Below are 55,578 nucleotides of genomic sequence, written 5' to 3' on the forward strand. Positions count from 1 at the left end.
TTGCGCGGATCTTCTTCGGCGGTGGCCGGAGCCGGTTCTGTCTCGGCAGGAGCGTCCGCCTGCTGCGCCGTTTTCTTGGCCTTCACGCGAGCCAGGGCGGCGGCGACTGCCGCTTTACGCGGATCGTCCTCTGTCGCGGCAGGGGCGGTGATGTCTGCGGCCGGTGCCTCTTTGCGCGCCTTCACGCGGGCCAGCGCCGCGGCCACGGCGGCCTTACGCGCGTCGTCGCCTGAGGTTGCCGGCGAGGCTTGTTCCGCTTCGGCCGCCAACTGGGCGCGCCGTTCACGCGCCTGCGCTTTACGCGCTTCGCGGGCGGCGATCATCTCTTTGTTGTCTGGCTGCTGGCCGTCGACCGGCGTAACCGCCGCTTCGGCATTCTTGCTGCGTACGCGCGCCAGTGCGGCCTGTACCGCCCCCTGATCGTCGTCGGTCAGTTTGACGGCGGCCTTTTTGTGCCGCTCTTCGCGCGCCAGTTTCTCGCGCTCCAGACGCGCCAGCTTGGCCTCGTAACGCGCCTTGGCCTCGGCGGTGCGCGCCGCTTCCAAATCGATAGCCTTGATTTCGGCCTTTTCCTGCCGGTAGTACTGCACCAGCGGAATGTTGCTGGGGCAGACGAACGCGCAGGCGCCGCATTCGATGCAATCGAACAGGTTGTGGTTGCGCGCCTTGTCGTGCTCCTGCCCGCGGCTGAACCAGTACAGCTGTTGCGGCAACAGCCCGGCAGGGCAAGCGTCCACGCACAGGCCGCAGCGGATGCAGGATTGCTCGGGTTCCTGCGGCGTCATTTCATCCACCGTCGGCGCCAGAATGCAGTTGCTGATCTTGACGATCGGCACGTTCAGCGCGGGCAGGGTAAAGCCCATCAGCGGGCCGCCCATCACCACCATCTGCTGCGCCTGCGGACGGAAACCGACGAAGTCAAGCAGGTGCTGCACCGGCGTGCCGATGCGCGCCCACAGGTTGCCAGGGCGCTCGACCGCCTCGCCGGTCAGGGTCACCACGCGCTCAATCAACGGTTCGCCGTCGACGATCGCCCGCTTGATGGCGAAGGCGGTGCCGACGTTTTGCATCAGCACGCCGATAGCGGAGGAGTGCTTGCCGTGCGGCACTTCCTTGCCGGTCAAAATCTTGGTCAGTTGCTTGGCGCCGCCGGACGGGTATTTGGTGGGGATGACGCGCAGGGCAATGCCGGTCTGGCCGCGCAACGCCTGTTTCAGCGCCGCGATCGCCTTTGGCTTGTTGTCTTCAATGCCGATCAGCGTGACCTTGGGCTGCAGAATGTGTTGCAGGATCTGCGTGCCTTCAACGATCTGATCGGCATGTTCCTGCATCAGGCGATCGTCGGCGGTGATGTAAGGCTCGCACTCGGCGGCGTTGAGGATCAGCGTTTCCACGCCGCTCATGCCGCCTTGCAGTTTACTGGCGGTCGGGAAACCGGCGCCGCCCAGACCGGCGATGCCGGCCTGATGAATACGTTGAATCAGCTCCGCGGCGGGCGATTGGCGGTAATCCGCCACCGGCTCGCGCTCGCACCAGCGGTCTTCGCCGTCTGCCTCGATAATCACGCACAGCTCCGACAGCCCGGAAGGGTGAGCGGTGATGTGCGGCGTGATGGCGCTAACGGTGCCCGAGGTCGGGGCGTGCACCGGCACGGTGCGCCCGCGGCCGACGGTCAGCGGCTGGCCTTTCAACACCCGATCGCCGGCGTTGACGCACAGTTCGCCTTCCGGTCCCAGATGCTGCTGCAGCGGAATGATAAAGGTCTTGGGCAGAGGGGCGACACGCAGCGGCGCGCCGCTCGACTGAGTCTTCATTTCCGGTGGATGGATCCCGCCGTCGAAATCCCAGATCCGGTCTTTTTTAAAGGCGGCGAACAGATTAAGCATGTTGCTCCACGTGGATCACTTGCACCGGGATCGTCTTCATGTCCCACTTCCAGTTGGCGGTGGTGGTGGCGACCGGTCTCATTTCAATACAGTCGGTAGGGCAAGGGGCGACGCACAGATCGCAGCCGGTACAGAGGTCGGTAATGACGGTATGCATGGCGCGGGTGGCGCCGACGATGGCGTCAACCGGGCAAGCCTGAATGCACTTGGTGCAGCCGATGCAGTTGGCCTCGTCGATATAGGCCACTTTACGCTCCGGCTCGGCGGCGGCTTCGCTGCCCAGCGGCTGCGGCTCCACGTTGAGCAGCTCCGCCAGTTTCAGCATCACCTGTTCGCCGCCCGGCGCGCATTTATTGATCATCTCGCCGTTGGCCACCGCCTCGGCATAGGGGCGACAGCCGGGGTAGCCGCACTGGCCGCACTGGCTCTGTGGCAAGATCGCGTCGACCTGCTCGGCGACCGGATCCTCTTCCACCTCAAAACGGCGCGCGGCGTAGCCCAGCACCAGTCCGAACAGCAGCCCGAGCGCGCTCAAAGCCGCGATAGCTATCCACAACGCAGTCATTAGAATTTCACCAGCCCGGTAAAGCCCATAAAGGCCAGCGACATCAGCCCGGCGGTGATCAGTGCGATCGAGGAGCCGCGGAACGGCGCCGGCACGTCGGCCACCGCCAGACGTTCGCGAATGGCGGCGAACAGCACCATCACCAGCGAGAAACCGGCGGCGGCGCTGAAACCGTAAACGGCGGACTGCAGGAAGTTATAACCGAGGTTGACGTTAAGCAACGCCACGCCCAGCACCGCGCAGTTGGTGGTGATCAGCGGCAGGAAGATGCCCAGCAGGCGATAGAGCGCCGGGCTGGTCTTGCGCACCACCATCTCGGTGAACTGCACCACCACGGCGATCACCAGAATGAAGGAGAGCGTGCGCAGATACACCAGATCCAGCGGAACCAGAATAAAGGTGTTGATCACCCAGGCGCTGACGGAGGCCAGCGTCATGACGAAGGTGGTGGCCATTCCCATGCCGATGGCGCTTTCCAGCTTCTTGGAAACGCCGAGGAACGGGCACAGGCCAAGAAACTTCACCAGAACGAAGTTGTTCACCAGTACGGTGCCGACAAACAGGAGCAGGTATTCGGTCATTGCGATGCCTAAAAAAATAAAAGCCGCCTATTATCGGGAATCGGCGGCCGGACGACAACATATGAATCGCAGGGGTATTGCCTTTTTTGGTGAAAATTTACACAAATCACCCAATAAAACGTGCTGCAATCGCCTTTAACGTTCGGTAAAGGTCCCTTTGACCCGCTGCGAACGCTTGATGTAAGGCACCAGCAGCGCCGCCATCAGCAGCGGCCAGCCGAGGCTGCGCACCGCCACTTCATCCGGCACCGGCGCGAAGGCGAAGGCTTTCACCGCCAGGATCACCGTGATCAGCAGCCATAACAGGAACAGTTTAGGGAAGCGCTGCGACCGCTGGCAAAACAGAAACACCAGCCACAGGGTGAAGCCCCACATCAAGAGCGTGGTCAGCACCGAAAAGTACCATTGCAGGGTAAACGCCTGGGCGTTGGTCAACAGATAGTCGCGCGACTCGGGCATGAAGATCGCCATGGCGTACAGGAGCAGCATCAGGCTGGCGCTGAGCAGGGTGACGATCAGATAGGCCAGCGGGGCCAGCAACCAACCGCCGATACGAGAGTATTCAGCTTGAGACATAAAACGGCTTCCTGATTGAATCGGGGATCACAGGCGGCATAGCTTAGCGGGTAATATAGGCTTCGTCATCCCTATCAACCGGATAGCTCGGCGTCGCGGGCTCGGGCCGCACGTTTGGCTACTCCGGCGCCGTGCCGACCCCGCTTCGAATTAACATCTCATTTACTTCTTGTTCCAGCCGTCCGCATGGTGTCAAATCGAAAGGGTCTGTCGTGAGCCTGCAAGAGGAAATCCCATGGCTGAGAAAATTCGTGTCGGGCTGGTCGGTTACGGCTACGCCAGCAAAACCTTTCATGCGCCGCTGATCGCCGGTACGCCCGGGCTGGAGCTGGCCGCCGTTTCCAGCAGCGATGCCGGCAAAGTGCGCGCGGACTGGCCGTCGATGACGGTGGTGGGCGATGCGCAGGCGCTGTTCGCCGATCCGGCCCTCGATCTGATCGTGATTCCTACCCCCAACGATACCCATTTCCCGCTGGCGCAACAGGCGCTGGCCGCCGGCAAGCACGTGGTCGTGGACAAACCGTTTACCGTGACATTGTCACAAGCTCAGGCGCTGCAGCAACAGGCGCAGCAGAGCGGTTTGCTGTTGTCGGTGTTCCACAACCGTCGCTGGGACAGCGATTTCCTGACCCTCAAAGCGCTGCTGAACGACGGTTCGCTGGGCGAGGTGGTGTACTTCGAGTCGCACTTCGATCGTTACCGGCCACAGGTGCGTCAGCGCTGGCGCGAACAGGGCGGCGTCGGCAGCGGCATCTGGTTCGATTTGGGGCCGCATCTGCTCGATCAGGCGCTGCAACTCTTCGGCAAACCCGAGCGGCTGTTTGTCGATCTGGGTGAGCTGCGGCCGGGGGCGCAGGCGGTGGACTATTTCCACGCGCTGCTGAGCTATGGCGATCGCCGTGTGGTGCTGCACGCCAGCATGCTGGCGGCGGCGGAGAGCCCGCGCTATGTGGTGCACGGCACCCGCGGCAGCTATGTCAAATACGGCCTGGATCCGCAGGAAGACCGGCTGAAGGCCGGCGAACGCTTGCCGCAGGCCGACTGGGGCTATGACATGCGCGAGGGTGTGGTGACGCTGTCACGCGGCGACCTGCTGGCGGAACAGCCGCTGCTCAATATTCCCGGCAACTACCCGGCTTATTACGCGGCGGTGCGCGACGCGATTGCCGGCATAGGCGAAAATCCGGTGCCGGCCGCCGACGCCATCGCGGTGATGGCATTGATCGAACTGGGGCTGGAATCGGCCCGGCTGCAGCAGGCGCTGCCGGTGGTCTGATCCCGCCCACTTTTCTGTGGCCCGGCGCAACGTCGGGCCTTTTTACGACTCTACGTGCAAGGAAATCCGTTTCATGTCCTGGTTGCAGCGTTTGCGCATTGATAAATTTTTGCTGGTTCTGATTTTGGTGGTGATCGTCGCCTCGCTGTTCCCCTGCGAAGGCATCTGGAAAACCTTCTTTGAACACCTGACCACCGCCGCCATCGCGCTGCTGTTCTTTATGCACGGCGCCAAGCTGTCGCGCGAGGCGATCATCGCCGGCATGAGTCACTGGAAGCTGCATCTGCTGGTGTTCCTCAGCACCTTTGCGCTGTTCCCGCTGCTCGGGCTGGCGATGAACCTGTTGGTGCCGGGCATCATGACGCCGACAGTCTATCTCGGCTTCCTCTATCTGTGTGCGCTACCGGCCACGGTGCAGTCGGCCATCGCCTTTACGTCGGCGGCGGGCGGCAACGTGGCGGCGGCGATCTGCAGCGCCTCGGCGTCGAGCATTCTCGGCGTGTTCCTGTCGCCGCTGCTGGTGGGGGCGTTGATGCATACTCAGGGCGGTAATACCGACGTGCTGCACGCCATCGGTTCAATCATTTTGCAATTGATGGTGCCGTTCGTGATCGGCCACCTGGCGCGGCCATTGATCGGCAAGTGGATCGATCGCCATCGCAAATTGATCAACCTGACCGACCGTTCGTCGATCCTGCTGGTGGTGTATACCGCGTTCAGTGCGGCGGTGGTGGAAGGGATTTGGCATCGCATCGACGGCTGGTCGCTGCTGACCATCCTGGTGATGTCGCTGGTGCTGCTGACGGTGGTGCTGGTGATCAACACCTACGCGGCGCGCTGGCTGGGCTTTAACACCGCCGATGAAATCACCATCGTCTTCTGCGGCTCGAAAAAGAGCCTGGCGAACGGCATCCCGATGGCCAACGTGCTGTTCCCGGCCGCGGCGGTGGGCGCGATGGTGCTGCCGCTGATGATTTTCCACCAGGTGCAACTGATGGTGTGCGCGGTGCTGGCGCAGCGCTATGCGCGTAAAACCGCCAAACAGCGGGCCGAGGCGGAGGCGCTGGCGGCCAAATAGGCCGCAGACCGCTAACGGCGGCCCAGCGCGTCGAGCAGAAAGTCGGCGCGCTCGTCCGGTGAGGCGCGCGGCAGTTCTTGCAGCTGATAGCCATAGCGGCGATAGACGGCCACCATCGCCCGGTAGGTCAGCTCGGCTTCGGCGAAAGATTGCTTTCTTTCGCTGTCCTGCGCGTAGATCGCTTGCCACGGCGGGGCGATGAACACCCTTTCGGCATAGCGGAAGGTGCCGATCGCCGCTGTCAAATGCGCGGGGATCGGCAGCCCGCACAGCGTGAGATACCCGGCGATATCCGGCAGCCCGCGATCGAAGAACCAGCATGTTTCCCCCGTTGCTTCGCGCCATGAGCGCAGTTCCCAATCGAGCATCCGCTCGGCGAAGGCCTGGCGATCGCCCCACGGCAGCGCATGGCCGCCGATACTCACCTGATCCTGAATAATCGCCCGGCCGGCTTCCTGCGAGTGCGGAAAGCCGCGGCGATGAAGAACGTCGATGAGCGTGCTTTTACCCGAACCCGGGCCGCCGGTCAGCACGATGCGGCGTGTTTTGTCAGACATGCGAAATTCCTCTCTTGCGGCAGAGTCATGGGGTAACACAGCGATAAAGACGAGCAGTCGGAAGAAGACGGCGGGGAGAGGGATGAGAAGAAGGCGCCGTTTGGCGCCTGGGGGGATTTAGCCCTGAACTTTGGCGCGCAGCGCCTGTTTTTCCTGCTCGCTGAGGAAAGCCAGCTTCAGGCCGTTTTCCTGCGCGGTGCGGATTTCTTCCGGTGTCAGCCCGGCCTGCGGCGCGGCGACGCGGTATTCATGCTCGATCTCGATGCCCTGAACCGCCGGATCGTCGGTGTTGATCGACGCCAGCACGCCGTGGCGCAGGAAGGTGGCCAGCGGATGCTGCGCCAGCGACGGCACGGTGCTGGTTTGTATGTTGGAGGTCAGGCAGGATTCGATGCCGATGCCGTGTTCCGCCAGGAAGTCCATCAGCGCCGGGTCTTCGACCGCTTTCACCCCGTGGCCGATACGTTCGGCGCCCAGCTCGCGGATCGCCTGCCAGATGCTTTCCGGGCCGGCGGCTTCGCCCGCGTGCACGGTGATGCGCAGGCCGGCGTCGCGGGCGCGGTTGAAGTGGCTGAGGAACAGGCTGCCTGGGAAGCCCAGCTCATCGCCCGCCAAATCCAGCGCGGTAATGCCGTCGCGGTGCGCCAGCAATCCTTCCAGTTCCTGCAGACAGGCGGCCTCGCCGAAGGTGCGGCTCATGATGCCGATCAGGCGAATGTCGATATCACGATCGCGGCAGCCCGAACGGATCCCGTCGATCACCGCTTCCACCACGCCGGCGACCGGCAGTTGATGCTTCATCGCCATGTAGTAAGGGGAGAAACGCAGCTCGGCATAGTGCAGGCCGGCGTTGGCGGCGTCCTCGACGTTTTCGTATGCCACCCGGCGGCAGGCGTCCAGATCGCCCAGCACCGCCACGCCCCAGTCCAGTTTCTGCAGGAAGCTGACCAGATCCGGTTCGGCATGGGTGATCTGCACGTGCGGGCGCAGGCTCTCCAAATCGTTGGCCGGCAGGGCGAGGTTGAACTGGCGGCCGAGGTCGAGAATGGTCTGCGCGCGGATGTTGCCGTCGAGATGGCGGTGAATATCGGTAAGCGGTAGGCGGGGATCGATCATGCTGGGCACTCGCTAATTATCGTAGGTAAAGTGCAGAACAGTATAAAAACAAATGGATGAAACTTGCCATCGCGTTGCATAAAAAAGTGATGCAAGTCACAAATAATGCGCGATATATCGCATTATCGTCATGAATCAGGCTTTCAACACGCTGACCCCCGCCTGCTGCAACGGCGCGATCAGCGCGTCATCGGTAGCCCGCTCAACGATGATGGTGTGCGCCAGCGTAATATCGCCGATCGCATACTGCGAGGCGGCATTAAGCTTGGCGGCGGAAGCCAGCACCACGGTTTCCGCCGCACGGGCCGCCAGCGCGCGCTTGATGTAGGCTTCTTCCAGATCGCCGGTGCTCAGCCCTGCGGTGGGGTGCACGCCGGTCACGCCCATGAAATAAATATCGGCGCGGATATGCGACATCGCTTCTACGGCGGCGGCGCCGACGCTGACGATCGAATGCTTATACAGTCGGCCGCCGATCAGGATCACCTCGACGGTGGGGTGATCGACCAGGCCCACGGCGACGCTGGGGCTGTGGGTGACGATGGTGGCGTTGAGGTTGGCCGGCAGTTGCCTGACCAGCTCTGCGGAGGTGGTGCCGCCGTCGATGATCACCACCTGGCCGGGGGCGATCAGCGCCGCCGCCGCTTTGGCGATCGCGCGTTTGGCGCCGGATTCCAATTGATTGCGTTCGGCGAAGCTGGCGATGGCGGAAGAAACCGGCAGGGCGCCGCCATGCACCCGTTGCAGCAACCCCTCGGCGTCCAGTTCGCGCAGATCGCGCCGGACCGTATCTTCCGACAGCCCGAACATCTCGCTGAGCTGTTTGGCCAAGACCTGACCCTCCTGGGCCAGTTTTTCCAAAATGATCTTCTTGCGCTGGCTGGTCAACATGGCCATTTCCTCTCAAATTTGCTATGCACGAAATATCTTGATCATACACGAAACTGCACGATAGTATCAATTTCCTTCCTCTGGCGGAGTAAACCGATGATAGCCACCAAAGACAGGGTTCGTATTGTCGAAACCCGGGTGTTGTCCGATGACTGGTACCTGCTGAAAAAAACCACCTTTGATTTTCTGCGGCGCGACGGCGTCTGGCAAAGGCAGAGCCGTGAGACTTACGATCGCGGCGACGGCGCCACCATTTTACTGTTCAACCGGAAGGCGCAAACGGTGATCCTGACGCGCCAGTTCCGCTTTCCGGTGTTCGTCAACGGTCATGACGGCATGCTGATTGAGGCCGCAGCCGGGCTGTTGGACGACGCGTCGCCGGAGGCGCGCATCCGCGCCGAAGTTGAAGAGGAAACCGGCTACTTCGTGCAGAACGTGGAGAAAGTGTTTGAGGCGTACATGAGCCCTGGTTCGGTCACCGAAAAGCTGCACTTTTTCGTCGGTGAATATCATGCGAGCGATCGCCTCAACGAGGGCGGCGGGCTGGCGGCGGAGGGGGAAGATCTGGAGGTGATCGAGCTGCCGCTGGCGCAGGCCCTGCAGGCGGTTCGTCAGGGTACGATCGTTGACGCCAAAACCATCATGCTGCTGCAGTTTGTCGCCTTGAATCGGACGTTGGAGGAACAACGATGAAAGCCCAACAAATCTTGATCGCCGGCCCTTATCGCAGCGGCACCGATGGCGATCCGCAGCGTATCGCCGCCAATCTGGCGCGCCTCGAACAGGCAGCGCTGGCGGTCTACCAACGGGGGCACGTGCCGGTGATCGGCGAATGGCTGGCGCTACCTTTGGCGGCCGCGGCCGGTTCCACTCAGGTTGGCGATGCGGTCAGCGAGGCGTTTCTTTACCCGGTGGCTCACCGACTGATTGCGCAGTGTCAGGCGGTGTATCGCATCGAAGGGGCGTCTGCGGGGGCCGATAACGACGTGCGGTTGGCTAACGAATGGGGATTGACGGCCTATCGTCATCTGGAGGAAATTCCGTCTGTTCAGGCGTAACCGAGGGGCGGGCAGAGGCTCGCCCCCTCGCGTTATTTCTCGTCCAGCACAAACTTCAACCCGGCGAGCAGTTTGTCCATGCCGGCTTCCAGCTTGCTGCGCGGGCAGCCGACGTTGAGGCGCAGGAACCCGCGGCCTTCTTCGCCGTAGGTAAAGCCCGGCATGATCGCCACCTTTTCACGCTCGATAAGCACCTGCTGCAGCGCCCGATCGTCCACGGCCAGCGGCCGCAGATCGATCCAGGCCAGATAGGTGGCCTGCGGCGGGCGCCAGCCCAGCGCGGGAAACGCCTCCGCCAGCCGTTCGGCGACGTAGGTCAGGTTATCCTGCAGATAGTCGCGCAGGGCGTCCAGCCAGGGTTCACCGCGCCGATAGGCGGCTACGTGCGCCGCCACCGCCAGCACCGCCGGCGAGGAGAGGCCGTCGCGGGATTTGAGCTGCTGGAAATAGGCTTCGCGGCTGGCGTCGTCGCTGATAAAGCCGTAGGCGCCGGTTAACGCCGGAATGTTAAAACTCTTGGAGCCGGAGGTCAGTAAGGCCCAGGGGCCGGTCGCCACCTGGCTCCAGGGCGTATGGCGGTGTGCGCCCCAGACCATGTCCATGTGGATTTCATCGCTGATCACGCGCACGTCGTGGCGTTCGCACAGTTCGGCCATCTGCTGCAGCTCTTCGCGGCGCCACACTTTGCCAGTGGGATTATGCGGGCTGCACAGTAGCAGGATCTTGGTCTGCGGCCGCGCCAGCAGCGCTTCGAGGTGCGCCATGTCGCAGCGCCAATCATCTGCGGCCTTGTGCAGCGGGCAGGCCAGCAGCTGGCGCTGGTTGGCGAGGATTACCTTATAGAAGGCGTCGTAGGCCGGGGTATGGGTCACCACGTAGTCGCCCGGCACGGACCATTGGCGGATCAGCTGCGCCGCCATGTAGATAACGGAAGGGCCGTACACCGCCGTTGTGGTGTCGATAGCGGTGTTGAAACGTTGTTGATACCAGTGGCGCAGCGCGCCGAGAAAATCCTCATGCTGCCAACGGCTGTAGCCCAGCACGCCGTGCTGCAGGCGCTGTTGCAGCGCCTCGAGAATGCACGGTGCGGTGGCGAAATCCATATCGGAGATGGTGAACGGCAGCAGGTCGGCGCTGCCGAAGCGATCGGCGATGTAATCCCACTGGGTGCACCAGGTGCCGTGGCGGTCGATCGGGGTAGAGAAATCAAACATGGGTGGCTCCCTGCAGCGCCGCGGCAGGGCGCGCCGTGGCTATCAGTGAGTCTAATTCATCCTTCACCGATTGCACCTGCGGGCCGATCACTACCTGCAGATTATGATCGTTGAGATGCACTACGCCGATGGCGCGGTTGGCCTTCAGCGCCGCGTCGTCCACCTGGCTCATGTCGTTGACTGACAGGCGCAGGCGGGTGATGCAGTTGTCCAGCGTAATGATGTTGTCCGGGCCGCCGAGCGCCGCCAAAATCGCCGGCACATTGTAGCCGGATTTGCCCGCCGCGCCGCTCGGCGCGTTTGGGGTGACGGCGCCGTCGCTCTCACGGCCCGGCGTTTTGATGTTAAAGCGCCGGATGGCGAAGCGGAAAATGGCGTAATAGCCGACGAACCAGATGGCGGCCACCACCGGCACCAGATACCACTTGGTGGCGGTGCCGTGCAGAATGCCGAACACCACGAAGTCGATAATGTTGCCGTCAGTGTTGCCGATGGTCACGCCCAGCAGCGCCATGACGGTAAAGCCCAGCCCGGTGAGCAGCGCATGGATCAGATAAAGGAACGGCGCGACGAACAGAAACAGAAACTCGATCGGCTCGGTGGTGCCACCGACGACGCAGGCCACCACGCCGGAAATCAACAGCCCCTTGATTTTATGGCGGTTCTCCGGTTTGGCGCAGTGGTACATCGCCAGCGCCGCGCCCGGCAGGCCGCCGAGGAACGCCGGCATTTTACCCTGCGACAGGAAGCGGGTGGCGCTTTCGGCGAAACCGGTGGTGGTCGGGCAGGAGAGCTGCGCCTGGAAGATGGTCAGGGCGCCGCTGACGCTGTGGCCGCACACCTCCATCGTGCCGCCCGCCTCGGTAAAGCGGATCAGCGCCACCAGTATGTGATGCAGTCCGAACGGCAACAGCAGGCGTTCGCCGGTGCCGAAAATCATCGGCCCGAAAATGCCGGCGCCATTGATCATGCGCCCCAGGCCGTTGATGCCGGCGGCGAACCATGGCCAGATCAGGGGGATGAGCAGGCCGCACAGGCCCAGCGTCACGGTGGTGACAATCGGCACGAAACGGGTGCCGCCGAAGAAGGCCAGCGCATCCGGCAGCCGGATGGTGTGGAAACGTTCATGCAGCAGATACACGATGATGCCGACGATCACTGCGCCGAGGATGCCGGTGTCGATCGACTGAATGCCGAGAATGTTTTGGATGTTGTTGGCCTTCAGCACCAGCGGATCGCTGGTCGGCAGCACGCCGGCGGCGGTCAGGTAGAAGTTGGTGGCCAGATTCAGCACGGCGAAGCCGACGAAGCCGGAGAAGGCGGCGACGCCCTTGTTGTCGCGCGCCATGCCCAGCGGAATGGCGATGGCGAACATCACCGGCAGGAAGCTGAAGGCGAAGGAGCCTATCTTGCTCATCCAGGTGAAGATCAGCTGGAAGATCGGATGGCCGATAAACGGCATCAGGGTGATCACGTCGCGGCTGCTCAGCGAGCTGCCGATCCCCAGCATGATGCCGCAGAAAGAGAGCAAGGCGACGGGCAACATGAATGTTTTGCCCAGGCTCTGGAAGAACTCCCAGAGGGTGATTTTGGGTTTATTGGCTGCTGACATAACCGACTTCTCCTGGCGAAAAGACGAGCAAAAAGGGGACTTCTGATTAGGTAAAAAGAAGATAAAACGTTTTACCTAGCAAAAATGCGCCGCCAATCACAAATCTGTCGCCCGGCTTTTGGCGACAATGCGGTGGGCAGTAAAACGTTTTACTGCATTGACGGATTCGGTATACCCTTGATCACTACGGCGCGGGTTGCCCAGGAACGGGTTCGCAGAGACTATGAGCATCAAAAAGATCACCATTACCGATGTGGCGCAACAGGCGGGCGTTTCGGTCACCACGGTTTCTCTGGTATTGAGCGGCAAGGGGCGGATTTCGCCGACCACCGTCGAGAAGGTCAATCAGGCGATAGAGCAGTTGGGCTACGTGCGCAATCGCCAGGCGGCGACGCTGCGCGGCGGCGAATCCGGGGTAATCGGCCTGATCCTGCGCGACATTTGCGAACCTTTCTATGCCGAAATGACCGCCGGGCTGAGTGAAGCGCTGGAGGCGCACGACAAACTGCTGTTTTTAACCCAGAGCGGGCGCGATGGTCAGGGGCTGCAGCGGGCGTTTGACGCGCTGCTGGCGCAGGGCGTCGACGGCATTGTGCTGGCGGGCGGCATCCGCGCGGCGGCCGGGCTGAAGGAAAAGGCGGCCGAGCAGGGCGTGCCGCTGGTGTGCGTGGCGCGCTCCAGCGGTCTTGAGGGCGTGGACGTGGTGCGGCCGGACAATATGCAGGCCGCCAAGCTGGCCACCGAATTTTTGATCAAACGCGGCCACAGCCAGATTGCTTATCTCGGCGGCCAGAGCGACTCGTTGACGCGCGCCGAAAGGTTGGGCGGATTTTGCGCCACGCTGTTGCAGTACGGCCTGCCGTTTCGCAGCGAATGGATCGTCGAGTGCGATTGCCAGCAGCGTGAGGCGGCGGAAGCGGCGGAACAGCTGCTGCGCCACTACCCGAATATCACCGCTGTCGTTTGCCACAAGGCGTCGGTGGCGCTTGGCGCCTATTTTGGCCTGACGCGCAGCGGCCGCAGCATCGGTTCGGACGGGGTCGACGCCTACTACGGCCGGCAGGTGGCGCTGATCGGTTTCGGCGACGTGCCGGAGGCCGAGCTGACCGAACCGCCGCTGACCTTTGTCTCCAGCTCGGCGCGGGAAGTGGGGCGCAGCGCCGCCGCGCGCCTGCTGCAGCGCATCAATGACGCCGATCTGCCGGCGCAGAACGTCATTTTGCCGCCGACGCTGATCCGGCGCGGCTCCGCCTAATCCCGCCGCTGTTCCTCTTCCGCTTCGCGGCAAATCCAGCCAATAAAAGCCTTCATCGCCGGCGTCAGATCCCGCGATTTCAAATGGGTCAGCCAGTAGGCGCCGAGCGCGGCCTCGGCGGCGAACGGCCGCTGCAGCGCGCCGGCGGCCAGTTCGCGGCGGAACATGCTGACCGGCGCCAGCGCCACGCCGTCGCACTGGAGCGCGCCTTCCACCATCAGCCTCGATGAGTCGAACACCGGGCCGTTGATTCGCCACGGCGTCACCTGCGCAGCCGTGAACCAGCGTTCCCATTCATCCTGGCGGTAAGTGCGCATCAGCAGTTCGTGCTGCAGATCCTGCGGCGTATGCAGCCGCGCGGCGACCGCCGGCGAGCAGAGCACCGTCAGCGGCGCGTCGAACAGCTTGATATTGCGGGTGGCGGGCCATAAACCTTCGCCGAAACGGATGGCGAAATCCATGCCGTCGGCCGACAGATTGACCAGGTTGTTGTGGGTCAGCACCCGCAGATCGATGAACGGATGCGCCGCGCGGAACGCCGCCAGCCGCGGCATCAGCCAGCCGACCGCGAAGGTGCCGACCACCGCCACCGTCAGCACTTCGTGGAAATGCCCGCCTTCGAACTGCTGCAACACCGCCTCGATGCGATCGAAAGCATCGCTCAACACCGGCAGCAGCGCCTGGCCCTCTTCGGTCAGATCCAACCCGCGCGGCAGGCGGCGGAACAGCTGAATGCCCAGCTGTTCTTCCAGCATGCGCACCTGCTGGCTGACGGCGGCCTGAGTGACGCGCAGCTCCAGACCGGCGCGGGTGAAGTTCAGGTGGCGGGCGGAGGATTCGAACGCCCGCAGGGCGTTGAGGGGAAGTCGATTGCGCATTGTTGATAGCCATAAGTTTTTCTTTATGCTGGCTGAAATTATTATCGCTTGTCAACCCGGCGGCAAAAACCGATATTTGGCGCGGCTGCCGCAAGATTGGCGGAGCCCGTAAAGGAATGACATCATCCATCAGGGAGTGCGCCGTGCGCAACGCCAATAAAAACTTTTGGCCGCGGCCGATGCCCTGCAACCGAAGAGCCTCTATCATGACGAAAATGAACCGCCTGGCGGCCGCGCTGATCGCCGCACTGATCTTGCCGACCGCACACGCCGCGCAGCAGCAGGATATCGACGCCGTTATTCAGCCGCTGATGAAAAAATACGGCGTGCCGGGCATGGCGATCGCCGTATCGGTCGATGGCAAACAGCAGATTTACCCGTATGGCGTCGCCTCGAAACAGACCGGCAAACCGATCACCGAGCAGACGCTGTTCGAAGTGGGGTCGCTGAGCAAAACCTTCACCGCGACGCTGGCGGTCTATGCGCAGCAGCAGGGCAAGCTGTCGTTCAGCGATCCGGCCAGCCATTATCTGCCTGAGCTGCGCGGCAGCGCCTTCGACGGCGTCAGCCTGCTGAATCTGGCGACCCACACATCCGGCCTGCCGCTGTTCGTGCCGGACGACGTGACCGACAACGCCCAACTGATGGCTTACTACCGGGCCTGGCAGCCGAAGCACCCGGCGGGCAGCTACCGCGTCTATTCCAACCTCGGTATCGGCATGCTGGGCATGATCGCCGCCAAGAGCCTCGATCGGCCGTTTATCCAGGCCATGGAGCAGGGCATGCTGCCGGCGCTGGGCATGAGCCACACCTACATTCAGGTGCCGGCGGCGCAGATGGCCAACTATGCCCAGGGTTACAACAAGGACGATAAGCCGGTGCGCGTCAATCCCGGCCCGCTGGACGCCGAATCTTACGGCATCAAATCCAACGCCCGCGATCTGATTCGTTACCTGGACGCCAACCTGCAGCAGGCGAAGGTCGCGCAGCCGTGGCGCGAGGCGCTGGCCGCCACGCACGTCGGCTATTACAAAGCGGGCGTGTTCACGCAGGATCTGATGTGGGAGAACTACCCGTACCCGGTGAAACTGTCGCGGCTGATCGAGGGCAACAACGCCGGGATGATCATGAACGGCACGCCGGCCACCGCCATCACGACGCCGCAGCCGGAGCTGCGCGCCGGTTGGTATAACAAAACCGGCTCGACCGGCGGTTTCTCCACCTACGCGGTGTTTATCCCGGCGAAAAATATCGCCGTGGTGATGCTGGCCAACAAATGGTTCCCGAACGACGATCGGGTCGAGGCGGCTTACCGCATCGTGCAAGCGCTGGATAAGCGCTGATCGTGGGGGGCGCCGTCGGGGCGCCCCTGTTACCGGTGCTGTCGCTCTCGCCGTTCGCGCATGAAATCGATAAAAGCGCGCAGCTTGAGCGGCAGATGCCTGCCGGCGGGAAAGTAGATGAAAAATCCCGATGCCTCGCTGGCATACTCCGGCAGCACCTCCACCAGATCGCCCTGCGCCAGTTCCTGCACCACCGTGCCCTGAAAACGTTGCGCGATCCCCAGGCCCGCCAACGCCGCATCCTTGATCAGCCGATCTTCGTTAAAGATCAAACTGCCGCTGACGTCCAGCGCCCGCTCATCGCCGTGCCGACTGAAATACCAGGGCTCCAATTTGCCGCTGCCGGGAAAACGGTAGCGCAGGCAATGGTGCGCGAGCAGATCGTCCGGCGTGGCCGGCGCGCCGCAACGCGTCAGATAATCGGGTGAGGCGACCAGCACCCGGCGCTGGCCGTTGTCGATCGGCACGGCGATCATGTCCTTTTGCAGCATGGCGTGCATGCGAATGCCGGCATCGAAACTGCCCAGCACCAGATCGGAAAAGCGGTCTTCGGTAAACAGCTCCAGCTGCACTTCGGGATAGCGCCGCTGAAACTCCGCCAGGTGCGGCATCACCAGCAGCGAAGCGGCCAGCTGCGGCAGCGTAATGCGCAGCAGGCCCGCCGGCTGCGCGCCCAGGGTGCGCACGTCGTCCGCCGCCACGTCGATCTGGCTCATGGCCGGCGACACCTTCTGATAGAACAACCGGCCCTCGTCGCTGAGGCGCACCGAGCGGCTGGTGCGGTGGAATAAGCGCACCCCCAGCTGATTCTCCAGCGCCTGAATGTTTTGCGACACCGCCGGCGGCGTGACGCCCAGTTGGTTGGCCGCGCGGGTGAAGTTGCCCAGCCGCGCGACGGCTTCGAAATAGGGCAGCAGCTGCAGGAGTGAACTCATCTATCAATAACCTGTGCTTAATGATTCATTAAATTATGCCTTATTTTAATTTATGACGAACGTTTTAGACTGATTTTTACTTTCCCTCAGCGAGATAAAAATCATGTCGGCAGAACAACGGGCGTTAACAGAACGGATCGCGGCGATCGATCAACAGGCGATGGCCGAAGGGCGCATCGTGGGCAGCGTGGTGCTGGTGGCGCGGCGGGGTGAAATTTGCTACGCCAGTGCGGCCGGTTATGCCGATCGCGAAGCGCGGCAACCGATGCGGCGAGAAACGCAGTTTCGGCTGTCGTCGGTTTCCAAACCCTATACCACGCTGGCGGCGTTGCGCCTGATTGAACGAGGCAAGCTGAGCCTCGACGATGCGGTCAGCGACTGGCTGCCGTGGTTTACACCGGCGCTGGCCGACGGCCGGTGCCCGACGATCAAGATTCGTCATTTGCTGAGTCATACCGCCGGGCTCGACTATCGGCTGAACCAACCGCCGGCAGGCGTTTACCATCAGTTGGGGATCCAGGACGGCGTGGAGCTGTCGGCGTTGACGCTGGAGCAAAACCTGCGGCTGTTGGCGCAGGCGCCGTTGCTGTCGGAACCGGGCGCGCGCTTCAACTATTCGCTGGCGATCGACGTGCTCGGCGCGGTGCTGGAGCGAGTGACGGGCATGTCGCTGCCGCAGTTGTTTGTCGAATGGGTGGCGCGGCCGCTGGGGCTCGGCAATACCGCGTTCCATGCGACCCATGCCGCTAACCTGGCGACGCCTTATTACAATACGCCGCAGGGGCCGCGGCGCATGCCGGAAGGCGTGCGGATCGCCTTGCCGGAAGGCATGGCGGGGGGAGAAGTGACGTTCTCGCCGGCGCGCGCGCTTAACGTCGGAGCCTATCCCTCCGGCGGCGCGGGCATGGTCGGTGATGCCGACGACGTGCTGCGGCTGGTGGAGGCACTGCGCAGCGGCGGGCAGGGCATTTTGCAACCGGATACGGTGGCGTTGCTGCGTCACCCGCACGTCGGCGCCGAGGCGCAAACGCAAGGGCCGGGCTGGGGCTTCGGCTTTGGCGGCGCGCTGCTGGTGGATCCAGACGCTGCGCAGACGCCGCAGCATGCCGGTACCCTGACCTGGGGCGGCGTTTACGGCCACAGCTGGTTCTTTGATCCAGAGGCGCAGCTGAGCGTGGTTGTCTTGACCAATACCGCATTTGAGGGCATGTGTGGCCGCTACCCGCAGCAGATCCGCGATGCGGTTTATGCGGCGTAAATAAAAAGGGCCCCGCAGGGGGCCCTTGTTAAGGCTTTCAGGCGATTACTGCGCCGGTGCCGGAGCGGGTTCCGCTTCCTGCGCCGGTTCAGCGTCTTCCGCCGGGGCGCCCAGCATGGCGAACTGGCTGATGAACTCCTGCAGCGACATTTTGTTGCCGTTCAGGTCAACCTGATTGTCAGCGTAGTGGAACTTGCTCGCGATCACGCCGTCTTTCTGGGTGGTCAGCTTGAACATCTGACCCATGGCAGCCAGGCCCTGCACTTGCTGCTGCGCCAGTTTCTGCGCGTCTTCCTCATTGTAACCCTGCAACAAGGCGGTCTTCGCGGTCACTTCGGTAGCCATCGCTTCCGGAATGGTCAGGCTGAGATCCAGCTTTTTAACCGCCTGAGCGATCACTTGATCCGGCGACTGTGCCGGGGAGGCGGCCTTGCTCGGATCGGTCATCGCCAGATCCAGCGTGAAGATGCTCTCACCCTTGCTGTTTTTCCAGCTCAGCGGGGCGATGCTGAGGCTTGGGTTGCCTTTCAGCAGCATCGGCAGGTTCTTTTGCAGCATCTCGGAGGTCTGCTGTTCGTAGACGTCCGGATCCAGGTTCTCGCCCTGCTGCAGCAGCGCCATGGTTTGGCGGTTGTAGCTGTCGGAGAAGTCTTTCAGCGCCTTGCCGTCGACGTTGTCGATTTTCAGCGTCAGTTTACCGGCGCCGAAGTCGTTGCCCTGCACCTTGAGCGCGTCCATGGTGTAATCGATCTGGCCGCCGATATTGCTGCTGCCTTGCTCGCCGAACTTGCTCACCAGATTGAAACCGTCCAACGCCACGGTGTCTTTACCGTCGATCGTCAGTTTGAACTGCTTCAGGGTCATCGTCTGATCGCCGAGCTTCACGCCGAACTTGCTTTCGTTGCTGTTGCCTTTCAGGTTGAAGCCCTGGAAGGTGATCTGCTCGTTTTGGCCGAATTCGTTCGGGCTGGCGAACACGATAGTGTCGCTATTGGCGTCCAGCGCGATTTTTTTCAGATCGCGGGACACGTCGGCGTCAATGGTGGCGCCGCTGAATTTCAGCGAAGATTTATCCTTCTGGTAGTCCAGTGGGATAAAGTCGATGGTGGACGCAGTATCGCCGCTGTACGAGATGCGCGAATCGGCGGTAAACAGCGATTTGCCTTTGGTGGTTTCAAACAGGCCTTTCACCGCCGGGGTGTTTTCCAGCTCGGTATGCACCGACGCCATGCTCGGCAGCAGGTTGAATTTTTTCAGCTGCGCGAACGGGAACGGACCGTGATCGATGGTTTCCAGGAACGCCACTTCTTCACCGGCTTTCAGCGCCGCGTTTTCGCTGGTATCCGTGCCATCGGAACGCAGCACATAACGCACTTTACTGCTGAACAGGCCGCGCTGGTAATTTTCATAGCTCAGCTTGACGCCGGCTTTCGGCAGATAGGCTTTCAGTTGGCCGTTGGCGTTGTCGACGACTTCGCCCATGTGCTGCTCGATCTGTTTCCCGGTGTACCAGGATGCCCCGGTCCATGCTGCGCCAAGAACGACAATGACGCTGACAGCGACTAACGATTTTTTCATAGCTCTGTTTCATCCTTTTTTCTTATAACCCTCCGTTGCGAGGGAGGGGGCAAATGTGGGCCGACAAAAAACGCCCGCAGGCGTTTAATTGTGGGGGCAGCTCTCGCTTTCAGCAAGCAATTTGCTGAAATTTATCAACGGTTAGGCCAGTTGGTTATAAACCCTGGCGATACGGCCGCTGCCGCTGACGTTGACCGGCGATTCGAAGGCGCCGATAAAGCAGGATTCACCCGGTTTGAGCGTCAGGCGCTGCCCGGATTTTTCCAGCGTCGCTTCGCCGCTGACGCAGAACACGATAGCCGCGCTCCGTTGCGCGAGCGCCTGCGGCGCGGCGGTCAAATCGTGCAGCGAGAAGGCGAAATCTTCCACCGGGATCGGGAAGAACAGTTCGTTGCCGCGCCGCTCCGGTTGGGTCAGCAGGCCGGACGCCGGCTGCGGGCGGAACTGCAGGTTGGCCAGCAGCTCGGGCACGTCGATAAATTTCGGCGTCAGGCCGGCGCGCAGCACGTTGTCCGAGTTGGCCATCACCTCCAGCGCCACGCCTTTCAGGTAGGCGTGCGGCGTTTCGGCATACAGGAACATCGCCTCGCCCGGCGCGAGCTGCACCACGTTCAGCAGCAGCGGTGAGAACAGACCGCTGTCGTCCGGATAGAAACCGGCGATGAAGCGCACGGTATCCCAGGGTTCACCCTGCTGGTTGTTGAGCGCGGCTTTCAGCACGCCGAGCGCCAGCGACTTTTGCTCGCCGCTCATCGTCAACAGGCTGGCGAACAGGGTAGACAGATGGGCGGTGTCCGGCTGCTGCAGGAAGGTGGCGATATCGTGGTGCGCGCCGGCGATCGGTTGCAGCAGGGAGACGATATCGGTCAGTTCGCGAAAGCCGTTCATCGCCAGGAACGGCGTCAGGGCGAAGACCAGCTCGGGCTTGTGATTGGGATCTTTATAGTTGCGTTCGGCGGCGCTCAGCGGGATGCCGGCGGCGTTCTCTTTCGCGAAGCCGATCTCGGCCGCCGCTTTGCTCGGGTGGACCTGGATAGACAGCGGTTGATCGGCGCAGAGCACTTTAAACAGGAACGGCAACTCGCCAAAGCGGCTGGCGACGTCAGCGCCCAACTGCTTTGGCTGGTCTTCATCGATAAGACAGCGCAGCGAACGCAGTGCGCCATCGGCGCCGGGCACGCGGGAAGGGCTCTTGGGATGCGCGCCCATCCACAGTTCGGCCATCGGCTGATTATCCGGGTTGGCGATGCCGTAAAGACGGGTCAGCGCATCGTGGCTGCCCCAGGCGTAATTCTGTACCGCGTTGGTCATTTTTTGCATGTCGATAAACGTCCTTTGCGTCATTGCCGCACTAATGGCAATAACTTACTGATTTTATACGATTCGCTTCATCTGTGCCGACAACCATCATACGCCCGCGTCGGCAGGAACCCTCATGGGCGCGATCAAAACAACGCCGGATAAGGTTGCGTCCGGCCACGCGGCCAGAGTATAGCGTGATAACGATCGGCGTCTCAAATGGCTCACCGGCCTCAAGAGGGCCCGATAAATCCGCCAATCGATCGTTGATTGTAGGGAAAGAAATTATTGCCGACAGCGCAGGCTTTCTACGTCATTATTTATTTATCGGCATGTCAAAGTATGTCGGCGGAATTTATTTTTTACCTTCTGAGCCATTCCCTTATTATTATTTTTGCGCCAAGTCGGGCGATCACACGCCGAGCTTAAACCTGAACGACAGACCGCTTTACCGTAGCCGTTAACGAGTCGATTTAACGAAATGAGAGGTCTGTTGCATGAAAAAATGGTTGCTGTTGTTGGGGCTTTGCACCGGGGCGGCCCAGGGGGCGGTGATCGTCACCTATCCCTACGCGGCCCCGCGCGCCGTGGTGGTAACGCCGGCGCCGATCGTCGTTGCGCCCGCACCGGTCGCGCTTCCCGCCGTGACTGCACCCGTGGCACATCCGCTGGCGCTCACCGCCGGCGCGGTGGCGACCGGGGCGTATCGCCATAATGAACGGCAGGATGCCTACGATGAGATCAATCATTTGCAACAGCAGCGGATCGATGAACTCAATCACTTACAGGCGCAGCGCATCAATAATTTTAATTCGCGTCACGCGCGTTAATTTCATCTCCGCGTTTATTATCCCGGTTCTTTCTTCGCCTTTATTTCGGCGCGGGTTAACCGACGGCAAATAACCGCGTCATGAATGGGTAAAAGAGATGAATCGTGCTGTGAGATAACTCTCTTAATGCGAATAGTTATTATGTCACTATACTGGGAATGCGTGCCGACGGGGGGTAGCGCGTCGGCCTAACCCTACAATTTTAGGAATTATGCTAAGGAGACAATGATGGCAGGCGTTCGTATCGAAAAAGACTCCATGGGCCCCATCGAAGTACCGGCCGACAAGCTGTGGGGCGCACAGACCCAGCGCTCATTGGCGCATTTCCGCATTTCCTCCGAAAAGATGCCGACCGCGCTGATCCATGCGCTGGCGTTGACCAAACGCGCCGCCGCGCAGGTGAACGTGGACCTGGGGCTGCTGCCGGCCGAGCGGGGCGCCGCCATCATCAACGCTGCCGACGAAGTGCTGGCGGGCAGACATGCCGACCAGTTCCCGCTGTCCATCTGGCAAACCGGCTCCGGCACTCAGACCAACATGAACATGAACGAAGTGTTGGCCAACCGCGCCAGCGAGCTGCTGGGCGGCGTGCGCGGTGAAGAGCGCAAGGTGCATCCGAACGACGACGTCAATAAAAGTCAGAGCTCCAACGACGTGTTTCCCACCGCGATGCACGTGGCGGCGGTGATTGCGCTGCGCGAGCACCTGATCCCCGAGCTGAAAGTGCTGCACAAGACGCTGAGCGACAAGGCAGAAGCCTACCGCGACATCGTCAAAATCGGCCGCACACACCTGCAGGACGCCACGCCGCTGACGCTGGGCCAGGAAATCTCCGGCTGGGCGGCGATGCTGGCGCACAATCTGAAACACATCGAAGACAGCATCCCGCACATCGCCGAGCTGGCGCTGGGCGGCACGGCGGTCGGCACTGGCCTGAATACCCATCCGGAGTACGCGGTGCGCGTCGCTAAAGCGCTGGCGGAATTGACCCATCAGCCGTTCGTCACCGCGCCGAACAAGTTCGAAGCGTTGGCGACCTGCGATGCGCTGGTGCAGGGGCACGGCGCGCTGAAAGGGCTGGCGGCTTCGCTGATGAAGATCGCCAACGACGTGCGCTGGCTAGCGTCCGGCCCGCGCTGCGGCATCGGCGAGATCTCGATCCCGGAGAACGAGCCGGGCAGCTCCATCATGCCGGGCAAGGTCAACCCGACCCAGTGCGAAGCAATGACCATGCTGTGCGCGCAGGTGCTGGGCAACGACGTGGCGGTGAATATCGGCGGCGCTTCCGGCAACTTCGAGCTGAACGTGTTCCGCCCGATGGTGATCCACAACTACCTGCAGTCGATCCGCCTGCTGGCCGACGGTATGCAGGGCTTCAACGAGCACTGCGCGGTGGGCATCGAACCGAACCGCGATCGCATCACCCAGTTGCTGAATGAATCGCTGATGCTGGTGACGGCGCTCAACACCCATATCGGTTATGACAAAGCGGCGGAAATCGCCAAGAAAGCGCACAAGGAAGGGCTGACGTTGAAAGCCGCGGCGCTGAAGCTCGGCTATCTGACCGAAGCGCAGTTCGATGAATGGGTGCGCCCGGAGGCGATGGTCGGCAGCATGCAGAAATAATTGATCTGTGAGGCAACCGGGGGCTTACTGAGGTAAGCCCCTTTTTTATGGAGAAATTAAGATGTCGCGCGCACAACGTTTACTCGATCTGATGCAGCTGTTGCGCAGCCACCGCTATCCGGTGGCGGGCCATGCGTTGGCGCAGACGCTGGGCATCAGCATGCGTACGCTTTACCGCGATATCGCCACGCTGCAGCAGCAGGGAGCGGAGATCGTCGGCGAAGCGGGGCTCGGCTATGTGCTGCGCCCCGGTTTTATGCTGCCGCCGCTGATGTTCTCGCAAGCGGAAATAGAAGCGCTGGTGCTGGGCATGCGCTGGGTCAGCCGCCGCGGCGACAGCCAGTTGGCGAGCGCCGCGGGCCAGGCGCTCGCCAAGATCGCCGACGTGCTGCCGACGGCGCTGCGGGAGGAGCTGGAGGCCAACACGCTGCTTATCGCACCGGCTCAGTCGCCGCCGGTGGCGGATGAGATGCGGGTGTTAATCCGTGACAGCATCCGCCGCGAGCGCAAGCTGCATATCGACTATCTCGACCTGGCGGGGCAGCGCAGCGAACGCCTGCTGTGGCCCTTTGCGCTGGGCTTTTTCGACCAGTTCCAGATGCTGGTTGCCTGGTGTGAGTTGCGTCAGGCCTTTCGTCATTTTCGCCTCGATCGCATTCAGGCCGCCACGCCGCTTGAACAGCGTTATCCGCATGGCCGGCGGCGACTGTTGAAAGAGTGGCGGTTGAGCGAAGGCATTGCGGAACAATAACGACACGCTGCTGCCATAAACTGTCAGTCGCCTCCTTTAGTCTGTGCCTATCGGGAACCAACCGGTTCCCATCACCCAGAGGACAGACCGATGACCCTTCCCAGCATGACCCTGCTTTACGTCGATAACCCGCTCAACAGCGCCGCCTTTTATCAACGCCTGCTGGGGCAGGCGCCGGTAGAGCTTTCTCCCGGCTTTGCCCTGTTCGTGCTCAACAACGGCTTCAAGCTCGGGATGTGGGCCAAACAGGGGGTAAAACCCGCCGCCACGCTGACCGGCGGCGGCGGTGAACTGGGCTTTTTATGCCAGGATCCGCAAGAGGTGGAGGCGCGCTATAACCAGTGGCGCGAGCTCGGGCTGCCTATCGAGCAAACGCCAACCGAAATGGAATTCGGCTACACCTTTGTGGCGCGGGATCCGGACGGTCATCGCCTGCGGGTATATGCCCTCAGCGAGTAGTGCCGTCGGTATACAGGTGCAGGCGCGGCACCAGCAGCCGCAGCGGCCTGGCGTCGGGTTTGTAGCGATGCTTTACTGCGTCGGCGTCGTAGTTGAGCAGTTCGCCGATCTTCGGCACCGCAGCGCCGCTTTCAACCTGACACAGGGCGATCAGCGGCAGCGGGCAGGGGTGTTGCACCTGCTTTTGCTGCTGCTGATACCACACGCGGGCGATCGGCTGCACTTTGACCGGCCGCTTGATTTTCAACGTCGCATGCTGCGGCAGACGGCTGACATCGTCTATTTCGCGGCTGACCAGGGCGGCCCACTGTTCACGGCTGTGCGGCGGCACCGCGCGGCCGGCTTTCAGACTTTTCTCCAGCTGCGCCAGGATGTCGTCCCGTTTGACGTTTTTGATGATGTGCTTGTTGGCCCAGCCGAAGCGCACCGAGTCGGGATTGGTCAGGGCGGTGAGGGTGCGGTAGGCGCTGAGGGTAATCAGCCCGTGCAAATGGGTGTGCACGAATTCGAAACGCTGCTCCGGCGCCAGGCCGGAATCGACGGTGATAATCTGCTCCAGTTCGCCTTTCAGGCGGTTGATCAGCGCCAGCTGCGCCTGCAGCGCCTGATACTCCGGTTGCTCCACCGCCAGACAGATGACGCCGGGCAGGCGCACGGCGGCCTTGCTGCTGACATTCTCACGGTTATGGTGGATGAAGAGCCGCTGATAGTGTTCCAGCGCCAGATCGCGCGCCGCTTGCCCCACATGCTGCTCGACCGCGATATGCGAAATGGCCTGATGTTCCTGGCCTTTTTCTACCTCCGGCAGGCTGAACACCCGCGCCGCCAGCAGCCGCAGCGGGGTTATCTGCTGCTGCAATGCGCCGAGGGCTTGCTCCAGTTCGGCAAAGCAGGCGTTCATCCGGCCAATCACATCGTATTTGCTCATCATATGCCCCTATTTTAGTTACAACATACTATAGGAGAGTAGCAGGTTGGGGGCAACATCGGCAATGGGACAATACTCGGCTTAACTGCCCACCCGGCTTACCAGGGGGAAATAGGGCGGGCAGCAGGGGGAATTCTCTCGCTCGTCTGCTACGCATGCGGGCAAGTGTGATTGTCGAAAATAAACCTGGTCTTCTTATGGTTTTGATTCAATGGCGGATTTTTTCCTATTCGTTTGTCTTCTGTTTAATCCATTTCCCGTTTGCCGTTGTCCAAACGCTGGAACAAACAGAATGGCAGGACGCTATGAGCCCTTGGGGTTATCTTTTCTTCTGTCATTAACGGGTGCTTTAACAGGAGGTTTACTGTGGATATTAAACAGAAAGTCAAAAACATGACGCTGGAAGAGAAGATCGGGCAAAAAATCATGCTGGATTTTCGCTACTGGGATCGGAACGGTAGCAGCAATCAGGATATGACCGTTCCCGATGAAGCCATTGGCAAGCTGATCACCGATAACCATGTGGGCGGGGTGATCCTGTTTGCCAATAATCTGAAAGATAAGCAGCAGATCAATACGTTAACGGCCTGGTATGCCGCGATGAAAACCCACGCCGGCATCCGCCTGTTCATTGGCACGGATAACGAGGGCGGTAACGTTTTCCGGCTGCCGCGCGGCGACTATGCCTCATTCCCCGGCAATATGGCGCTCGCCGCGGCGATTGAGGGCGGCGCGGATAAACAGCTCGCCGTTGAACAGGGCGAACTGATGGCCCAGGATATGCGCGCGTTGCATATCAATACCAACTTTGCACCGGTTGTGGACGTCAACACCAACCCGTTCAACCCGGTGATTAACGTTCGCGCCTTCAGCGATGATAAGAACGCCGTTTCCCACCTGGCCGAGAAAATGGTGGCGGGGATGAAGCAGCAAGGGCTTATCACCGCTTACAAACACTTCCCTGGCCATGGCAGCACCTCCACCGACTCGCATACCGGTTTGCCGCGCGTCGACCGTACGCGGGAAGAGGCGTTTGCCATCGATATCGCGCCTTACAAACAGGCCATTGACCGCTGTGCGGCGCCGGACATGGTCATGACTGCGCATATTCAGTACCCCGCGCTGGATAACCGCCAGATCGACACCCGCAGCGGCGAAAAAATCACGGTGCCGGCCACCATGTCGCATGAAATTCAGACCCGCATCCTGCGCGATGAGCTGGGTTATGCCGGCGTAACGATTTCAGATGCGCTGGATATGGGGGCGATTGCCGAGCATTTCAGCCAGCAAGGGGCGGCTGAAAACGTCTTTGCCGCCGGGGTGGATATCGCCCTGATGCCTGTCAGCATCGCTTCGCCGGCCCAGGCTAACCTGCTGCCGGACCTGATTCGTTACCTTGCGGACCGGGTGAAAACAGGGCATCTCAGCGAGGCCGATATCGATGCTTCGGTCGAGCGCATTTTGCGCCTCAAATTACGCCATCACCTGATGGGGCATCGCGAGGCCCCTTGTTCCAGCAGCGTTTCGTCCTCAGCGCATAAGCTGGAAAAACGCATCGCCGATCGCTCCATTACCGTGGTCATTAACCGCCACAGCCTGCTGCCGTTGAAAGACAAGGCGTTGCGCTATTTTATCCTGACCCCGTGGGGTGAGCAGGCCAAAGGCATCGCTAACGTGATGGCGCAGGAGGGCTACCAGAACGTCGTTGCCGCGAAGGAAACGGAACTGAGCGATGCCCAAATCAGGGCGCATATTGCCGATTGCGACGTGTTCCTGCTCGGCACGCTTTCGACCCGCTTTACGCCTGCCGAGCAGGATGGGGTCGTGACCTCCGCAACCGGGGCGGCTAATGATTCCAGTCCTTATCCGGGCTGGTTGAAATACGCCGCCGAGCAGGGGAAAAAACGCGTTCACCTCTCATTGCGCGCGCCTTACGATATCGTGAACTATGCCGCAGACGTGGATGCAGCCGTCGCCACCTATTCTTACTACGGGTATGACAGCGGCGTATGGCGCGGTCCCTCGATGATATCTCTGGCGCAGGTGCTGACGGGAAAAATCACACCGCACGGAAAACTGCCGGTCAACACCTGGCATGACTACGATGAGGAAACCAATACGGGCAAGGTGGCGTTCCCTCGCGGGACCGGGCTGAGCTGGTAATGGGACAAGTACCGGCGTCGTCAGAAAGGGCGACGCCGGTCGCGGGATAGCGTTGAGAAAGCGGGCGGTTTCTTGCTCTGCACGATACGACATGGGATAACCGTCACTCACGGAAGGAGAACATTTATGCCGACAGGCGCAACAAAACTAGGCGGATGGCTGTTGATGGCCGCCATGCTGGGCGTGAGCGGATGCGCCAAACCCCCTGAGCCGGAAAAGCCTCCGCAGCCTGCACCGCCGGTCACACCGATGCGGGGCATCTGGCTGGCCACCGTCATGGGGCTGGACTGGCCGCCGGCGGCCTCCCTGAAAGCGGAAACCGCGCCAGAGCGAATTCGCCTGCAGCAGCAGGCGCTGACGGACGCACTGGACGACATGGTGAAAACCGGGATTAACACGGTGTATTTTCAGGTTAAACCGGACGGAACGGCCCTGTGGCGTTCTGACATCTTGCCCTGGTCGGAGGTATTGACCGGCACCGTGGGCCAGGATCCGGGTTACGATCCGCTGGCCTTTATGCTGAAAGAAGCGCACCGGCGCGGCATCAAAGTGCACGCTTGGCTGAATCCTTATCGGGTTTCCATGAATACCCGGCAGCAAACGATTGATGCGCTTAATCAAACGCTGCAGTCCCCGCCGGCCAGCGTCTATGCGCTGCATCCCGACTGGATACGTACGGCCAACGACCGCTTTGCGCTCGATCCTGGCTTACCCGACGTACGCAACTGGATCACCGGCGTGGTGGCGGAAGTCGTCAAAAACTATGACGTCGACGGCATTCAATTTGACGATTATTTCTATTATGAGACGCCGCAATCGCCGCTGGATGATGAAAAGACGTATCGCGAATACGGCAAAGGGTTTGCAGACAAGGCCAGTTGGCGAAGAGACAATACGCTGCAATTGATAAAACAGGTTTCAGCCACCGTCAGGGCGCTAAAGCCCGCTGTCGCGTTTGGCGTCAGCCCGGCGGGCGTCTGGCGAAACAAAGCGGACGACCCCGCCGGCTCGGCGACTCAGGCTGGCGCGCCATCGTACGATGCGGCCTATGCCGATACGCGCCAGTGGGTCAAACTGAGGCTGCTCGACTACATCGCACCGCAGCTGTACTGGCCCTTCGATCGTGAAATAGTTCGCTACGACGTGCTGGCCAACTGGTGGGCCGAGGTGGTGAAAGACACGCCGGTTCGGCTTTATGCCGGGGTGGCGCTGTATAAAGTGGGCACGCCATCGGCGAGCGAACCGGCATGGACCGTCGACGGCGGCGTTCCTGAGCTGAAAAGGCAGTTGGATCTCAACGAGAGCTTGCCGGGGATGGGGGGAACCATCCTGTTCCGGCAACGTTATCTGACCGAGCCGCAAACGGATAAGGCCGTGGAGTACCTGCGCACCCGCTGGAAAACCGGTCAATAATCACCGGCATTGGCATAGCGAGCCGCGGTAATCCACCGCGGCTTTTTTATTCACAGGCGCGCCGCTTCCGGCAGGCGCTTCAGGTAATGCACCACCAGCAGCGCCAGCAACAGCATCAGGCTGATGAACGCCGCCACGCCATTCCAGCCGAAACTGTGCCAGAACACGCCGCCGAGGGTCCCGGCCACGCTCGAGCCGACGTAATAACAGAACAGATACAGCGACGACGCCTGGCCTTTGGCGCGGCGCGCACGGCGGCCGATCCAGCTGCTGGCCACCGAGTGGGCGGCGAAGAAACCGGCGGTGAACAGCATCATGCCGATAAAGATCGCCGGCACCTGCGGCAATGCGGTAATCAGAATCCCGATCAGCATAATCACGATCGACGCCAGCAGCACCGGGCCGCGCCCGAAGCGCGAGGTGAGCGCGCCGGCCTTGGGCGAGCTGTAGGAACCGGTGAGGTAGACCACCGACAGCAGGCCGACGATCGCCTGGCTCAGGTGATAAGGATCCGCCAGCAGGCGATAACCGATGTAGTTGAACAGGGTGACGAAGCTGCCCATCAGCAGAAAGCCTTCCGCGAACAGCAGCGGCAGCCCCTTATCATGCCAATGCAGTTTGAAGTTGATCAGCAGCGTGCGGGGGCGCAGCGAGCTGGCGCGAAAATGCCGCGAAGCCGGCAGGATGCGCCAGAACATGAAGGCGGCGGCGAGGGCGAACAGACCGATGACCCCGAGCGAGACGCGCCAGGAGAAGAAGTCGGTCAACACCCCGGTCACCAGGCGGCCGCTCATGCCGCCGATCGAATTGCCGCTGATGTACAACCCCATCGAGAAGGCGACGAAGCTGGGATGGATCTCTTCGCTGAGATAGGTCATGCCGACCGCCGCCACGCCGCTCAGCGACAGGCCGATCAACGCGCGCATCAGCAAAATGCCGTGCCAGCTGGTCATAAAGGCGCAAATCAGCGTGCAGACTGCCGCCAGCAACAGCGCCACCACCATCACCGACTTACGGCCGATGGCGTCGGACAGCGGCCCGGTGAACATCAGGCCGATCGCCAGCAGGCCGGTAGAGACCGAGAGCGACAGGCTGCTTTCGGCCGGCGAGACGCCGAAATCTTGCGACAGCACCGGCAGGATCGGCTGCACGCAGTAAAGCAACGCGAAGGTCGCCAGCCCGGCGGAAAACAGCGCCAGCGTTACGCGCATAAACTGCGGCGTGCCGCGTTCGATATAGGGGAGTTTGTTGTTGAGGGTGGAGCGTTTTACTTTTGGCGCAGCGGCCGCGTCATCGTTGGCGGCCAGCGTCGACGGCATCACGGCCGCAGAACGCACAGGGGTTGTCACAGCGTTTCCTTACCGAACTTCGGGGAGATAAACAGACACTTTGCAGATAACAAAATGATAGGGAGCGGCGATTTTTTTGTCTAATATATTAATAATTACAATTAAGACTTTTTAAATATGAATATCGAGTTGAGACACCTGCGTTACTTTATCGCCGTGGCGGAAGAGCTGCATTTTGGCCGCGCCGCGGAGCGGCTGCGTATCTCCCAGCCGCCGCTCAGCCAGCAAATCCAGGCGCTGGAGGATATGGTCGGCGCGCGGCTGCTGGCGCGCAACAATCGCAACGTCAGCTTGACGCAGGCCGGGGAGATGTTCCTCAAAGAAGCCTATCAGGTGCTCGATCAGGTCGGCCGCGCGGCGGAAAAGGCGGCGCGCCTGGATCGCGGCGAACTGGGGGAAATGACCATCGGCTTTACCTCTTCCGCACCGTTTATCGGCGTGGTGGCGCGCAGCCTGCGCGCTTTCCGTCAGCATTCTCCGCAGGTGCACATCAAGATGCGCGAAATCAACACCAAACAGCAGATCGAACCGCTGCTGAACGGTGAGCTGGATCTGGGGGTAATGCGCAACACGCGGCTGCCGGAAGCGCTGCACTATCAGCTGCTGCTGCGCGAACCGCTGGTGGCGGTGGTGCCGGAGGGGCATCCGCTGGCGGAAACGCCCGGCGGCGCGCTGCGTTTTCAACACCTGGCGCAGGAGCCGTTCGTGTTCTTCTCGCGCGAAGTGGGCACGGCGCTGTATGACGAAATTCTGCTGCTGCTCGGCAAGGCCGGCATTACCCCGTATATCACTCAGGAAGTGGGGGAAGCGATGACCATCATCGGTTTGGTCTCCGCCGGATTGGGGGTCTCGATTCTGCCGGCATCTTTCGCCCGGGTGCGGGTGGACGGCGTGCGTTATTTGCCGCTGGCGGAGCCGGACGCCACGACCGAAGTGTGGCTGGTGCATCACCGCCGACGGCCGCTGACCGCCGCGGCGCAGGCGCTGATGGCGTTGATGCTGAAATGACGTTGAGATTGGGCAAATAAAAATCAATTCGCGCTGAAATTGCGAGGAATTTGTGCAGCAAATCACATAACGAATCAAATAGTTGACGCTGTATGACAAAAGCCCCACCATAACCCCTAGTCTTTATTTAGAAGCGCGAAAAATAGTAGGAGCCGGTTTGTGATTGCGGTTGGGCAGCCTGGGCATATTGATCAAATCAAACAGACCAATGCGGGGGCGGTTTATCGGCTAATCGATCAACTGGGCCCGATTTCGCGCATCGAACTGTCAAAACGCGCACAGCTGGCGCCCGCCAGCATCACCAAGATCGTGCGCGAACTGCTGGAAGCCCATCTGGTCAAGGAAACCGAGTACCAGGAAATCGGCAGCCGGGGCCGCCCGGCGGTGGGGCTGGTGCTGGACACCGAGGCCTGGCACTACCTGTCCGCCCGCATCAGCCGCGGCAGCATCACGCTGGCGCTGCGCGATCTGAGCAGCAAATTGGTGGTGGAAGAGCTGCTGCCGCTGGCGGCCGAAGATCCCGAACCGCTGCTGAAACGCATCCTGACCGAAGTCGATCAATTCTTTATTCGCCACCAAAGCAAGCTGGAACGGTTGACGGCGATCGCCATTACGCTGCCGGGCATTATCGACGTGCAGTCGGGCGTGGTGCACCGCATGCCGTTTTACGACGTGCTGGAGATGCCGCTCGGCCCGGCGCTGGAAACCCGGACCGGTCTGCCCGTCTATTTGCAACACGACATCAGCGCCTGGACCATGGCCGAGGCGTTGTACGGCGCCTCGCGCGGCAGCCAGAACGTGATTCAGGTGGTGATCGACCACAACGTCGGCGCCGGCGTGATCACCGGCGGCCACGTGCTGCATGCCGGCAGCCACAGCGTGGTGGAGATCGGCCACACCCAGGTCGATCCTTACGGCAAACGCTGCTACTGCGGCAACCACGGCTGCCTCGAGACCGTGGCCAGCATCGAGAACATGCTGGAGATCGCCCAGCAGCGGCTGAGCGGCTCGATGAGCTCCAGCCTGCACGGCGCGCCGCTGACCGTTGAATCGCTGTGCGACGCCGCGCTGGCGGGCGATCAACTGGCGCGGGACATCATCCTCGGCGTCGGCCACAGCGTGGGGCGCATTCTGGCTATCATGGTCAACCTGTTCAATCCGGAGAAGATCCTGGTGGGTTCGCCGCTCAACCGCGCGGCGGAGATCCTGCACCCGGCCATCGCCTCCTGCATTCGCCAGCAGGCGCTGCCGGCCTACAGCGAGCAGGTCAAGGTTGAATCCACGCAGTTCTTCAATCAGGGCACCATGCCCGGCGCGGCGCTGGTGAAAGAGGCGCTGTATAACGGTTCATTGCTGGTGCAGCTGCTGCAAGGCTAACATCAGAACTTCTTATTAATCCCGCAAAAGATTGAGCTACCTCAAGCCCCTACGTGGCGGCATCCCCTAGAATTTTTCCGCAAGACTTCTTCGCCGCCGGTGCGGCGATACATTGTTAACGGGGCATTCTGGGGCATTTTATTCATGTTGAAGCGTTTATTTGTGACAGGCACGGATACCGACGTCGGTAAAACCGTGGTTTCCCGCGGGTTGATGCAGGCGCTGGCCGCCGATGGCCGCTCGGTCGCGGGCTACAAGCCGATCGCCGCGCGCTGCCAGGAAACCAGCGAGGGCATCCGCAATAAAGACGCTTTGGTGTTGCAGGCATCTTCGACCTTGCCGCTGTGCTATGAGGAGATCAATCCCATCACCTGTCTGGATGAGGTGTTTCATGCGCATGCCACCGAGGACATCAACTACGGCCTGATGAGCAGCGGCCTGCGCGATCTGTCCGCCAAAGCCGATACGGTGGTGGTAGAGGGCAGCGGCGGCTGGCGCGTGCTGATGAACGATCTGCGGCCGTACGCCGAATGGGTGGTGCAGGAGCAACTGCCGGTGGTGTTGGTGGTGGGTATCAAGCTGGGCTGCGTCAGCCACGCGCTGCTGACCGCGCAGTCGATCATCAACGACGGCCTGCCGCTGCTGGGCTGGGTGGCCAACCGCATCAATCCGGGGTTGGCGCACTATGCCGAAACCATCACGGCGCTGCAGCAGCGCATTTCCGCGCCGCTGCTGGGGGAAATTCCGTATCTGCCGCGCGCGGAGCAGCGCGAACTGGCGCACTACCTCGATATTTCCACGTTGCTGTAGCCCATTCAGGCGCAGAACGTCGCCAACAACCGGGCGGCGATCAGCAGGCCCAGCCCATACACCGTGTGGGTGAGCAGGCTGAGGAGCCGCGCTCTGCGCGGATTGGCGGTTTTCGCCGCCGCCACGCCAAAGCCCAGCGCGGGCTGCATCACCAGAAACGGCGCCGCCAGGCTCAGCCAGCCGCTCAACAGCGCGATGCGCGGTTCCGGCGCCGCATACCACTCGATGCCCGCCAAACCGAGCGGGATAAAGGCGAACGCCAAGCCGATGGCGTAGTGCAGTATCCAGCCGATTTTTCTCTCACCCTGGCGCGGCGGCGCCGTGACGATGGTGGCGTGAAACCAGCGGCCGTCGAACATGCCGAGAAACCAGCGGCCCACCAGCGCGTAATCGAGGGAAGGGATGCCGAAGCGCCGCTTCAGCAGCAACGCCCACAAATCCATGCAGAGGGTGGCGCCAGCGCCGGTTAACAGAATGCGCAATAACAAATCGGGGGTCATAGGGGTGTCCTTGGCTCAGTGACGTGATAAGGTGCGCACAGTGTGCAACTTAAAGTCGGCTTCAAGTCAATGGCAAAAGAACTGGATATCGGCGCGGTGGCGCGCCTGAGCGGAGTCGCGCCTTCTGCGCTGCGGCATTACGAGAAAAAGGGGCTGATCGCGTCGATAGGCCGCCACGGTTTGCGCCGTCAATACGCCGCCGGGGTGCTCGATCAACTGCGGTTGATCGCCCTCGCGCGCCTGGCCGGTTTTACGTTGGATGAGATGAGCGCCTTGTTTGACGAACGGGGCAAAATCGCGCTCGATCGCGTGTTGCTGGCGGCGCGGGCGGATGAGTTGGATCGCCATATCCAGCGCCTGATACAGGTGCGCGACGGGCTGCGGCACATGGTTGATTGCCCTGAACCCGAGCACCTGCAGTGCCCGCAGTTCAGGAAAATATTGCAGCAGGGTGAGTTCTAAACCTCGCGTTTGGGCAGCGGCGCCGTGTGGTACACCGAGATCGGCCGCAGGCCGCGCGACACGGTGGTGGCGATCACGCAGGCGAGCAGAATGCCGGGCAGCAGCGCGTATTCGCCGGTCATTTCAAACACCATCAGCGCCGCCATGATCGGCGCATGGGTGGTGGCGGCCAGCAGGGTGGCCATGCCGGTCAGCGCCAGCAGCAGCGGCACCGCCGCATCCATGCCCGGCCACAGGCCGAACAGCTGACCGATTATCGATCCGAGCGCGGCGCCGACGAACAGCGTCGGGGTGAAGACCCCGCCGGGCGCGCCCGAGCCGCTGCTGGCGAGGATTGCCAACAGTTTACACACCAGGATCGCGCCCAGCAGCAACACCCCCGGCGGCGCGATCAGCAGCGCCTGCACCACGCTGTAGCCATTGCCCCACACTTGCGGAAACAGCAGCGAAAGCAGCCCGACGATCAGGCCGCCCAACGCCAGCTGCAATGGCGGCTTCAGGCGCAGCGATCGGAAGGCGCGACCGCTGGCGGTCATCAACCACAAAAACAGCGGCCCGCCGGCGCCGGCCACCACGCCGACCAGCGCCATCAGCAGGTATTGCGTCGGCAAGGGAGCGGAGAGCGGCGTCACCAGGTAGAGCGGCGCCTGGCCGCCGTTGAGCAGGTTGGTCATCAGCAGTGCGCTCACTGCGGCGATCACCACCGGGCCGAGTGAGGCCAGCATCAGGGTGCCGAACAGGATCTCGGCGATAAACAGGCTGCCCGCCAACGGCGCATGGTAGGCGCTGGCCATCCCGGCGGCGGCGGCGCAGGCCACCCACAGTTTCCATTCTTTCTCGTGCGTAAAGCGCTGGGCGAAGAGCGATCCCACCAGCGCCGCCAGCAGGATCATCGCGCCTTCGCGGCCGATGGCGCTGCCGCTCGACACCACCAGCAGCGACGCCAGACACTTCACCAGGCTGGCGCCGGTATCCAGCTTGCCGTTGCCGGTCTCAATCGCTTCCATATAGTCGGTGGGCGCCGCCGGGCGCTGGTGGCGGTAGCGCTGGTGAATGTACAGCAGCAGGCCCGCCACCAGACCGCCCAGCGCGGGCGTCAGCGCGCGTCGCCAGCCGGGCAGCGCGGCGGCGGCGGCTACCAGGCTGCCGTCGGCATTGCCGAGCAGCAGCCACTCGAGGCCAATCATCGAACGGTGAAACAGCCACACCGCCAGGGCGGCGGCGACGCCGATAAATACGGCGATAAGCAGGCTGCGCAGTAGGGCGCGATAGTGGTGCAGGTGGACCAATCTTTTCATGCGTGGGCGGCGTCGTGAGAAAAATCAAAGGGTCATCAGCGCATTGTGCTTGGCGCTCCGGCCGATGACCAGTGAATCTTTAGCAAACTGCGGCATGGGCGGGGCGGCGAGCGCCCCGGCGTGGGTTATTGCGGCGTCAACACCCGGCGTGTGCGGCCGGAACTGAGGTAGTCGGCGATATAATCCTGCGAGATTTCGCCGCTGTAGCGGCCGTCTTCATCGACGATCGGCATCCAGGAAGTGTTGTGTTCGTACAGCTTCGACAGCACCACGCGCAGGTTCTCTTCCGCGCGGGCGGTGACGCGGAAACGGTGCAGGCTGTCGGCGCACACCCCCGGCGCGCCGCGCGCCTCACGGCGTTTGACGTAGCCCAGCGGCTTGCCGTCGGCGTCCACTACCGTCACTGAACGGGCGTCGATATCGTCCATCAGCCCGAACGCCTCCACCAGCGGCGTTTCCCGGCGCACCGTCACCGTCTCTTGTTGGCCTGCCACGTCTCCGGCCTGCACCAGCAGCAGGCGCTTCAGCGTGCGATCCTGGCCGACAAAGGAGGCGACGAACTCGTTCGCCGGCCGCGCCAGCAGCTCATCGGCGCTGGCGTTCTGCACGATTTTACCCTGGCGGAACACCGCAATGCGATCGCCGAGCTTCAGTGCTTCGTCGATGTCGTGGCTGACCAGCATCACGGTCTTTTTCAGCTGGCGCTGCATGTCGAGAAACTCGTTCTGGATGGTTTCGCGGTTGATCGGATCCACCGCGCCGAAGGGTTCGTCCATCAGCAGCACCGGCGGATCGGCCGCCAGCGCGCGGATCACGCCGATGCGCTGTTGCTGCCCGCCCGACATCTCTTTCGGGTAGCGGTGCAAAAAGCGCTTGGGATCCAGCGCCACCATGCTCATCAGCTCCTCGGCGCGGGCGTGGCAGCGTTTTTTGTCCCAGCCCAGCATGCGCGGCACTACGGTGATGTTCTCCTCGATGGTCATGTTGGGGAACAGACCGATCTGTTGGATGACGTAGCCGATTTTACGGCGCAGGCTGACGGTATCCAGCGCGCTGGTGTCTTCGCCGTTGATCAGAATGGTGCCGCCGGTGGGTTCGATCAGGCGGTTGATCATCTTCAGCGTGGTGGTTTTGCCGCAGCCGGAAGGGCCGAGCAGCACGCAGATTTCGCCTTCCGGCACGTCCAGATTGATGTTGTCGACGGCGTTGAACGGCGTGCCGTTCTTTTGCATGAACTGTTTGGTCAGATTTTCCAATTTAATCATGAGCGGATCCCCTTGGGCGTGAGCGCAATTTGCAAGCGGTGCAATAACCAATCGAGGACGATCGCCAGCAGGCTGATCATCACGGCGCCGGTAATCAACTGGCGAATGTCGCTGCTGCTGATGCCGTTGAGCAGCAGCAGGCCGAGGCCGCCGGCGCCGATCACCGCGGCGATCGCCATTACGCCGATATTCATCACCACAGCGGTGCGGATGCCGCCGAAAATCACCGGCAGCGCCACCGGGATCTCCACCCAGCGCAGCCGTTGCCAGAAGGTCATGCCGATGCCGCGGCCGGCTTCGCGCAGCCCGCCGGGCAGATTGTCGAGCGCGGTGTGGGTATTGCGCACGATCGGCAGCAGCGAGTAGAGGAACACCGCGGTGATCGCCGGCACGTAGCCGATGCCGTGGCCAATCAATGAAAACAGCGGGATCATCAGCCCGAACAGGGCGATGGAGGGCACGGTCAGCACCAGCGTGGCCAGGCTCAGCACCGGCGTCGCCAGCCATTTGTGGCGGACGATCAGCACGCCAAGCGGCACGCCGATCAGGATCGCCAGGCCGACGGCGATGCCGACCAGCAGCAGGTGTTCCAGCGTCAATCCGGCGATATAGGCCCAGTTTTGCCAGGCGTAAAGTAAGGTATTCATCATGCCTCCTAAATCAGGCCGCGCTGCTTGAGGAACGCGTCGGCGACCTGTTGCGGCGTCTGGTAGTCGATATCCACCTTAGCGTTCAGCTCGGTGATCACCTGATTGTTGAACTGTTTCGACAGCGTGTTCAGCGCCGCTTCCAGCCCCGGCGTGTTTTGCAATACGTCGGCGCGCACTACCGGCGTGACCGCGTAGCTCGGGAAATAGCCTTTGTCGTCTTCCAGCACCTGCAGATCGAACCCTTTCACCCGGCCATCGGTGGTGTACACCAGCCCGGCGTCGACGAAGCCGTCGCGGATGGCGTTGTAGACCAGGCCGGGATCCATCTGGCGGATTTGCGGGCGATCGAGCGGCATGTCGTACAGCGCCTGCATCGGTTTCAGGCCGTCCGAGCGGCCGGCAAACTCCAGATCCAACCCCAGCAGCCAGTTGTGTTTCGGGTCGGTTTTACGCACCTGTTCCACTTTGGCCACCAGCTGCGACATCGTGCGAATCTGCTCTTTTTCCGCGCGCCGGCGCTGCATGGCGAAGGCGTAGGTGTTGTTCATGTCCGCCGGCTGCAGCCACACCAGGCCGAGTTTGGCGTCGAGCTTTTTCACCGTGTCGTAGGTTTCCTGCGGCGTCATGCGCTTATTGATGTGGTTAAAGATGATCAGCGAGGTGCCGGTGTATTCCCAGGTCATGTCGATCTGCTTGTTGATCATGGCGTTGCGGGTGATCACCGTGGCCAGGTTGGTCTTGGGTTCGACCTGAAAACCTTTGGCCCGCAGGTATTGCACGGTGATCGCCGACAGAATGCGCTGTTCGGTAAAGTTCTTGCTCGCCAGCGTCAGCGGGGCGGCCCAGGCGGCCGCGCCGGTCATCAGCAAGGAGAACAGCAGCGCGTGGCGGAGTCGTTGTAACCATCGAGTCATCGCGTTTCTCCCATCAGGATGCGGTGTGCGGGCTGAGCCGGCGGCCGAGACCGGCCAGCGCCAGATCGAGCAGCAGGGCGATCAGCGCGGTGGCGGCGGCGCCGAGGATCAGCGTCGGGAAGTCGTTCAGGTAGATGCCGGGGAAAATCAGCTCGCCGTAGCTGCTGGCGCCGATTAAAAACGCCAGCGGCGCGGTGCCGACGTTAATCGCCATCGCGATGCGTATCCCGGCGAAGATCACTGGCAGGGCGTTGGGGAGTTCGACCTGGCGCAGCCGCTGCCCGGCGGTCATGCCAATACCGTTGGCGGCCTCGACCAGCGCCGGCGGCACCGAACGCAGGCCGGCATAGGTATTGCGCACGATGGGCAGCAGCGAGGCGAGGAACAGCGCCACCACCGCCGGCCGATCGCCGATGCCGATGATCACCATCGCCAGCGCCAGCACCGCCAGCGGCGGCAGGGTGTTGCCGACGTTGAAGATTTGCATCACGTGTTCCGCCCAGCGGCGGGCGAAAGGGCGGCTCAGCAAGATACCGCTGGGAATGCCGACCAGCAGCGACAGCAGCATGGAGCAGGCCACCAGGAACATGTGTTGTTGGCCGAGGTAGATCAAATCTTCCCGGCGCGACTTGAGGGTGTCCCAACCGATGCCGTAAACCAGCAGTGCGATGACGGCGATAAACAACAGGCTCCCGAGGAGCAGGCGCCGGTATGGCGCTGACTTGTGCATGATGTTGCGTCCTCCGTTGCGCGGAGCGGCCGACGAGACGGCGCATTCCGCTCTGATTGTTACCCACGGCCCGGCGGGCGTGGCGGTACAAAACGGGCGTTTCGCATGAGGTTAGCGACATTGAGCGAAGGGTGCGTTCGGCACAGCGTGCTGAACGTAGGCTCAATACGTGAGTTAATCAGCATAAGATACTGATATTTAAACCCGAGAAAGCACGAAGCCCAACGACTCCGGCTAGGGAAGGTATAGCACCCTGTCGTTGACCGTGCCAAGTTTTATGAACAAAATCAGGTGATTGAGTTTGCGCCGATCGGCGTCTCAGCCCGCGTCAGCGCTGGGATGGGGGGAAAGTGAAAAAAATCCGCCGCATAACGTTACGCCGTAACAACAAGTCCAAATGGTGCGATCCGCCGTCGGCGAAGACGGGATGTGAGGGCGGATAGACTCGGTGCAGGCGCTTGCTGATATACTCAGGGAAAACAAAAACGCCAGGAAACCTGCATAACGCCATGACAAATAACGTTTCACCCGCACCCATCGCTCACCGCCCGCTGATTCTGATCGCCTGCATGCTGGCGATGTTCATGTCGGCGATCGAAGCCACCATCGTCGCCACCGCCATGCCGACCATCATCGGCGATCTCGGCGGTTTCTCGCTGCTGGGCTGGGTGTTCGCGGTCTATTTGCTGTCGCAGGCGATCACCATTCCCATCTACGGGCGGCTGGCGGATCTCTACGGCCGCAAACGGGTGTTCTTCTTCGGCGCCACGCTGTTCCTGTTGGGATCGGTACTGTGCGGTTTCGCCCCCGACATGTATTGGCTGATCGGCTTTCGTCTGCTGCAGGGGCTGGGCGCCGGCGCCATCATGCCGATCGCCTCTACCATCATCGGCGATATCTACAGCGCCACCGAACGGCCGAAGGTGATGGGATACCTGTCGAGCGTGTGGGGCGTGTCGGCGATCATCGGCCCGCTGTTGGGGGCGTTTATCGTGCAACATTTGCCGTGGGCGTTGGTGTTCTGGGTCAACCTGCCGATCGGCCTGTTGGCGATGTTCTTCCTCTGGCGCTATCTGCCGGCGCATCAGCCATTGCGCCAGCACGCGCTGGATCTGGCCGGCACCGCCTGGCTGACGCTGTTCGTTTCGGCGCTGCTGCTGGCGCTGTTGCAGATGGAAAGCCTGGGCTGGTGGGTGGTGCCGCTGTTTGCGCTGGCGGCGGCGGCGCTGGCGCTGCTTGTCCGCCAGGAGCGGCGCGCGGTCGAACCGCTGTTCCCGTTGGCGCTGTGGCAAAGCCGGGTGATCGTAGCCGGTAACATCGGCGGGCTGGTGATCGGCGCGGCGATGATGGGCATCAGCGCCTTTCTGCCGACCTTCATTCAGGGCGTGATGGGGGGCTCGCCGCTGGAGGCGGGCACCACGCTGGCGCTGATGTCGATCGGGTGGCCGCTGGCCAGCACGCTGAGCGGCCGCTTGATGCTGATGACCTCGTACCGCGCCACGGCGCTGCTGGGCGCGCTGTTGTTGGTGGCGGGCGGCCTGATCTTGCTGCTGCTGCAGCCGGAGGGCGGCTTGCTGTGGGGGCGGGTGGCGGCGTTTATGGTCGGCGCCGGCATGGGGCTGTGCAATACCACGTTTCTGGTTTCGGTGCAGAACGCGGCACATTACAGCATTCGCGGCATCGCCACCGCCTGTACGGTGTTTACCCGCATGGTGGGCTCGGCCATCGGCACCGCGATTTTGGGCGCGACGCTGAATCTCAACCTGCAGTGGCGTTTGCCGGAGATTGACGATCCGGTACAGCGGCTGATGGAACCGGCAGTGCGCCAGAGCATGGGGAGCGAGGCGTTGGCGCAGCTGACCCAGCAAGTGGCGGCTTCGCTGCATTGGGTGTTTCTGGTTTCGGCGCTGGTGTCGTTGCTGGCGCTGGCGGCGGCGATGCTGATCCCGGCGCGTTGTCGGCCGCAGGGCGAAGAGGAAGAGGCGGAACAGGCGTAAGGAAAGAAGGAGCGGGCGCTGCTGCAGAGCGCCCTGGTAGCCGGTGCGGCTTACTGCGTGTTGGAGGTATCCTGGCTGGTGCCGGTCTGCGCCGCATCACCGCGATCGTCGCCGTTGTTCAGGCGGGTGTAGACGATCTTCTGGGTGTCGTTTTCGCAGTGGCCGACCACCTGGCCGCCCGCTTGATCGGCCTGATCGTTGGGCACGATCTCCAGTTTGAAGCCGGACTCCGGCACGCCGTTATTGACGATTTTTTGCGAAATGTCCGCTTTCACGCTTTCGCAGGAGGCCAGGGCCGCTATCGGCGCGCCGGCCAGCAACACAGCGGTTAATATCAGCGTTTTTTTCATCACGTCATCCTTTTAGACAATGGACTTCCTGTAACAGGATAGCAGCAACGGCGGCCGGGTTTCACGCTTGCCCGCCCGCCGCAGGCGGATTAAGGATTAATCCGACGCCCGGTCTGGCGATCCAGACATTTGCGGGTGTCCGGCTCCCAGTAGGCGTTGACGTTGTTGCTGTCGTTGCAGCGATCTTCGTCATCCGCCGCGCGATCGATCTTGTCGAATTCTTTCTCGACGCGGGTGTTAACCTTGTGGCGCAGGGATTTGGTATCATTCCACTGCTCTTTGCTCTGGCGCGCTTCTTCGGTGCTCATCGCGCCGCTGCCTTTGCCATCGACGGTGACGCAGGTACTGCCCTGAGTGCAGGTGGCGGCCAGCGCCGGCGCCTGCCAGGCGCCCATTACGGCCAGCATGGCGACCGGCAGCATCCCGCGCAGCAGTCGTTGGGTCGAAAATGTTTTCATCGTTTCATCCTTATGAGTGAGTGCGCCTGATGAAGGCGGCACTGGCGTTACCTCGCCCGCAGGCGTGGTGACAAATATACCACCGCGCTCCTGGAATTCACCAGCCAAGCGCCGATTCGTTTACTTTATCGAGAGAAAACTGCGACCGATGTTAAAAACTACGCTGTTGTTTTTCGCCACCGCCCTCGCTGAAATTATCGGCTGTTTCCTGCCTTACCTGTGGCTCAAGAAGCAGGGCAGCGCCTGGCTGCTGTTGCCGGCGGCCTTGAGCCTGATGCTGTTCGTCTGGCTGTTGACGCTGCATCCTGCGGCCAGCGGGCGGGTCTACGCGGCCTATGGCGGCGTGTATGTGGCGACGGCGCTGCTGTGGCTGCGAGTGGTGGACGGCGTGAAGCTGTCTACGCTGGATTGGGTCGGCGCCGGGGTGGCGCTGGCGGGCATGCTGATTATTGTTTCCGGCTGGCGCGCGGCCTGAGGAAACACGGCGGGAGTCGCCTCCCGCCGACAGGGCTCAGGCGCCGCGGTGGATGTTCAGCCCGGCGAAGGACTGGCTGACCGGCATCATTTCCAGCGTGTTGATGTTGACGCGCGCCGGCAACGTGGCGACCCAGAATACCGACTCGGCGATGTCTTCCGGCGTCAGCGCATCGGCGCCTTCGTAGGTTTTATTGACCTTGCCGTCATCGCCCTTGAAGCGCACGTTGGAGAATTCGGTGCCGCCCACCAGGCCCGGCTCGATATCGGTCACGCGGATGCGCGTGCCGTGCAGATCGGCGCGCAGGCCCAGACTGAACTGCTTGACGAACGCCTTGGTGGCGCCGTACACGTTGCCGCCGGCATAGGGCCAGTTGGCGGCGGTGGAACCGATGTTGATCACGTGGCCGACGTTGCGCTCGACCATGGCGGGCAGCAGCGCGCGGGTCATGTTCACCAGCCCTTTGGCGTTGGTGTCGATCATGGTTTCCCAGTCATCGGCGTTGGCCTTGTGCGCCGGCTCCAGCCCCAGCGCCAGCCCGGCGTTGTTCACCAGCACGTCGATCTGGCGCAGCTCGGCCGGCAGCGCTTCTATCACCTGCTGAATGGCGGCGCGGTTGCGCACGTCGAGCCGCACGATGTGCAGCGCTTCCCCCAATTCTTCCTGCAGCGCTTCGAGACGCTCAAGGCGGCGCCCGGCGGCGATCACCTGGTGGCCTTCACGGATAAAACGGCGCGCAATGGCCTCGCCGAAACCGGAGGTGGCGCCGGTAACAAATATAATCATGTTGCTGTTCCTCAACTGTTTTTACCCTACATGCTTCTATCATTAGCACAAACCCGCAGGCAGTGGCAGCGGTTATCACGGCGGAAAGGAAAAAAGGTCACACCGGGCCAGCGGCCCGATGCTGATTAGCGCTGAGGCGGCAGGTGGTAGACCACGGCGTCATACTTGATGCGTTCGCAACGGCCTGCCAGCACGCCGCCCAGCGACTCGACGAGGCGGCGGCTGGCGGTATTCTGCTCGGCCACCGGGTAGAGAAAGTGCGGCGGCTGAAAGCGCTCGCTGGCCCAGCGCGCGATGCCCTGCACGATTTCGCGGCCGTAGCCCTGGCCATGCAGGCTCTCTTTCACCCAGATGCCCAGCTCCGGGGTGGGGCTGCGCAGGTTGTGCGCGCCGCCGACGCCGACAAACTGCCGGTCTTCGCGCCGGCGGGCGACGAAGATCACTTCTTCGCCTTCGCGCATCAGCGGCAGCCAGCTTTGCCAAACGTTGGCGAAATCTTCCGGCGACGCCTCCGGCTCAAAGGTCATAAAGCGCGTCAGCGTGGGGGTTATCGCCTGGTAAACATCGTCGGCGTCTGCTGCGGTAAAGGGGGCAATCAACAAACGGTCGGTGTCAACGCGGCACTGAGAAAGGTCATTGTGATTCATTTTATTTCCTCGCTTTTCAGGCCATAACGGCAAAAAATCCGCGCACATAAATCGGGGCGGATCGTCGATATTACGCGTATTGGCGTCAGAAGCGACTTATTTTTCGCCGCTGCGGCGACGCGGAGGAACGGTTTTATGTGACGTCGTCACGTCGACGGGAAAGGCGGCGGGCACGGTTAACCGCGCCCGCCGTTGAGGATCAGAACTTCACCGAACCTTGCAGATAGATCGTGCGCGGCTGGCCGATGTACAGACCTTTGTTGTTGTCGTCATAGGCGCGGGTGAAATACTCGTGGTTGAACAGGTTTTTCACGCCGACGCCCAGATTCAGGCCGGCCATTTCCGGGCCGAAATCATAGGCGGCGCGCACGCCCCACAGCATATAGCCGGGAATGCGGCCGGTGCTGCCGTCGGCGCTTTCCGCCACGGTGTTGGCGTTGTCGGCGAACTGGTTGGATTGGAACTCGCCGTTAAGGTTAAACGCCCAGTTGCCCGGCGTGTAGTCCAGCCCCAGGGTGCCTTTATGCTTCGGCGAGAACGGCACCTGGTTGCCCTTGTAGCCGCCGTCTTCGCGGATGGTGGCGTTGACGTAGGCGTAGCTGGCGTAGGCGGTCAGGTCGTCCAGTTTCGGCGTCAACTGCGACAGATCGTAACGCAGGCTGCCTTCCAGCCCGGCGTGGCGGGTTTTGCCGCGCGCGGTCACGCTGTCGGTCACCTGGTTGGAATCGTACTGGTTGTTGAAGTTGATCAGGAACAGCCCGATCTCGCCGGTCAGCGCATCGCCGGCGTAGCGGGTGCCCAGTTCCCAGGTGCGCGCCTTCTCCGGTTCAATCTTGCCGCTGTCGACCGCTTTGCCCATCTGGCTGTATTGTACGGTGCCGAAGGAGCCTTCGGTGTTGGCGTACAGGTTCCAGTATTCGTTCAGGTGATACATCACGTTCAACGCCGGCAGCGGCGCGTTATAGCTGACGTCGAGGCGGTTATTCTTGATGTAGTTGTTCTGATACGACTTGATGTACTCGTAGCGCATGCCCGGCGTGATGGTCCAGTCGCCGATGTCGATGCGATCGTCGAGATAGAAGGCGTGCGCCTCGGTGCCGGACTGGGTGTCGCGATCGTACGGGCTGGCGGTGGACGGCAGCCTGCCGGTGCTGGCCTTGCTGGTGTAGCGCAGCTCATGGGTGGACTCACTGACGTAACGGTAGCCGACGCCGACCTCATGGGCGGAATCTCCCCAGCGGAAACTCTGGCTGTAGCGCGGTTCTACGCCGCGCACCCAGTATTCGCGCGGCGACAGCGTCAGGTTCTTGCCCTGATCCAGATAGCCGCTGCGCAGGGTGTAGGTGTAGAAGCTCTGCACGTCGAACTTATGCTGCTGATCAGGCTGATATTGGTAGCCGAAGTTCGCCAACTGGCGGCGGCCCCAGAACTTGTCGTACGGGCGCGTAGACTGGAACGGGTTGGCGTTGTAGTCCGCCCGGCTCAGGCCGCCCGGCATGTTCGCTTCGCCTTCGTAGTATTGCAGCAGGCTGTTGAAGGTGTGCACCTCGTTCGGGGCGTAGCGGCTTTTCAGCATCACGTCGTCTATCTTGGTCGCGCTGTGCTCGCGCCAGTCGCTGCCGCGGGTGCCGGAGTAAAGCAGCGCCGCACCGAAGCCGTTGTCGGCGGTGCCGCCGATCATCAGGTTGCCGGTGCCTTTCGGGTGATCCTGGCGCGAGGTCGGGCTGAGCTGCCCCTGCATGCCGGCCTCCAGGCCGAAGGTTTTCGGGATGGCGCGGGTAACGAAGTTGACGACGCCGCCGACGCTCTGCGGCCCATAGCGCACCGCGCCGCCGCCGCGCACCACGTCAATCGCATCCATATTGCCGAGCGAGACCGGTGCCAGCGACAGCTGCGGCTGGCCGTAAGGGGCGAAGGGCACCGGGATGCCGTCCATCAGCACGGTGGAGCGGCTGGCGAGGCGCGGGTTGAGGCCGCGTATGCCGAAGTTCAGCGCCATATCGTGGCTGCCGGTACCGTTGTTTTCCGGGGCCACCACGCCCGGCACGCGGTTCAACGCTTCACGCACGGTGGTGGTGCCGGTTTTGACGAAGTCTTCGCGGCGCACTACGTCGCGCGCGCCGGGGTGTTCGAACACGTCTGCCTGACGGCCTTCCGCCAGCCAGTCGCCGACCACGGTGATGTCTTCTTCTTTCTGCGGCTGCGGCAGTTTGGCCAGCGTGTAGCCGTTGTTGCCGAGCGCTTTAGCCTGCAGGCCGCTGCCCGCCAGCAGGGCGTTCAGGCCGTCATCGACGCCGTAGCTGCCGCTCAGGCCCGGCGAACGTTTACCGGCGGTCAGTGCGCCGTCCACCGAGAGCGCGATGCCGGCGCGCGCGGCGAAAGCGTTCAGCGCGCCGTCCAGCTCACCGGCCGGAATGTGATAGGCGGCAGCGGCACTGGCGGCGCTCGCCATCTGCGGTGCAGCGAAGACCAGGCCAATGGCCACGGCCAGCGGCGTGGCCCGTTTTCCCCAAAGCGAAGCCGGAGCTACCTTTCCCCAAGCGTTGTTCATACCTTCTCCTGAATCATTTTTTATTTATTGCTGCAGTGTTTTCCTGGGAGTCGGATGAGCAAAGCAAAAGGGACAATCAAGAATGCGATTTTTTATCATTTTCATTTAAAAAATTCAGGCGGGGACGATTTGCAACCAATAGCGGGTAAAGCTTTGCAGGCGTACCGGCAGCGTCTGGCTGAGCAGGGCGAGGGCGCGATCGGTATCGTTGAGCGGGAAACTGCCGCTGACGCGCAGGCCGGCAACGGCCGGATCGCAGCTCAGGTGGCCGCGCCGATAGCGCGCCAGTTCGGCGATCACCCGGTCCAGCCGCCACTGGCTGACGCTCAGCACCCCGTGTAGCCAGCCGTCTTCCGCCGTAGCCGGTTGCTTATCGCTGAAGGCCGCCGCGCTGAAGCTTATCTGTTCGCCGGCGTTCACCCGGCGCTTTTGTTGCGCGTCTTGCGCCAGCTGCGCTTCGACTGCATGCTCCAGCACCGTCAGGCGCGTTTCGCCGCCGCTCTCGCGCACCAAAAAACGGGTGCCGAGCGCGCGCATCGCCCCTTGCGGGCTCTGCACCCACAGCGGCCGGGCATCGCGTCCGGTAACCAGGCTGATTTCCCCGGCGTGCAAGCGGATCAGTCGTTGGCGATCGTCGTAATGCACGTCCACCGCGCTGGCGGTGTTCAGCACCAGCTGGGTGCCGTCGCTTAACACAATGGGTTTGATTTCGCCGGTGGCGGTGCGGTAGTCGGCGCGCAGCTCCTGGCCGAGCGGCGACCGGTAGAAGAAGCCGCCGCCGCCCACGCCGAGCAACAGCAGCAGGCTTTTCAGCAGGGTGCGGCGATCGATCGCCGATTGACGGCCGGCGCGATCGAGCGTGCGATAGCTGAATTTGCCCGGCACGCCCTGCAGCTGGCTCTGCAATGCTTCGACGCGCTGCCAGGCCCAGCGGTGATCGTCATGCTGCTGGTGCCAGGCTTGCCACTGTTGGCGCTGGCGTTCGGTGACGTGCTCGTCGCACAGCAGGGCATACCAGTGTGCGGCCATTTTCAGCGCCTGGCGCTGCTCGGGGGTGATGGCGTTGCTCATGAATAAACGTCGTTTTCGAGGCTGAACAGCAGGCAATGCTCGGTGGCTTTGGCCATGTATTTTTTAACCGAACTGACCGACACGCCGAGGCGCGCGGCGATGTCCGCATAGCCCAGGCCTTCGAGCTGCGACAACAGAAAGGCCTGTTTTACCTTCGGCCCCAGGCCGTCGAGCATGGCGTCGATCTGCTGCAGGCTTTCCAGCAGGCTCTGGCGCTGCTCCGGCGACGGGGCGTAGCCTTCCGGGATCAGCGCCAGCATCTCAAGATAGGCGCGCTCCAGCGTTCTGCGGCGGAACAGATCGACCATCACCCGCTTGGCGACGGTGACCAGAAAATCTTTCGGCTCGCGCAGGGTCGCCGCGGCGTCGCTTTTCAGCAGGCGCATAAAGGTGTCCTGCGCCACATCGTCCGCGTCGAAAGCGCAGCCCAGCCGCCGACGCAACCATCCCTGCAACCAGGCGTGGTGGGTGGCGTAAAGGCGCGACAGCGCGGCGTGCGGGGCAGAGGCGGTGGCGGTGGCGGACATGGTTTTCGCATTGCTGGTCAAAAAGATGCGCGGATGATAATTGAGAATAGTTATCGTTTCAAGTTTGGCCGTTGCCTCCAGGCTGGGGTTCCGCCCCCGGAAGCGGTGTTGAAATAAAGCGGACGGTCGTAAAGAGCGTCGTTTGCCCATTAAAGGTGCAGCGGCGCGGTGTTATTTCGGCAAGCAAACGGTTGCTATTTATCCGCCGTCGAAGACTGAGCGTGGGTCTTATTCTCTTTCGCTGGCCTATGCTTTTAGGTTAATTACCAATCAATTGTTTTTATTTAAAAATGTATTTTATCGCCGCCTGTTGGCACACGGCTTGCTATGCTTAATCCGGTCTTTGCGTTTGGGTAAAAAGGGCCTTGTTTCATCATCGCAATTTATTATGCGGATGGGCTTGGCCGGTCGTCACAAGGAAGAAAATAATGGCACTGCAATTCACCACGGCTATTCGTGGCAATTTTTTTGATATCGCAGCCTGTGTGGAGGCGCCGCAACAGCTCGAAGAACGCCTGCGGCATGTTCCCGACGGTTTGCTGCTGCTGAACGACGGCGTCATCGTCTGGTTCGGCAGCTGGCGGCAGGGCGAGGCGCTGCTGCCGCCGGGCTTCGCGGTCACGGAGTATCGCGACAAGCTGATCGTGCCGGGTTTTATCGATACCCATATCCACTATCCGCAAACCGAAATGATTGGCGCCTATGGCGATCAACTGCTGGACTGGTTAAACAATTACACCTTCCCGACCGAAAGCCGTTACGACTGTGAGCAGCACACCGACGCGATGTCGGCTTTCTTTCTACAGCAGTTGCTGAGTAACGGCACCACCACCGCGCTGGTGTTCGGCACCGTGCATCCACAGTCGGTCGATGCGCTGTTCAGCCAGGCGGCAGCGCTGAACATGCGCCTGATCGCCGGCAAGGTCATGATGGATCGCCATGCGCCGGAGGCGCTGCTGGAAACGCCGGAGCGGAGTTATCGCCAGACGCGCGAACTGATCGAACGCTGGCACGGCAAAGGCCGCCTTGGTTACGCCATTACGCCGCGCTTTGCGCCCACCAGTACGCCGGCGCTGCTGGCGCAGGTGCAGCGGCTACGTGAAGAATATCCCGACGTTTGGCTGCAGACGCACCTGAGCGAGAACCCGCAGGAAGTGGCCTGGGTAAAAGCGCTGTTCCCGCAACACCGCAGCTATCTGGATGTTTACCACCGCTACGGCATGACCGGCGATAAAAGCGTATTCGCCCATTGCCTGCATCTGGAGGAGCAGGAGTGGGACTGCCTGTGCGATACCCGCTCGGCGATCGCCTTTTGTCCCACCTCCAACCTGTTTCTCGGCAGCGGGCTGTTTGACCTGCAGCAGGCCTGGCGTAAGCGGGTGAAGATCGGTATCGGCACCGACGTGGGGGCCGGCACCACCTTCAATATGCTGCGCACGTTAGGCGAGGCGTACAAGGTCGGCCAGCTGCAGCATTACCGGCTCTCCGCCGTAGAAGCGTTCTATCATGCCACCCTGGGCGGCGCGCGCGCGCTGGCGCTGGACGACAAAATCGGCAACTTCAACGTCGGCAAAGAGGCGGATTTCGTGGTGCTCGATCCGGCGGTGACGCCGCTGCAGCAGCTGCGTCACGCCAACAGCGCCACGCTGATGGATCAAGGGTTCGTGCTGATGACCCTGGGGGACGATCGCAACATTTATCGCACCTATGTGGACGGTAAGGTGGTTTATGAGGCGCCGCGCTGACGCAGCCGCGCCTGCAGCCAAACGCTGAGCGGCGCGACGGCGACGGCGCTCAGTGCGCACAACCACAGCAGGCGTTGCAAACTGCGCGGGGTGAGGCCGCCGCTCAGCAGCGCGGAAGAGAGCAAGAAGGCCACCGTGGCGCTCAGGTGTATCAGGGCGGTTTGCAGCGTGCCGAAGGCGGCGCGTTGCCGATTGTCCGGCCAGCGCATGCTCAGGGAAGAGATCGCGACCAGCCGCGCGTAGGCCGCCGCGAGAAACGTCACCATAAACAGTTCAGCGCGGTCGCCACCGCGCGCCGCCAGCCACAGGCTGCCCAGCAGCAACAGCGTGGCGCTCACCGTCAGCGTCACGGCGCCAAAGCGTTGCAGCCAGCGGCCTGCCAGTACGGTCGCCAGATAGCCGGCCACGCCGCCGATGAGAAACAGCCAGGACAAATGCGCGTCTGCCACCTGTAACCGCTGGGTGAGCAGCGGCGCCAGCACCGGGATCAGCAGCATCGGGCTGAACTGCGTCAGACCGGCGGCGGAGGCGAACAGCAACAGCCGGCGATCGAGCGTGACGGGCGCGGCAGCCTGTGGCTGCGGCGCATCCCTGGGAACGAACAGCGCCACCAACACCGCCGCCAGCAGACACAGCCCGCCGATAGTCACCAGCGCGGCGCGCCAGCTTGCCACCTCGCACAGGTACAGCATGCCCGGCATGCCGACGATGCTCACCAGCGAAAAAGACGCGATCACCGTCGCCAACATTCGGCCGTGCAGCGCGGCCGGCGCGGCGTTGAGCAGCAAGCCGATCCCCACGCCCATCGTGGTGCCGCCCAGCAGACCGGCCAGCAGCCGCAGCGCCAACAGCCAATAAAACTGCTGGGTTGCGGCGATCAGTAAGGTCGTCACCCCCAGCAGCGCGACGTTGAGCAGCAGAAAACGCCGCTTTTCAACGCCGCCGATCCAATAGAACGCGCCGATGCCGGAAATCACCGCTGCCAGCGTATAGGCCGCGCTGACATAACCGGCGTAACTGACGGGCACGGAAAAGTCGGCGGCCATATAGAGAAATATCGGGTTGAACACCATGTATTCCAGGGCATTGGTGAATTGAATAAAGGCGATGACCAGCGCTATCGCCGTCAGCTTTCTCGTGGGTGTCATAAGCATCCTTCGGTTGCAGAGTCAGGCCGGCAGTGTAGCGCGTGGCGTTGCGCGGGATTAGGTGGTAGAAATGGCATGGTTTGTTATCAAATGTGGGATAATCATGCGCGCCAAATTGGATTTAAACCTGTTACGCATTTTCGTGGCGGTGGTGGAGCAAGGCAGCTTCGTCGGGGCCGCTCGGGCGCTGGCGATGCCGACCTCCAACGTCAGCCGCGCTATCTCGCAGCTGGAGCGCCAGCTCGACCAGCGCTTAATCGAGCGCAGCACCCGCTCAATGCGGCTGACGCCGAACGGCCAACTGTTGCATGAGCGGGCTCAGCCGTTGCTGGCGTCGCTCGATCACACCGCGCAAACGCTCAGCGAACGGCAGCAACAGCTGCGCGGGCCGCTGCGCCTGTGCGTGCCGAATGAAGTGGGGCCATATCTGTTGGGCGATCCGTTGGCGGCCTTCGCCCTGCAGCATCCGCAGATCGAAATCAGCTGCGTCACCAATCTGGCGGGCATGGCGTCGCTGCTTGACGATGTCGATCTGGCGGTCATGGTCAGCCGGGGCCTGTTGGACGACAGCGACTATGTCGCGCAGCCGCTGGCGACCTTTCCCTGCATTGTGGTGGCTGCGCCGGCGCTGGTGGCGCAGTGGCCGCCGACGTCGGAGATTGAGCAATTCACGCAATTGCCCTGTATCAGTACGGTGGATGCGCTGAAGGGCATGCCGTGGCAATTCGTCCGCCCGGACGGCAAGTTCGTTACCGTCCCGGTCAATGCGCGCTATCGCGTCAATAGCGGGGAGATGGCGCTGAAGGCGGCCTTGGCCGGCGTGGGGTTCGCCATACTCTCCGAGCTCGGCTGCCGGCCGTTTCTGGCCGACGGACGTTTGGTTGAGATACCGCTGGCCTTGCCGCCGGCGCCGCTGCAGCTGTATGCCGTTTATCCCGGCCGCCGCTATCTTCCGGCCAAAACGCGCGCGCTGCTGACCTTTCTGATACAGCAGATCGGCGAGGCGGCTCACTTCTAATCACTTGTTTTTGCTCAAACTGCCAACTGCGCCTAAGCTAGGAGGTGACTCAGAGGGAGCCATTCCCCGAGACCTTATTCCGTGAACATGGAGGAGTTTCGATTTGATGCGTTTATCCACATTGGTGCTGGCGATCGGCATGGCGCTGGGCTCGCAGGCACAGGCAGCAGAAACCCAACCTCACGCCGACCATAGCGCGCTGCCCAGCGGCCAGGCGAAGGAGGCTACCGTGACCGGTGAAGCCAATCAGCACGACAAGCAAAAGACCCAAAATCCGTTCTTCTATCAAAGCCGTCTGCCGTTCCAGGCGCCGCCGTTCAACCTGATCAAGGAAAGCGACTACGCGCCGGCGATCGACGCGGGCATCAAGCAAAAGCGGGAAGAGGTGGAGAAGATCGCCAACAACCCGGCCAAGCCTAACTTTAAAAATACCTTCGTGGCGCTGGAGCAGGCCGGTTCGCTGCTGACGCGGGTGATGAACGTGTTCGGCGCCATGACCTCGGCCAATACCAGCGATGCGCTGCAGAAGCTGGATGAAGAAACCTCGCCGAAGCTGGCGGCGCTGAACGACGACATCATGCTCAACGGCAAGCTGTTCGCGCGCATCAAGGCCATCTATCAGGATCGCGATGCGCTAAAGCTGGATCCGGAGTCACGTCGGCTGGTGGAAGTCACCTATAAGAACTTCGAGCTGGCGGGCGCCAACCTGTCGGACGCCGACAAGGCCAAGCTGAAGGCGCTGAACCAGGAAGCGGCGACGCTGAGCACCCAGTTCACCAACAAACTGCTGGCGGCGAGCAAAAACGGCGCGCTGGCGATAACCGACCAGGCGAAGCTGGACGGTCTGTCCGAAGGTGAGCTGGCCGCGGCAGCGCAGGCGGCCGCCGAGCGCAAGCTGGAGAAACAGTGGCTGTTGGTGCTGCAGAACACCACCCAGCAGCCGCTGCTGCAGAGCCTGAAAGATCGCGATACCCGCAAAGCGCTGTTCGACGCCTCCTGGACGCGTGCGGAGAAGGGCGACGGCAACGATACCCGCCAGACCATTTCCCGACTGGCCAAGGTGCGCGCCGAGCAGGCCAAGCTGTTGGGTTACCCGAACTACGCCGCCTGGAAACTGCAAAACCAGATGGCCAAGACGCCGGATGCCGCGCTGAGCTTTATGCGCAACATCGTGCCGGCGGCCACCGCGCGCGCCGAACGTGAAGCCAAAGACATTCAGGCGGTGATCGACCAGCAGAAAGGCGATTTCAAGGTGCAGGCCTGGGACTGGCAGTTCTACGCCGAACAGGTGCGCAAGGCCAAGTACGATCTGGACGAGTCGCAGATCAAACCTTACTTCGAGCTGAACAACGTGCTGAACAACGGCGTGTTCTACGCCGCCAACCTGCTGTACGGCATCAGCTTCAAAGAGCGCAAGGACATTCCGGTCTACCAGCCGGACGTTAAGGTGTATGAAGTGTTCGACAAGGACGGCAAATCGCTGGCGCTGTTCTATACCGACTACTTCAAGCGCGACAACAAGGGCGGCGGCGCCTGGATGAGCAACTTCGTCGATCAGTCGAAGCTCAATGGCACCAAGCCGGTGATCTACAACGTCGCCAACTTCACCAAACCGGCGCCGGGGCAGCCGGCGCTGCTGTCGTATGACGACGTAATCACCATGTTCCACGAGTTCGGCCACGCGCTGCACGGCATGTTCGCCGATCAGGAATACCCGAGCCTGTCGGGTACCAACACCGCGCGCGACTTCGTCGAGTTCCCGTCGCAGTTCAACGAGCACTGGGTCAGCGATCCGAAAGTGTTCAGCCACTTCGCCAAGCACTACCAGACCGGCGAGGCGATGCCGCAGGAACTGGTCGACAAGATCAAGAAGGCCGACAAGTTCAACAAGGGCTACAGCATGACCGAGCTGCTGTCCGCCGCGCTGCTGGATATGCACTGGCACATGCTGACCGCCGATCAGCCGCAGCAGGATGTGGACAAGTTCGAGGCCGAGTCGCTGCAAAAAGACAAGGTGGATCTCAGCTACGTGCCGCCGCGTTACCGTTCCAGCTACTTCCAGCACATCTGGGGTAACGGCTACGCCGCGGGCTACTATGCCTATCTGTGGACGGAAATGCTGGCGGACGACGCCTTCCAGTGGTTCACCGAACACGGTGGCCTGACCGCCGAAAACGGCCAGCGCTTCCGCGACATGATCCTGTCGCGCGGCAACAGCCAGGATCTGGAGAAGCTGTACATCGACTGGCGCGGCAAAGAGCCGAGCATCGAGCCGATGCTGATCAACCGCGGGCTGAAGGACGAGTAAGTTCGTCCATTCCCGGTAAGCAAAAAGAAGGGCGCATTATGCGCCCTTCGTCTTTTTGGCGTGGCCGACGCTCAGCGGTTCACCACCTTGGCCGGCAGGGCCACCACCAGCAGCGAGCTGAGCAGCAGGCAGCCGGCGAAGGCCCAGAGCGCGCCGCCGCTCTTGCCGGTCAGATCCAGCGCCAACCCCATCAGCGAATTGCTAACCAGCCCGGCGATGTTGGCCAGCGAACAGGCCAGCGCGAAGCCGGTCGCCGCCGCCGTGCCGCGCAGGAAGGTGGCCGGCAGGCTGAAGAACACCGGCACCGCGCCGATGATCGCCGCCTGGGCGATGGAAAACAGCAGCACCGTGGCCAACGCATTGTGGGTGAAGAAGGTGCTGCCGGCCATCGCCAGCGCGCCGATGATAAACGGCACGATGATATGCCAGCGCCGTTCGCGCAGCCGGTCCGAACTGCTGCCGATCAGCAGCATGCCGAGCAGGGCGGCGACGCTGGGGATCGCCGTCAGGTAGCCGATGGTGGTGATGTCGGTGACGCCGGCGGTTTTGATGAAGGTCGGCATCCAAAAGCCCATGGCGTAGGCGCTGAGCAGAATAGCGAAGTCGATGCCGCCGAGCATCCACACTTTCAGGTTGAAGAAGCCGTCGCGGAAGCTGTGCTTGCCGTGATCGGCCTCGGCGTCGTCACGCGCCAAATCGTCGGCGATGCGCTGTTTTTCCTCGGGCGTCAGCCACTTGGCCTGCTGATAAGTGTTAGGCAACAGCCAGAAGGTCAGCACGCCCAACAGCACGCTGGGAATGCCCTCCAGCAAAAACAACCACTGCCAGCCGTGCAGCCCGTGGCGCATGTCGAAATGGCCCATGATCCAGCCGGAGAGCGGCCCGCCGATCACGCTGGAGAGCGGCAGGCCGATCATGAACAGCGCTATGATGCGGCCGCGGCGATAGGTCGGGAACCACAGCGTCAGGTAAAAGAGCACGCCGGGCAGGAAACCGGCCTCCGCCACG

At 62.0% G+C, this 55,578-nt stretch carries 54 protein-coding genes (1 of these 54 only partly in view); 24 read left to right on the plus strand and 30 right to left on the minus strand.

Annotation, left to right across the window (positions count from 1 at the left end):
- The 4 genes from rsxC to HWW83_RS06585 form a co-directional block, all read right to left on the minus strand.
- Positions 1-1,886: electron transport complex subunit RsxC (gene rsxC, locus HWW83_RS06570; RefSeq protein WP_176589138.1), on the minus strand; the 1,886-nt coding region annotated here is incomplete at its 3' end.
- Positions 1,879-2,451: an electron transport complex subunit RsxB gene (rsxB, locus tag HWW83_RS06575; protein WP_004938428.1), complete on the minus strand. Its 573-nt coding sequence runs from the start codon at positions 2,449-2,451 to the stop codon at positions 1,879-1,881. The genes rsxB and rsxC, both read right to left, overlap by 8 nt.
- Positions 2,451-3,032: an electron transport complex subunit RsxA gene (gene rsxA / locus HWW83_RS06580; protein WP_004938443.1), complete on the minus strand. Its 582-nt coding sequence runs from the start codon at positions 3,030-3,032 to the stop codon at positions 2,451-2,453. Before rsxA ends, rsxB begins: the two co-directional genes overlap by 1 nt.
- Before the next feature lie 135 nt (positions 3,033-3,167).
- On the minus strand, positions 3,168-3,608 hold the full coding sequence (locus HWW83_RS06585; protein WP_004938446.1) for a DUF2569 domain-containing protein: 441 nt from the start codon (positions 3,606-3,608) through the stop codon (positions 3,168-3,170).
- Between the two features lie 235 nt (positions 3,609-3,843).
- On the opposite strand from HWW83_RS06585, the gene HWW83_RS06590 reads away from it, so the two are divergent.
- Entirely contained in the window at positions 3,844-4,884 is a 1,041-nt protein-coding gene (locus HWW83_RS06590; RefSeq protein ID WP_033642953.1) for an oxidoreductase, read from the plus strand.
- Between the two features lie 73 nt (positions 4,885-4,957).
- Positions 4,958-5,962 carry a bile acid:sodium symporter family protein gene (locus tag HWW83_RS06595; protein ID WP_033640474.1) on the plus strand — a complete coding sequence of 335 codons (1,005 nt, stop codon included), beginning with the start codon at positions 4,958-4,960 and terminating at the stop codon, positions 5,960-5,962.
- 11 nt (positions 5,963-5,973) lie between these two features.
- On the opposite strand, the gene HWW83_RS06600 is transcribed toward HWW83_RS06595, so the two are convergent.
- From HWW83_RS06600 to HWW83_RS06610, 3 genes are all read right to left on the minus strand, one after another.
- Positions 5,974-6,519, minus strand: a complete 546-nt coding sequence (locus tag HWW83_RS06600; RefSeq protein ID WP_046686979.1) for an AAA family ATPase — start codon at positions 6,517-6,519, stop codon at positions 5,974-5,976.
- Between the two features lie 117 nt (positions 6,520-6,636).
- On the minus strand, positions 6,637-7,635 hold the full coding sequence (add, locus tag HWW83_RS06605; RefSeq protein WP_016927887.1) for an adenosine deaminase: 999 nt from the start codon (positions 7,633-7,635) through the stop codon (positions 6,637-6,639).
- A 135-nt stretch (positions 7,636-7,770) separates the two neighbouring features.
- Positions 7,771-8,526 carry a DeoR/GlpR family DNA-binding transcription regulator gene (locus tag HWW83_RS06610; RefSeq protein WP_042784408.1) on the minus strand — a complete coding sequence of 252 codons (756 nt, stop codon included), beginning with the start codon at positions 8,524-8,526 and terminating at the stop codon, positions 7,771-7,773.
- 96 nt (positions 8,527-8,622) lie between these two features.
- Here HWW83_RS06610 and HWW83_RS06615 point away from each other — a divergent pair, with 96 nt between their 5' ends.
- Both HWW83_RS06615 and HWW83_RS06620 read left to right on the plus strand, forming a co-directional pair.
- Positions 8,623-9,219 carry an NUDIX domain-containing protein gene (locus HWW83_RS06615; protein ID WP_176589139.1) on the plus strand — a complete coding sequence of 199 codons (597 nt, stop codon included), beginning with the start codon at positions 8,623-8,625 and terminating at the stop codon, positions 9,217-9,219.
- The gene (locus HWW83_RS06620) at positions 9,216-9,584 is read left to right on the plus strand and encodes an NUDIX hydrolase (RefSeq protein ID WP_176589140.1); all 369 of its coding nucleotides are present in this window, start codon (positions 9,216-9,218) and stop codon (positions 9,582-9,584) included. Before HWW83_RS06615 ends, HWW83_RS06620 begins: the two co-directional genes overlap by 4 nt.
- Positions 9,585-9,616: 32 nt before the next feature.
- Here the strand turns inward: HWW83_RS06620 and HWW83_RS06625 are convergent, their stop codons facing one another.
- On the minus strand, positions 9,617-10,798 hold the full coding sequence (locus HWW83_RS06625; RefSeq protein ID WP_103101423.1) for a MalY/PatB family protein: 1,182 nt from the start codon (positions 10,796-10,798) through the stop codon (positions 9,617-9,619).
- The gene (gene malX / locus HWW83_RS06630; protein ID WP_176589141.1) at positions 10,791-12,410 is read right to left on the minus strand and encodes a maltose/glucose-specific PTS transporter subunit IIBC; all 1,620 of its coding nucleotides are present in this window, start codon (positions 12,408-12,410) and stop codon (positions 10,791-10,793) included. The genes HWW83_RS06625 and malX overlap by 8 nt, the downstream gene beginning before the upstream one ends.
- 223 nt (positions 12,411-12,633) lie before the next feature.
- On the opposite strand from malX, the gene HWW83_RS06635 reads away from it, so the two are divergent.
- Positions 12,634-13,665, plus strand: a complete 1,032-nt coding sequence (locus tag HWW83_RS06635; RefSeq protein WP_033642962.1) for a Mal regulon transcriptional regulator MalI — start codon at positions 12,634-12,636, stop codon at positions 13,663-13,665.
- Here the strand turns inward: HWW83_RS06635 and HWW83_RS06640 are convergent.
- Positions 13,662-14,543, minus strand: coding sequence for a LysR family transcriptional regulator (locus tag HWW83_RS06640; RefSeq protein WP_033650493.1), 882 nt, complete (start codon positions 14,541-14,543; stop codon positions 13,662-13,664). The two genes, HWW83_RS06635 and HWW83_RS06640, sit on opposite strands and share 4 nt — an antisense overlap.
- Before the next feature lie 206 nt (positions 14,544-14,749).
- Here HWW83_RS06640 and blaSRT point away from each other — a divergent pair, with 206 nt between their 5' ends.
- Complete coding sequence (gene blaSRT / locus HWW83_RS06645) at positions 14,750-15,886, plus strand: SRT/SST family class C beta-lactamase (protein WP_116286971.1); 1,137 nt, start codon at positions 14,750-14,752, stop codon at positions 15,884-15,886.
- A gap of 29 nt (positions 15,887-15,915) precedes the next feature.
- Here the strand turns inward: blaSRT and HWW83_RS06650 are convergent, their stop codons facing one another.
- Positions 15,916-16,821, minus strand: a complete 906-nt coding sequence (locus tag HWW83_RS06650) for a LysR family transcriptional regulator (RefSeq protein ID WP_176589142.1) — start codon at positions 16,819-16,821, stop codon at positions 15,916-15,918.
- A gap of 103 nt (positions 16,822-16,924) precedes the next feature.
- On the opposite strand from HWW83_RS06650, the gene HWW83_RS06655 reads away from it, so the two are divergent.
- On the plus strand, positions 16,925-18,079 hold the full coding sequence (locus HWW83_RS06655) for a serine hydrolase domain-containing protein (protein ID WP_116286973.1): 1,155 nt from the start codon (positions 16,925-16,927) through the stop codon (positions 18,077-18,079).
- Positions 18,080-18,124: 45 nt separating this feature from the next.
- Here HWW83_RS06655 and HWW83_RS06660 read toward each other — a convergent pair whose 3' ends face one another.
- On the minus strand, positions 18,125-19,657 hold the full coding sequence (locus HWW83_RS06660; RefSeq protein WP_172756178.1) for a YdgA family protein: 1,533 nt from the start codon (positions 19,655-19,657) through the stop codon (positions 18,125-18,127).
- A gap of 141 nt (positions 19,658-19,798) precedes the next feature.
- Complete coding sequence (manA, locus tag HWW83_RS06665; protein ID WP_033642968.1) at positions 19,799-20,977, minus strand: mannose-6-phosphate isomerase; 1,179 nt, start codon at positions 20,975-20,977, stop codon at positions 19,799-19,801.
- Positions 20,978-21,153: 176 nt separating this feature from the next.
- Between manA and HWW83_RS06670 the strand changes: the two genes are divergently transcribed.
- From HWW83_RS06670 to HWW83_RS06690, 5 genes are all read left to right on the plus strand, one after another.
- The gene (locus HWW83_RS06670) at positions 21,154-21,420 is read left to right on the plus strand and encodes a hypothetical protein (RefSeq protein WP_128868934.1); all 267 of its coding nucleotides are present in this window, start codon (positions 21,154-21,156) and stop codon (positions 21,418-21,420) included.
- 33 nt (positions 21,421-21,453) lie between these two features.
- Entirely contained in the window at positions 21,454-21,786 is a 333-nt protein-coding gene (locus HWW83_RS06675) for a hypothetical protein (protein WP_033642969.1), read from the plus strand.
- 228 nt (positions 21,787-22,014) lie between these two features.
- Positions 22,015-23,412, plus strand: coding sequence for a class II fumarate hydratase (gene fumC, locus HWW83_RS06680; RefSeq protein WP_142075470.1), 1,398 nt, complete (start codon positions 22,015-22,017; stop codon positions 23,410-23,412).
- A gap of 61 nt (positions 23,413-23,473) precedes the next feature.
- Entirely contained in the window at positions 23,474-24,163 is a 690-nt protein-coding gene (locus tag HWW83_RS06685) for a helix-turn-helix transcriptional regulator (protein ID WP_042784422.1), read from the plus strand.
- A 90-nt stretch (positions 24,164-24,253) separates the two neighbouring features.
- Positions 24,254-24,622: a VOC family protein gene (locus tag HWW83_RS06690; RefSeq protein WP_028128189.1), complete on the plus strand. Its 369-nt coding sequence runs from the start codon at positions 24,254-24,256 to the stop codon at positions 24,620-24,622.
- On the opposite strand, the gene tus is transcribed toward HWW83_RS06690, so the two are convergent.
- Positions 24,612-25,550, minus strand: a complete 939-nt coding sequence (gene tus / locus HWW83_RS06695) for a DNA replication terminus site-binding protein (protein ID WP_033642973.1) — start codon at positions 25,548-25,550, stop codon at positions 24,612-24,614. The two genes, HWW83_RS06690 and tus, sit on opposite strands and share 11 nt — an antisense overlap.
- A gap of 366 nt (positions 25,551-25,916) precedes the next feature.
- Here tus and HWW83_RS06700 point away from each other — a divergent pair, with 366 nt between their 5' ends.
- Entirely contained in the window at positions 25,917-27,713 is a 1,797-nt protein-coding gene (locus HWW83_RS06700) for a glycoside hydrolase family 3 protein (RefSeq protein WP_069100794.1), read from the plus strand.
- A gap of 126 nt (positions 27,714-27,839) precedes the next feature.
- Positions 27,840-29,126 (plus strand): glycoside hydrolase family 10-like protein, encoded by a 1,287-nt coding sequence (locus tag HWW83_RS06705; RefSeq protein ID WP_149542844.1) that lies wholly within the window; start codon positions 27,840-27,842, stop codon positions 29,124-29,126.
- A 50-nt stretch (positions 29,127-29,176) separates the two neighbouring features.
- Here HWW83_RS06705 and HWW83_RS06710 read toward each other — a convergent pair whose 3' ends face one another.
- On the minus strand, positions 29,177-30,445 hold the full coding sequence (locus tag HWW83_RS06710) for an MFS transporter (protein ID WP_169539675.1): 1,269 nt from the start codon (positions 30,443-30,445) through the stop codon (positions 29,177-29,179).
- A gap of 147 nt (positions 30,446-30,592) precedes the next feature.
- Between HWW83_RS06710 and HWW83_RS06715 the strand changes: the two genes are divergently transcribed.
- The 3 genes from HWW83_RS06715 (at position 30,593) to bioD (ending at position 33,670) form a co-directional block, all read left to right on the plus strand.
- Positions 30,593-31,483: a LysR substrate-binding domain-containing protein gene (locus HWW83_RS06715; RefSeq protein WP_033650481.1), complete on the plus strand. Its 891-nt coding sequence runs from the start codon at positions 30,593-30,595 to the stop codon at positions 31,481-31,483.
- Between the two features lie 159 nt (positions 31,484-31,642).
- The gene (mlc, locus tag HWW83_RS06720) at positions 31,643-32,860 is read left to right on the plus strand and encodes a sugar metabolism global transcriptional regulator Mlc (RefSeq protein WP_033642978.1); all 1,218 of its coding nucleotides are present in this window, start codon (positions 31,643-31,645) and stop codon (positions 32,858-32,860) included.
- Between the two features lie 144 nt (positions 32,861-33,004).
- Positions 33,005-33,670 carry a dethiobiotin synthase gene (gene bioD / locus HWW83_RS06725; protein WP_033642979.1) on the plus strand — a complete coding sequence of 222 codons (666 nt, stop codon included), beginning with the start codon at positions 33,005-33,007 and terminating at the stop codon, positions 33,668-33,670.
- Between the two features lie 5 nt (positions 33,671-33,675).
- Here the strand turns inward: bioD and HWW83_RS06730 are convergent, their stop codons facing one another.
- Positions 33,676-34,170 carry a DUF2938 family protein gene (locus HWW83_RS06730; RefSeq protein ID WP_033642981.1) on the minus strand — a complete coding sequence of 165 codons (495 nt, stop codon included), beginning with the start codon at positions 34,168-34,170 and terminating at the stop codon, positions 33,676-33,678.
- Between the two features lie 69 nt (positions 34,171-34,239).
- Here HWW83_RS06730 and HWW83_RS06735 point away from each other — a divergent pair, with 69 nt between their 5' ends.
- A complete protein-coding gene (locus tag HWW83_RS06735; RefSeq protein WP_033642982.1) occupies positions 34,240-34,632 on the plus strand; it encodes a helix-turn-helix domain-containing protein in 393 nt (130 codons plus the stop codon).
- On the opposite strand, the gene clcB is transcribed toward HWW83_RS06735, so the two are convergent.
- The 5 genes from clcB to HWW83_RS06760 all read right to left on the minus strand — a co-directional run bounded on the left by clcB (position 34,629) and on the right by HWW83_RS06760 (position 39,489).
- Positions 34,629-35,930 carry a voltage-gated ClC-type chloride channel ClcB gene (gene clcB, locus HWW83_RS06740; protein WP_176589143.1) on the minus strand — a complete coding sequence of 434 codons (1,302 nt, stop codon included), beginning with the start codon at positions 35,928-35,930 and terminating at the stop codon, positions 34,629-34,631. The two genes, HWW83_RS06735 and clcB, sit on opposite strands and share 4 nt — an antisense overlap.
- Positions 35,931-36,055: 125 nt before the next feature.
- Positions 36,056-37,195 (minus strand): osmoprotectant ABC transporter ATP-binding protein OsmV, encoded by a 1,140-nt coding sequence (gene osmV, locus HWW83_RS06745; RefSeq protein WP_033642984.1) that lies wholly within the window; start codon positions 37,193-37,195, stop codon positions 36,056-36,058.
- Positions 37,192-37,842: an osmoprotectant ABC transporter permease OsmW gene (osmW, locus tag HWW83_RS06750; RefSeq protein WP_004938544.1), complete on the minus strand. Its 651-nt coding sequence runs from the start codon at positions 37,840-37,842 to the stop codon at positions 37,192-37,194. The genes osmV and osmW overlap by 4 nt, the downstream gene beginning before the upstream one ends.
- An 8-nt stretch (positions 37,843-37,850) precedes the next feature.
- Complete coding sequence (locus HWW83_RS06755) at positions 37,851-38,708, minus strand: glycine betaine ABC transporter substrate-binding protein (protein WP_223524993.1); 858 nt, start codon at positions 38,706-38,708, stop codon at positions 37,851-37,853.
- Positions 38,709-38,772: 64 nt separating this feature from the next.
- Positions 38,773-39,489 (minus strand): ABC transporter permease, encoded by a 717-nt coding sequence (locus tag HWW83_RS06760; protein WP_033642986.1) that lies wholly within the window; start codon positions 39,487-39,489, stop codon positions 38,773-38,775.
- A gap of 509 nt (positions 39,490-39,998) precedes the next feature.
- Between HWW83_RS06760 and HWW83_RS06765 the strand changes: the two genes are divergently transcribed.
- On the plus strand, positions 39,999-41,486 hold the full coding sequence (locus tag HWW83_RS06765) for an MDR family MFS transporter (protein ID WP_033642987.1): 1,488 nt from the start codon (positions 39,999-40,001) through the stop codon (positions 41,484-41,486).
- 50 nt (positions 41,487-41,536) lie between these two features.
- Here the strand turns inward: HWW83_RS06765 and HWW83_RS06770 are convergent, their stop codons facing one another.
- Complete coding sequence (locus HWW83_RS06770) at positions 41,537-41,836, minus strand: DUF1161 domain-containing protein (RefSeq protein ID WP_033642988.1); 300 nt, start codon at positions 41,834-41,836, stop codon at positions 41,537-41,539.
- An 89-nt stretch (positions 41,837-41,925) separates the two neighbouring features.
- Complete coding sequence (locus tag HWW83_RS06775) at positions 41,926-42,294, minus strand: DUF1283 family protein (RefSeq protein WP_033633135.1); 369 nt, start codon at positions 42,292-42,294, stop codon at positions 41,926-41,928.
- A 148-nt stretch (positions 42,295-42,442) separates the two neighbouring features.
- Here HWW83_RS06775 and HWW83_RS06780 point away from each other — a divergent pair, with 148 nt between their 5' ends.
- Positions 42,443-42,769 (plus strand): YnfA family protein, encoded by a 327-nt coding sequence (locus HWW83_RS06780; protein WP_033650474.1) that lies wholly within the window; start codon positions 42,443-42,445, stop codon positions 42,767-42,769.
- 36 nt (positions 42,770-42,805) lie between these two features.
- Here HWW83_RS06780 and ydfG read toward each other — a convergent pair whose 3' ends face one another.
- The 5 genes from ydfG to fecI form a co-directional block, all read right to left on the minus strand.
- Positions 42,806-43,555, minus strand: coding sequence for a bifunctional NADP-dependent 3-hydroxy acid dehydrogenase/3-hydroxypropionate dehydrogenase YdfG (gene ydfG / locus HWW83_RS06785; RefSeq protein ID WP_033642989.1), 750 nt, complete (start codon positions 43,553-43,555; stop codon positions 42,806-42,808).
- 125 nt (positions 43,556-43,680) lie between these two features.
- Complete coding sequence (locus HWW83_RS06790; protein WP_060660756.1) at positions 43,681-44,202, minus strand: GNAT family N-acetyltransferase; 522 nt, start codon at positions 44,200-44,202, stop codon at positions 43,681-43,683.
- A gap of 199 nt (positions 44,203-44,401) precedes the next feature.
- Entirely contained in the window at positions 44,402-46,753 is a 2,352-nt protein-coding gene (gene fecA / locus HWW83_RS06795) for a TonB-dependent Fe(3+) dicitrate receptor FecA (protein ID WP_033642991.1), read from the minus strand.
- 114 nt (positions 46,754-46,867) lie between these two features.
- The gene (gene fecR / locus HWW83_RS06800) at positions 46,868-47,824 is read right to left on the minus strand and encodes a ferric citrate uptake sigma factor regulator FecR (RefSeq protein ID WP_108680662.1); all 957 of its coding nucleotides are present in this window, start codon (positions 47,822-47,824) and stop codon (positions 46,868-46,870) included.
- Entirely contained in the window at positions 47,821-48,351 is a 531-nt protein-coding gene (fecI, locus tag HWW83_RS06805) for a ferric citrate uptake sigma factor FecI (RefSeq protein WP_176589144.1), read from the minus strand. Before fecI ends, fecR begins: the two co-directional genes overlap by 4 nt.
- 142 nt (positions 48,352-48,493) lie before the next feature.
- Here fecI and HWW83_RS06810 point away from each other — a divergent pair, with 142 nt between their 5' ends.
- Positions 48,494-48,823, plus strand: a complete 330-nt coding sequence (locus HWW83_RS06810; RefSeq protein ID WP_170853606.1) for a hypothetical protein — start codon at positions 48,494-48,496, stop codon at positions 48,821-48,823.
- The gene (gene guaD / locus HWW83_RS06815; RefSeq protein WP_176589145.1) at positions 48,780-50,096 is read left to right on the plus strand and encodes a guanine deaminase; all 1,317 of its coding nucleotides are present in this window, start codon (positions 48,780-48,782) and stop codon (positions 50,094-50,096) included. The genes HWW83_RS06810 and guaD overlap by 44 nt, the downstream gene beginning before the upstream one ends.
- Here guaD and HWW83_RS06820 read toward each other — a convergent pair.
- Positions 50,078-51,244: an MFS transporter gene (locus tag HWW83_RS06820; RefSeq protein WP_069100796.1), complete on the minus strand. Its 1,167-nt coding sequence runs from the start codon at positions 51,242-51,244 to the stop codon at positions 50,078-50,080. The two genes, guaD and HWW83_RS06820, sit on opposite strands and share 19 nt — an antisense overlap.
- Positions 51,245-51,347: 103 nt before the next feature.
- Here HWW83_RS06820 and HWW83_RS06825 point away from each other — a divergent pair, with 103 nt between their 5' ends.
- A complete protein-coding gene (locus HWW83_RS06825; RefSeq protein WP_033650466.1) occupies positions 51,348-52,262 on the plus strand; it encodes a LysR family transcriptional regulator in 915 nt (304 codons plus the stop codon).
- A gap of 106 nt (positions 52,263-52,368) precedes the next feature.
- A complete protein-coding gene (dcp, locus tag HWW83_RS06830; protein WP_060660752.1) occupies positions 52,369-54,570 on the plus strand; it encodes a peptidyl-dipeptidase Dcp in 2,202 nt (733 codons plus the stop codon).
- A gap of 71 nt (positions 54,571-54,641) precedes the next feature.
- Here dcp and HWW83_RS06835 read toward each other — a convergent pair whose 3' ends face one another.
- Positions 54,642-55,578: the 3' portion of an MFS transporter gene (locus HWW83_RS06835; RefSeq protein ID WP_016927840.1), read on the minus strand. The gene runs 374 nt beyond the window's last position; 937 of the gene's 1,311 nt are visible here — the last part of the coding sequence; its start codon lies off the right edge, out of view — the gene reads right to left on this strand; its stop codon occupies positions 54,642-54,644.

The sequence above is a fragment of the Serratia ureilytica genome (assembly GCF_013375155.1).
GTDB lineage: Bacteria > Pseudomonadota > Gammaproteobacteria > Enterobacterales > Enterobacteriaceae > Serratia > Serratia ureilytica.

Excerpts from the sequence above, each read along its gene's own strand:
- rsxB (WP_004938428.1), bottom strand. The coding sequence starts at position 2,451 with ATGACTGCGTTGTGGATAGCTATCGCGGCTTTGAGCGCGCTCGGGCTG.
- rsxA (WP_004938443.1), bottom strand. The coding sequence starts at position 3,032 with ATGACCGAATACCTGCTCCTGTTTGTCGGCACCGTACTGGTGAACAAC.
- HWW83_RS06585 (WP_004938446.1), bottom strand. The coding sequence starts at position 3,608 with ATGTCTCAAGCTGAATACTCTCGTATCGGCGGTTGGTTGCTGGCCCCG.
- HWW83_RS06590 (WP_033642953.1), top strand. The coding sequence starts at position 3,844 with ATGGCTGAGAAAATTCGTGTCGGGCTGGTCGGTTACGGCTACGCCAGC.
- HWW83_RS06595 (WP_033640474.1), top strand. The coding sequence starts at position 4,958 with ATGTCCTGGTTGCAGCGTTTGCGCATTGATAAATTTTTGCTGGTTCTG.
- HWW83_RS06600 (WP_046686979.1), bottom strand. The coding sequence starts at position 6,519 with ATGTCTGACAAAACACGCCGCATCGTGCTGACCGGCGGCCCGGGTTCG.
- add (WP_016927887.1), bottom strand. The coding sequence starts at position 7,635 with ATGATCGATCCCCGCCTACCGCTTACCGATATTCACCGCCATCTCGAC.
- HWW83_RS06610 (WP_042784408.1), bottom strand. The coding sequence starts at position 8,526 with ATGTTGACCAGCCAGCGCAAGAAGATCATTTTGGAAAAACTGGCCCAG.
- HWW83_RS06615 (WP_176589139.1), top strand. The coding sequence starts at position 8,623 with ATGATAGCCACCAAAGACAGGGTTCGTATTGTCGAAACCCGGGTGTTG.
- HWW83_RS06620 (WP_176589140.1), top strand. The coding sequence starts at position 9,216 with ATGAAAGCCCAACAAATCTTGATCGCCGGCCCTTATCGCAGCGGCACC.
- HWW83_RS06625 (WP_103101423.1), bottom strand. The coding sequence starts at position 10,798 with ATGTTTGATTTCTCTACCCCGATCGACCGCCACGGCACCTGGTGCACC.
- malX (WP_176589141.1), bottom strand. The coding sequence starts at position 12,410 with ATGTCAGCAGCCAATAAACCCAAAATCACCCTCTGGGAGTTCTTCCAG.
- HWW83_RS06635 (WP_033642962.1), top strand. The coding sequence starts at position 12,634 with ATGAGCATCAAAAAGATCACCATTACCGATGTGGCGCAACAGGCGGGC.
- HWW83_RS06640 (WP_033650493.1), bottom strand. The coding sequence starts at position 14,543 with ATGCGCAATCGACTTCCCCTCAACGCCCTGCGGGCGTTCGAATCCTCC.
- blaSRT (WP_116286971.1), top strand. The coding sequence starts at position 14,750 with ATGACGAAAATGAACCGCCTGGCGGCCGCGCTGATCGCCGCACTGATC.
- HWW83_RS06650 (WP_176589142.1), bottom strand. The coding sequence starts at position 16,821 with ATGAGTTCACTCCTGCAGCTGCTGCCCTATTTCGAAGCCGTCGCGCGG.
- HWW83_RS06655 (WP_116286973.1), top strand. The coding sequence starts at position 16,925 with ATGTCGGCAGAACAACGGGCGTTAACAGAACGGATCGCGGCGATCGAT.
- HWW83_RS06660 (WP_172756178.1), bottom strand. The coding sequence starts at position 19,657 with ATGAAAAAATCGTTAGTCGCTGTCAGCGTCATTGTCGTTCTTGGCGCA.
- manA (WP_033642968.1), bottom strand. The coding sequence starts at position 20,977 with ATGCAAAAAATGACCAACGCGGTACAGAATTACGCCTGGGGCAGCCAC.
- HWW83_RS06675 (WP_033642969.1), top strand. The coding sequence starts at position 21,454 with ATGAAAAAATGGTTGCTGTTGTTGGGGCTTTGCACCGGGGCGGCCCAG.
- fumC (WP_142075470.1), top strand. The coding sequence starts at position 22,015 with ATGGCAGGCGTTCGTATCGAAAAAGACTCCATGGGCCCCATCGAAGTA.
- HWW83_RS06685 (WP_042784422.1), top strand. The coding sequence starts at position 23,474 with ATGTCGCGCGCACAACGTTTACTCGATCTGATGCAGCTGTTGCGCAGC.
- HWW83_RS06690 (WP_028128189.1), top strand. The coding sequence starts at position 24,254 with ATGACCCTTCCCAGCATGACCCTGCTTTACGTCGATAACCCGCTCAAC.
- tus (WP_033642973.1), bottom strand. The coding sequence starts at position 25,550 with ATGAGCAAATACGATGTGATTGGCCGGATGAACGCCTGCTTTGCCGAA.
- HWW83_RS06705 (WP_149542844.1), top strand. The coding sequence starts at position 27,840 with ATGCCGACAGGCGCAACAAAACTAGGCGGATGGCTGTTGATGGCCGCC.
- HWW83_RS06710 (WP_169539675.1), bottom strand. The coding sequence starts at position 30,445 with ATGCCGTCGACGCTGGCCGCCAACGATGACGCGGCCGCTGCGCCAAAA.
- HWW83_RS06715 (WP_033650481.1), top strand. The coding sequence starts at position 30,593 with ATGAATATCGAGTTGAGACACCTGCGTTACTTTATCGCCGTGGCGGAA.
- bioD (WP_033642979.1), top strand. The coding sequence starts at position 33,005 with ATGTTGAAGCGTTTATTTGTGACAGGCACGGATACCGACGTCGGTAAA.
- HWW83_RS06730 (WP_033642981.1), bottom strand. The coding sequence starts at position 34,170 with ATGACCCCCGATTTGTTATTGCGCATTCTGTTAACCGGCGCTGGCGCC.
- HWW83_RS06735 (WP_033642982.1), top strand. The coding sequence starts at position 34,240 with ATGGCAAAAGAACTGGATATCGGCGCGGTGGCGCGCCTGAGCGGAGTC.
- clcB (WP_176589143.1), bottom strand. The coding sequence starts at position 35,930 with ATGAAAAGATTGGTCCACCTGCACCACTATCGCGCCCTACTGCGCAGC.
- osmV (WP_033642984.1), bottom strand. The coding sequence starts at position 37,195 with ATGATTAAATTGGAAAATCTGACCAAACAGTTCATGCAAAAGAACGGC.
- osmW (WP_004938544.1), bottom strand. The coding sequence starts at position 37,842 with ATGAATACCTTACTTTACGCCTGGCAAAACTGGGCCTATATCGCCGGA.
- HWW83_RS06755 (WP_223524993.1), bottom strand. The coding sequence starts at position 38,708 with ATGACCGGCGCGGCCGCCTGGGCCGCCCCGCTGACGCTGGCGAGCAAG.
- HWW83_RS06760 (WP_033642986.1), bottom strand. The coding sequence starts at position 39,489 with ATGCACAAGTCAGCGCCATACCGGCGCCTGCTCCTCGGGAGCCTGTTG.
- HWW83_RS06765 (WP_033642987.1), top strand. The coding sequence starts at position 39,999 with ATGACAAATAACGTTTCACCCGCACCCATCGCTCACCGCCCGCTGATT.
- HWW83_RS06770 (WP_033642988.1), bottom strand. The coding sequence starts at position 41,836 with ATGAAAAAAACGCTGATATTAACCGCTGTGTTGCTGGCCGGCGCGCCG.
- HWW83_RS06775 (WP_033633135.1), bottom strand. The coding sequence starts at position 42,294 with ATGAAAACATTTTCGACCCAACGACTGCTGCGCGGGATGCTGCCGGTC.
- HWW83_RS06780 (WP_033650474.1), top strand. The coding sequence starts at position 42,443 with ATGTTAAAAACTACGCTGTTGTTTTTCGCCACCGCCCTCGCTGAAATT.
- ydfG (WP_033642989.1), bottom strand. The coding sequence starts at position 43,555 with ATGATTATATTTGTTACCGGCGCCACCTCCGGTTTCGGCGAGGCCATT.
- HWW83_RS06790 (WP_060660756.1), bottom strand. The coding sequence starts at position 44,202 with ATGAATCACAATGACCTTTCTCAGTGCCGCGTTGACACCGACCGTTTG.
- fecA (WP_033642991.1), bottom strand. The coding sequence starts at position 46,753 with ATGAACAACGCTTGGGGAAAGGTAGCTCCGGCTTCGCTTTGGGGAAAA.
- fecR (WP_108680662.1), bottom strand. The coding sequence starts at position 47,824 with ATGAGCAACGCCATCACCCCCGAGCAGCGCCAGGCGCTGAAAATGGCC.
- fecI (WP_176589144.1), bottom strand. The coding sequence starts at position 48,351 with ATGTCCGCCACCGCCACCGCCTCTGCCCCGCACGCCGCGCTGTCGCGC.
- guaD (WP_176589145.1), top strand. The coding sequence starts at position 48,780 with ATGGCACTGCAATTCACCACGGCTATTCGTGGCAATTTTTTTGATATC.
- HWW83_RS06820 (WP_069100796.1), bottom strand. The coding sequence starts at position 51,244 with ATGACACCCACGAGAAAGCTGACGGCGATAGCGCTGGTCATCGCCTTT.
- HWW83_RS06825 (WP_033650466.1), top strand. The coding sequence starts at position 51,348 with ATGCGCGCCAAATTGGATTTAAACCTGTTACGCATTTTCGTGGCGGTG.
- dcp (WP_060660752.1), top strand. The coding sequence starts at position 52,369 with ATGCGTTTATCCACATTGGTGCTGGCGATCGGCATGGCGCTGGGCTCG.